The 57,671-nt window shown below is 37.2% G+C and carries 53 protein-coding genes and 2 riboswitches (1 of these 55 only partly in view); of the genes, 44 read left to right on the forward strand and 9 right to left on the reverse strand.

Annotation, left to right across the window (positions count from 1 at the left end; translation table 11 throughout):
- Positions 1 to 38 precede the first annotated feature (38 nt).
- From P0092_RS06430 to P0092_RS06455, 6 genes are all read left to right on the forward strand, one after another.
- The gene (locus P0092_RS06430; RefSeq protein WP_004617285.1) at positions 39 to 1,592 is read left to right on the forward strand and encodes a UDP-glucose--hexose-1-phosphate uridylyltransferase; all 1,554 of its coding nucleotides are present in this window, start codon (positions 39 to 41) and stop codon (positions 1,590 to 1,592) included.
- Positions 1,593 to 1,604: 12 nt separating this feature from the next.
- Positions 1,605 to 2,798 carry a galactokinase gene (locus P0092_RS06435; RefSeq protein ID WP_004617286.1) on the forward strand — a complete coding sequence of 398 codons (1,194 nt, stop codon included), beginning with the start codon at positions 1,605 to 1,607 and terminating at the stop codon, positions 2,796 to 2,798.
- Between the two features lie 19 nt (positions 2,799 to 2,817).
- Positions 2,818 to 3,804 carry a UDP-glucose 4-epimerase GalE gene (gene galE / locus P0092_RS06440; protein ID WP_004617287.1) on the forward strand — a complete coding sequence of 329 codons (987 nt, stop codon included), beginning with the start codon at positions 2,818 to 2,820 and terminating at the stop codon, positions 3,802 to 3,804.
- 142 nt (positions 3,805 to 3,946) lie between these two features.
- Complete coding sequence (locus P0092_RS06445) at positions 3,947 to 4,378, forward strand: MarR family winged helix-turn-helix transcriptional regulator (RefSeq protein ID WP_004617289.1); 432 nt, start codon at positions 3,947 to 3,949, stop codon at positions 4,376 to 4,378.
- A 27-nt stretch (positions 4,379 to 4,405) separates the two neighbouring features.
- Positions 4,406 to 6,145 (forward strand): ABC transporter ATP-binding protein, encoded by a 1,740-nt coding sequence (locus P0092_RS06450; RefSeq protein ID WP_004617291.1) that lies wholly within the window; start codon positions 4,406 to 4,408, stop codon positions 6,143 to 6,145.
- Positions 6,132 to 8,024: an ABC transporter ATP-binding protein gene (locus P0092_RS06455; RefSeq protein ID WP_004617293.1), complete on the forward strand. Its 1,893-nt coding sequence runs from the start codon at positions 6,132 to 6,134 to the stop codon at positions 8,022 to 8,024. Before P0092_RS06450 ends, P0092_RS06455 begins: the two co-directional genes overlap by 14 nt.
- A gap of 178 nt (positions 8,025 to 8,202) precedes the next feature.
- Here P0092_RS06455 and P0092_RS06460 read toward each other — a convergent pair whose 3' ends face one another.
- From P0092_RS06460 to P0092_RS06480, 5 genes are all read right to left on the reverse strand, one after another.
- Entirely contained in the window at positions 8,203 to 8,778 is a 576-nt protein-coding gene (locus P0092_RS06460) for a hypothetical protein (RefSeq protein ID WP_004617295.1), read from the reverse strand.
- A 35-nt stretch (positions 8,779 to 8,813) separates the two neighbouring features.
- On the reverse strand, positions 8,814 to 9,728 hold the full coding sequence (locus P0092_RS06465; protein WP_040758308.1) for a hypothetical protein: 915 nt from the start codon (positions 9,726 to 9,728) through the stop codon (positions 8,814 to 8,816).
- A gap of 252 nt (positions 9,729 to 9,980) precedes the next feature.
- Entirely contained in the window at positions 9,981 to 10,322 is a 342-nt protein-coding gene (locus P0092_RS06470) for a P-II family nitrogen regulator (RefSeq protein WP_004617299.1), read from the reverse strand.
- Positions 10,323 to 10,811: 489 nt separating this feature from the next.
- Positions 10,812 to 11,969: a sensor histidine kinase gene (locus P0092_RS06475; protein ID WP_158498408.1), complete on the reverse strand. Its 1,158-nt coding sequence runs from the start codon at positions 11,967 to 11,969 to the stop codon at positions 10,812 to 10,814.
- 134 nt (positions 11,970 to 12,103) lie between these two features.
- Entirely contained in the window at positions 12,104 to 12,784 is a 681-nt protein-coding gene (locus P0092_RS06480) for a response regulator transcription factor (RefSeq protein WP_004617303.1), read from the reverse strand.
- Between the two features lie 164 nt (positions 12,785 to 12,948).
- Here P0092_RS06480 and P0092_RS06485 point away from each other — a divergent pair, with 164 nt between their 5' ends.
- The 17 genes from P0092_RS06485 to P0092_RS06565 all read left to right on the forward strand — a co-directional run bounded on the left by P0092_RS06485 (position 12,949) and on the right by P0092_RS06565 (position 30,610).
- Entirely contained in the window at positions 12,949 to 13,461 is a 513-nt protein-coding gene (locus P0092_RS06485) for a hypothetical protein (RefSeq protein ID WP_004617305.1), read from the forward strand.
- A gap of 247 nt (positions 13,462 to 13,708) precedes the next feature.
- Positions 13,709 to 14,683, forward strand: a complete 975-nt coding sequence (locus P0092_RS06490) for an ABC transporter permease (protein ID WP_276187108.1) — start codon at positions 13,709 to 13,711, stop codon at positions 14,681 to 14,683.
- A gap of 1 nt (position 14,684) precedes the next feature.
- On the forward strand, positions 14,685 to 16,133 hold the full coding sequence (locus P0092_RS06495; protein WP_004617309.1) for an ABC transporter permease: 1,449 nt from the start codon (positions 14,685 to 14,687) through the stop codon (positions 16,131 to 16,133).
- 10 nt (positions 16,134 to 16,143) lie between these two features.
- A complete protein-coding gene (locus P0092_RS06500; protein WP_004617311.1) occupies positions 16,144 to 16,764 on the forward strand; it encodes an ABC transporter ATP-binding protein in 621 nt (206 codons plus the stop codon).
- A gap of 364 nt (positions 16,765 to 17,128) precedes the next feature.
- A complete protein-coding gene (locus P0092_RS06505; protein ID WP_276187109.1) occupies positions 17,129 to 17,377 on the forward strand; it encodes a hypothetical protein in 249 nt (82 codons plus the stop codon).
- Positions 17,378 to 17,529: 152 nt separating this feature from the next.
- Entirely contained in the window at positions 17,530 to 19,323 is a 1,794-nt protein-coding gene (iorA, locus tag P0092_RS06510) for an indolepyruvate ferredoxin oxidoreductase subunit alpha (protein ID WP_004617314.1), read from the forward strand.
- The gene (locus tag P0092_RS06515; protein WP_004617316.1) at positions 19,316 to 19,936 is read left to right on the forward strand and encodes an indolepyruvate oxidoreductase subunit beta; all 621 of its coding nucleotides are present in this window, start codon (positions 19,316 to 19,318) and stop codon (positions 19,934 to 19,936) included. The genes iorA and P0092_RS06515 overlap by 8 nt, the downstream gene beginning before the upstream one ends.
- 39 nt (positions 19,937 to 19,975) lie before the next feature.
- Positions 19,976 to 20,437 (forward strand): methylglyoxal synthase, encoded by a 462-nt coding sequence (locus P0092_RS06520; protein WP_004617318.1) that lies wholly within the window; start codon positions 19,976 to 19,978, stop codon positions 20,435 to 20,437.
- Between the two features lie 76 nt (positions 20,438 to 20,513).
- Positions 20,514 to 21,755: a phenylacetate--CoA ligase family protein gene (locus P0092_RS06525; protein WP_004617319.1), complete on the forward strand. Its 1,242-nt coding sequence runs from the start codon at positions 20,514 to 20,516 to the stop codon at positions 21,753 to 21,755.
- A gap of 181 nt (positions 21,756 to 21,936) precedes the next feature.
- Positions 21,937 to 23,874 carry a beta-barrel domain-containing protein gene (locus tag P0092_RS06530; protein ID WP_004617322.1) on the forward strand — a complete coding sequence of 646 codons (1,938 nt, stop codon included), beginning with the start codon at positions 21,937 to 21,939 and terminating at the stop codon, positions 23,872 to 23,874.
- Between the two features lie 45 nt (positions 23,875 to 23,919).
- Positions 23,920 to 24,597 carry an ABC transporter ATP-binding protein gene (locus P0092_RS06535; protein WP_004617323.1) on the forward strand — a complete coding sequence of 226 codons (678 nt, stop codon included), beginning with the start codon at positions 23,920 to 23,922 and terminating at the stop codon, positions 24,595 to 24,597.
- The gene (locus P0092_RS06540) at positions 24,598 to 25,776 is read left to right on the forward strand and encodes an ABC transporter permease (RefSeq protein WP_004617340.1); all 1,179 of its coding nucleotides are present in this window, start codon (positions 24,598 to 24,600) and stop codon (positions 25,774 to 25,776) included.
- Between the two features lie 26 nt (positions 25,777 to 25,802).
- On the forward strand, positions 25,803 to 27,755 hold the full coding sequence (locus P0092_RS06545; protein ID WP_004617341.1) for an S-layer homology domain-containing protein: 1,953 nt from the start codon (positions 25,803 to 25,805) through the stop codon (positions 27,753 to 27,755).
- A 173-nt stretch (positions 27,756 to 27,928) separates the two neighbouring features.
- Positions 27,929 to 28,189, forward strand: a complete 261-nt coding sequence (locus tag P0092_RS06550; RefSeq protein ID WP_004617342.1) for a DUF3243 domain-containing protein — start codon at positions 27,929 to 27,931, stop codon at positions 28,187 to 28,189.
- A gap of 76 nt (positions 28,190 to 28,265) precedes the next feature.
- The gene (locus P0092_RS06555; RefSeq protein ID WP_004617343.1) at positions 28,266 to 28,826 is read left to right on the forward strand and encodes an FMN-binding protein; all 561 of its coding nucleotides are present in this window, start codon (positions 28,266 to 28,268) and stop codon (positions 28,824 to 28,826) included.
- Between the two features lie 120 nt (positions 28,827 to 28,946).
- Positions 28,947 to 29,054: riboswitch (THF riboswitch) on the forward strand.
- Positions 29,055 to 29,141: 87 nt separating this feature from the next.
- On the forward strand, positions 29,142 to 29,666 hold the full coding sequence (locus P0092_RS06560) for a folate family ECF transporter S component (RefSeq protein ID WP_004617344.1): 525 nt from the start codon (positions 29,142 to 29,144) through the stop codon (positions 29,664 to 29,666).
- A 47-nt stretch (positions 29,667 to 29,713) separates the two neighbouring features.
- Positions 29,714 to 30,610, forward strand: a complete 897-nt coding sequence (locus P0092_RS06565) for a DUF4097 family beta strand repeat-containing protein (RefSeq protein ID WP_004617345.1) — start codon at positions 29,714 to 29,716, stop codon at positions 30,608 to 30,610.
- Positions 30,611 to 30,665: 55 nt separating this feature from the next.
- On the opposite strand, the gene P0092_RS06570 is transcribed toward P0092_RS06565, so the two are convergent.
- On the reverse strand, positions 30,666 to 31,253 hold the full coding sequence (locus P0092_RS06570; RefSeq protein WP_004617346.1) for a hypothetical protein: 588 nt from the start codon (positions 31,251 to 31,253) through the stop codon (positions 30,666 to 30,668).
- A gap of 234 nt (positions 31,254 to 31,487) precedes the next feature.
- Between P0092_RS06570 and P0092_RS06575 the strand changes: the two genes are divergently transcribed.
- The 4 genes from P0092_RS06575 to P0092_RS06590 are packed head-to-tail and all read left to right on the forward strand — an operon-like array spanning position 31,488 to position 36,484.
- Positions 31,488 to 33,470 carry a DNA gyrase/topoisomerase IV subunit B gene (locus tag P0092_RS06575; RefSeq protein ID WP_004617347.1) on the forward strand — a complete coding sequence of 661 codons (1,983 nt, stop codon included), beginning with the start codon at positions 31,488 to 31,490 and terminating at the stop codon, positions 33,468 to 33,470.
- A 39-nt stretch (positions 33,471 to 33,509) separates the two neighbouring features.
- Positions 33,510 to 35,696, forward strand: coding sequence for a DNA gyrase/topoisomerase IV subunit A (locus P0092_RS06580; RefSeq protein WP_004617348.1), 2,187 nt, complete (start codon positions 33,510 to 33,512; stop codon positions 35,694 to 35,696).
- A gap of 47 nt (positions 35,697 to 35,743) precedes the next feature.
- Positions 35,744 to 35,923, forward strand: coding sequence for a hypothetical protein (locus tag P0092_RS06585; RefSeq protein ID WP_117407374.1), 180 nt, complete (start codon positions 35,744 to 35,746; stop codon positions 35,921 to 35,923).
- Between the two features lie 39 nt (positions 35,924 to 35,962).
- Positions 35,963 to 36,484, forward strand: a complete 522-nt coding sequence (locus P0092_RS06590; protein ID WP_004617350.1) for a peptidylprolyl isomerase — start codon at positions 35,963 to 35,965, stop codon at positions 36,482 to 36,484.
- Between the two features lie 73 nt (positions 36,485 to 36,557).
- Here the strand turns inward: P0092_RS06590 and P0092_RS06595 are convergent, their stop codons facing one another.
- On the reverse strand, positions 36,558 to 37,955 hold the full coding sequence (locus P0092_RS06595; protein WP_004617352.1) for an NAD(P)/FAD-dependent oxidoreductase: 1,398 nt from the start codon (positions 37,953 to 37,955) through the stop codon (positions 36,558 to 36,560).
- Positions 37,956 to 38,274: 319 nt separating this feature from the next.
- Here P0092_RS06595 and P0092_RS06600 point away from each other — a divergent pair, with 319 nt between their 5' ends.
- The 14 genes from P0092_RS06600 (at position 38,275) to P0092_RS06665 (ending at position 52,532) form a co-directional block, all read left to right on the forward strand.
- The gene (locus tag P0092_RS06600) at positions 38,275 to 38,772 is read left to right on the forward strand and encodes a QueT transporter family protein (RefSeq protein ID WP_004617354.1); all 498 of its coding nucleotides are present in this window, start codon (positions 38,275 to 38,277) and stop codon (positions 38,770 to 38,772) included.
- Positions 38,773 to 38,910: 138 nt separating this feature from the next.
- Positions 38,911 to 39,012, forward strand: a riboswitch (purine riboswitch).
- 181 nt (positions 39,013 to 39,193) lie between these two features.
- Positions 39,194 to 39,766, forward strand: a complete 573-nt coding sequence (locus P0092_RS06605) for a xanthine phosphoribosyltransferase (protein ID WP_004617356.1) — start codon at positions 39,194 to 39,196, stop codon at positions 39,764 to 39,766.
- An 88-nt stretch (positions 39,767 to 39,854) separates the two neighbouring features.
- On the forward strand, positions 39,855 to 41,006 hold the full coding sequence (locus P0092_RS06610) for a BMP family ABC transporter substrate-binding protein (protein WP_004617357.1): 1,152 nt from the start codon (positions 39,855 to 39,857) through the stop codon (positions 41,004 to 41,006).
- Between the two features lie 124 nt (positions 41,007 to 41,130).
- Positions 41,131 to 42,660, forward strand: a complete 1,530-nt coding sequence (locus P0092_RS06615) for an ABC transporter ATP-binding protein (protein ID WP_276187110.1) — start codon at positions 41,131 to 41,133, stop codon at positions 42,658 to 42,660.
- The gene (locus P0092_RS06620) at positions 42,660 to 43,739 is read left to right on the forward strand and encodes an ABC transporter permease (protein ID WP_004617360.1); all 1,080 of its coding nucleotides are present in this window, start codon (positions 42,660 to 42,662) and stop codon (positions 43,737 to 43,739) included. Before P0092_RS06615 ends, P0092_RS06620 begins: the two co-directional genes overlap by 1 nt.
- Positions 43,740 to 44,681 carry an ABC transporter permease gene (locus tag P0092_RS06625; protein WP_004617361.1) on the forward strand — a complete coding sequence of 314 codons (942 nt, stop codon included), beginning with the start codon at positions 43,740 to 43,742 and terminating at the stop codon, positions 44,679 to 44,681.
- 144 nt (positions 44,682 to 44,825) lie between these two features.
- Positions 44,826 to 44,996, forward strand: coding sequence for a hypothetical protein (locus P0092_RS06630; protein WP_004617362.1), 171 nt, complete (start codon positions 44,826 to 44,828; stop codon positions 44,994 to 44,996).
- Between the two features lie 111 nt (positions 44,997 to 45,107).
- Positions 45,108 to 46,118, forward strand: coding sequence for a tryptophan--tRNA ligase (gene trpS / locus P0092_RS06635; RefSeq protein WP_004617363.1), 1,011 nt, complete (start codon positions 45,108 to 45,110; stop codon positions 46,116 to 46,118).
- A 95-nt stretch (positions 46,119 to 46,213) separates the two neighbouring features.
- The gene (locus P0092_RS06640) at positions 46,214 to 46,783 is read left to right on the forward strand and encodes a manganese efflux pump MntP (protein WP_004617364.1); all 570 of its coding nucleotides are present in this window, start codon (positions 46,214 to 46,216) and stop codon (positions 46,781 to 46,783) included.
- A gap of 143 nt (positions 46,784 to 46,926) precedes the next feature.
- Positions 46,927 to 48,900: an excinuclease ABC subunit UvrB gene (uvrB, locus tag P0092_RS06645; RefSeq protein ID WP_004617365.1), complete on the forward strand. Its 1,974-nt coding sequence runs from the start codon at positions 46,927 to 46,929 to the stop codon at positions 48,898 to 48,900.
- On the forward strand, positions 48,900 to 49,250 hold the full coding sequence (locus tag P0092_RS06650) for a CidA/LrgA family protein (RefSeq protein ID WP_004617366.1): 351 nt from the start codon (positions 48,900 to 48,902) through the stop codon (positions 49,248 to 49,250). The genes uvrB and P0092_RS06650 overlap by 1 nt, the downstream gene beginning before the upstream one ends.
- Positions 49,247 to 49,942 carry an LrgB family protein gene (locus P0092_RS06655; RefSeq protein ID WP_004617367.1) on the forward strand — a complete coding sequence of 232 codons (696 nt, stop codon included), beginning with the start codon at positions 49,247 to 49,249 and terminating at the stop codon, positions 49,940 to 49,942. The genes P0092_RS06650 and P0092_RS06655 overlap by 4 nt, the downstream gene beginning before the upstream one ends.
- A 75-nt stretch (positions 49,943 to 50,017) precedes the next feature.
- Entirely contained in the window at positions 50,018 to 50,710 is a 693-nt protein-coding gene (locus P0092_RS06660; RefSeq protein ID WP_004617368.1) for a hypothetical protein, read from the forward strand.
- A gap of 91 nt (positions 50,711 to 50,801) precedes the next feature.
- A complete protein-coding gene (locus tag P0092_RS06665; RefSeq protein WP_004617369.1) occupies positions 50,802 to 52,532 on the forward strand; it encodes a phospho-sugar mutase in 1,731 nt (576 codons plus the stop codon).
- Between the two features lie 58 nt (positions 52,533 to 52,590).
- Here the strand turns inward: P0092_RS06665 and P0092_RS06670 are convergent, their stop codons facing one another.
- Positions 52,591 to 53,400: a metallophosphoesterase gene (locus P0092_RS06670; protein WP_004617370.1), complete on the reverse strand. Its 810-nt coding sequence runs from the start codon at positions 53,398 to 53,400 to the stop codon at positions 52,591 to 52,593.
- A 369-nt stretch (positions 53,401 to 53,769) separates the two neighbouring features.
- On the opposite strand from P0092_RS06670, the gene P0092_RS06675 reads away from it, so the two are divergent.
- A complete protein-coding gene (locus tag P0092_RS06675; RefSeq protein WP_004617371.1) occupies positions 53,770 to 54,822 on the forward strand; it encodes an HD-GYP domain-containing protein in 1,053 nt (350 codons plus the stop codon).
- A 53-nt stretch (positions 54,823 to 54,875) separates the two neighbouring features.
- Here the strand turns inward: P0092_RS06675 and P0092_RS06680 are convergent, their stop codons facing one another.
- Entirely contained in the window at positions 54,876 to 56,105 is a 1,230-nt protein-coding gene (locus tag P0092_RS06680; protein WP_004617373.1) for a hypothetical protein, read from the reverse strand.
- A gap of 267 nt (positions 56,106 to 56,372) precedes the next feature.
- On the opposite strand from P0092_RS06680, the gene P0092_RS06685 reads away from it, so the two are divergent.
- The gene (locus tag P0092_RS06685) at positions 56,373 to 57,374 is read left to right on the forward strand and encodes a hypothetical protein (RefSeq protein WP_004617375.1); all 1,002 of its coding nucleotides are present in this window, start codon (positions 56,373 to 56,375) and stop codon (positions 57,372 to 57,374) included.
- Positions 57,375 to 57,493: 119 nt separating this feature from the next.
- On the forward strand, positions 57,494 to 57,671 hold the start of the coding sequence (locus P0092_RS06690; RefSeq protein WP_004617377.1) for a hypothetical protein. Its footprint extends 428 nt past the window's final position; the window shows 178 of its 606 coding nt (coding positions 1-178); its start codon is at positions 57,494 to 57,496; its stop codon lies off the right edge, out of view.

A 57,671-nucleotide genomic window follows, 5' to 3' on the forward strand; every position in this document is an offset into this window, starting at 1 on the left:
AGCTTTGCTAAATTAATAACTAAGAAGGGTGGAATACAATGATTAATCCTGCATATGAAATTGAAAGATTACTTCAATTTGGGATAAAGCACGGTATGATAGATAAACTTGATGCCATAATTGCACGAAATCAGCTTTTGCACTTACTGAAATTAAAAGAGCCGTATAGTGGTAATGTAGTTGAGGAGGAATTAAAGTATCCTACAGAGATTTTGGGTTCACTTGTGGAATATGCGGGGAATGAAGGCTTGTTTGATAAAGAAATATATGCTTATCATGAACTGTTTGACACCCAAATAATGGGTTTAATAGTGCCACGGGAAGCTGAAATCGTCAGAAAGTTTTATGAGCTGGTTGAAACAAAATCAATGAAGGCTGCCACAGACTACTTTTATGAGCTTTGTACAGCATCAAATTATATAAGGACCGCCCAGATTGCCAAAAATATAAAGTGGACAACTGACACTAAATACGGAAGCATTGAACTGACAATAAACCTAACAAAGCCTGAAAAAGATCCAAAAGTAATTGCTATGGAGAAACTGCAACAAGAGAGCAATTACCCTAAGTGTATGCTTTGTATCGAAAATATAGGGTACTCCGGCAGAATAAATTTTCCTGCAAGGCAGACACATAGAATAATTCCGGTAACGTTATGCGGAGAACAATGGTATTTCCAGTATTCTCCATATGTCTATTATAACGAGCACTGCATTATACTAAGCGAAAAACATGTACCAATGGTAGTCTCCAAAAACACCTTTAGCTGGCTTCTGGATTTTGTAAGGCAATTCCCACATTATATATGCGGATCAAACGCGGATTTACCTATAGTCGGAGGCTCAATACTCAGCCACAATCACTTTCAGGGCGGAAACTATATATTTCCAATGCTCAAAGCAGCTATTATTGCCAATTACCAATGCAGTAAATATAAGAAAGTTAAAATTGCTATAGTCAAGTGGCCCCTATCAGTTATTCGTGCCACCAGCGAGGATATTTCAGAGTTAACCGAATTATCAGATTATGTTTTAAACATGTGGAGAGATTACAGCGATGAAGCTGCTGAAATTCTTGCATATTCTCATACTGAGAAAGGTAAGCTCCCTCACAATACCATAACTCCAATTTGCAGAAGGAATGAAGATGGAAAATATGAGATGGATTTAGTACTAAGAAATAACAGGACAACTGAAGAATATCCGGATGGAATATTTCATCCCCATAAAGAAATTCATAATATAAAGAAAGAAAATATTGGCTTAATTGAGGTTATGGGGTTGGCTATACTGCCCGGAAGACTAAAAACAGAGCTTGAACAGATAAAACAAATACTTTGCGGTAAATCGTATAATGCAGATAGTTTTAATAACAAGCATGTACTGTATAAGCACAAATTCTGGATAGAGGAACTTGTTTCAAAATATGGGAATGCATTAACCGAGGAGCATGCTGATGAAGCCATAAGGTTCGAAGTGGGAAGAAAGTTTGAAACTTGTCTGGAGCATACAGGGGTATTTAAGCAAACAGATGAAGGGTTGAAGGCATTTGATAAATTTATGAAATCAATAGGCTGTAAAAATATAAATTGAAGGAGCGTTATAATGCAGAAAAACTATGATGATTTAAAGAATAAGTTTTGTCAGATATACGGGGGTAGTGAAGAGAATCTCAGAATATTTTCAGGACCCGGAAGAGTAAATCTCATAGGAGAGCACATAGACTATTGCGGCGGATTTGTTTTCCCGGCAGCTTTAAGCCTTGATTCTACCGTAGTTGCAAGAGTAAATGATGATAATACGCTAAGACTTGCAGCAACAGATTTACCGGGCAGGGTAGAGGTTAAACTTAACGAACTGGAAAGTGCAAAGAGTCTGAAATGGGGGAATTATCAGGCCGGAGTAGCATATATGCTTCAAAATGCAGGCTACAAGCTGGTTGGAGTAGATATGCTTTTTCATGACACTGTTCCGTTAGGATCAGGACTTTCATCTTCTGCTGCAATAGAGTTGGCTACTGCTGTTACACTGGTTACCTTGGCAAATGAAGCACATGGAATAACAAAACCAATAGATATGGTAGAAATGGCTGTATTGGGACAAAAGACTGAAAATGAATTCTGTGGGGTAAGCTGTGGAATAATGGATCAGTTCGCATCTGCAATGGGAAAAAAGGATCATGCTATTTTGCTGGATTGCGGAACTTTAAAGTATCAATATTTACCGCTAAAGCTTGATGGTTACAAAATAGTTCTTGGAAATACAAAGAAAAAACGTGCACTTGGGGAGTCAAAATACAACGAGAGAGTCAGAGAATGCGCAGAAGGCTTAAAAATACTACAAAAGTATATGCCAAACAAAAAGAATCTATGTGACATTACTATTTCTGAATTTGAGCAATACAAGTCAAAGCTTGAGAATGAAGTAATCAGAAAAAGAGTTACTCATGTTATATGCGAAAATGACAGAGTGCTCAGAGCTGCAGAGGCGCTAAAGAAAAATGACTTGGCAGAGCTGGGAAGACTTTTGGTAGAGGCAAATGCTTCAATCAGGGATTTATATGAAGTTACAGGAAAAGAGCTCGATACAATGACTGCCGAAGCTATGAAAGTGGAAGGAGTTATAGGTGCAAGAATGACAGGTGCCGGGTTTGGAGGATGTACAGTAAACATAGTTCCTGAGCAAAAAGTTGATTTGTTTATTAAGCAGGTAGGAAAGCATTACAAAGAGCAAACAGGTATAACTCCGGAGTTCTATGTCAGTGAAATCAGTGATGGCGCAAGGGAAATAGAAATTTAGTATATTTGGAGGTACAAAGATGGCAGTTTTAGTGACAGGTGGAGCAGGTTATATAGGAAGTCACACAGTTGCAGAACTTCTGGATGCCAAAGAGGAGGTCGTTGTTCTTGACAATTTAGAAAAAGGGCATAGAGAAGCTGTATTAGGTGGTAAATTTATTCAGGCCGACCTGAGAAATATTGATGAAATAAGAAAAGTATTTAGAGAAAATGACATTGAAGCGGTAATACATTTTGCCGCATATATTGAAGTTGGAGAAAGTGTCACAAATCCATTAAAGTATTACAATAACAATGTAATAGCCTCGTTGAACCTATTAACCGCAATGCAGGAAGCCGGAGTAAACAAGATAGTATTTTCGTCAACAGCGGCTACTTATGGCATACCGGAAGAAATTCCAATAAAAGAGAGAGATAAAACAGCTCCCATCAATCCATACGGAGAAACAAAGTTAACTGTTGAAAAAATATTAAAATGGGCAGATGACGCTTATGGAATAAAATATGCGGTTCTCAGATATTTCAATGCCTGTGGTGCACATATTAGTGGGAAAATTGGAGAGGCTCATTCTCCTGAATCACACCTGATTCCTATAATATTGCAGGTTGCACAGGGTAAGAGAGAGGAAATTAAGCTATTCGGTAATGATTACAACACAAAAGACGGAACTTGTGTAAGAGACTATATTCATGTTTCAGACCTTGCACAGGCACATGTCCTTGCACTAAAAAATCTGAGGAAAGGTGCAGAAAGTAACACCTTCAATCTTGGAAACGGAACCGGCTTTTCAAATAGAGAAGTGGTAGAAGTAGCCCGGGCAGTAACAGGGAAAAATATAAAGGCTGCCGATGCACCAAGAAGACCCGGAGACCCTGACATACTGGTTGCTTCAGCAGAGAAAGCAATGAATATCTTAGGGTGGAAACCAAAATACAATGATTTGAATAAAATTGTTGAAACAGCATGGAATTGGCATTCTACACATCCCAACGGTTACAAGGGGTAACAATTAATTACAGGGCTAAAGCATTTATCTTATATATAGATAAGTGCTTTTTTCTTGTAGAAAATGCAATATTGACAAACATAATTATGTAATTTACAATTAGTTAGAAACCTAACAATTAAATATTAGAGGAAGGATTGATATGAAAAATGATGTCCATATAGGAAAACTAATTAGTATTTTTTATAAGAGAATTCATAGGAGAATAGGCTTGGAAGTCAGGCAATATGGATTAACAAGTATTCAAGGTAGAATTCTTGGTTTTGTTTATAGTAAATCTGCTATTAGGGATATATTTCAAAAGGATATAGAAGAGGAGTTTGATATAAGACGTTCTTCTGTAACCAGCGTTCTTCAATTGATGGAGAAGAAAGGATACATTAAGAGAATAAGTGTTTCCGAGGATGCAAGGCTTAAAAAGATAATACTTACAAAAAATGGTATAGACATCCAAAATAAAATATATGACCGTATAATTGAATTTGAGAAGTCCTTAGAAGACGGATTGAATAATGAAGAAAAAGAAATATTGGTCAGCCTTATAAATAGGTTATCTGATAAAATAGCGGATTAATGTCATTTGAAAAAAGGGATGAGATACATGATTAAAAAACTATTAAGCTATGTAAAGGAATTTAAAAGAGATTCTATAGTCACACCTGTATACATAGCATTGGAAGTGGCAATGGAAATAGCTATTCCCCTATTAATGGGATGGATTATTGATAATGGGGTAGAAAAAGGAAATATGAAATATGTACTTACTATCGGAGCAATAATGGTCGTAGTATCTATATTCTCTTTGTCCTTTGGTGTTTTGGCGGGTAAATATGCTGCAAGAGCCTCAGCGGGTTTTGCTAGAAACCTGAGAAAGGGAATGTATGATAAAATACAAAGTTACTCTTTTTCAAATATAGATAAATTTTCTACAGCGGGGTTGGTAACCAGATTGACTACAGATGTCACAAATGTGCAAAATGCCTATCAAATGGCATTAAGAATGTTTGCAAGGCCTCCGCTAATGATGATTTCAGCTCTGGTAATGAGCTTTTACCTTAATGCAAAGCTTGCTTTAATATTTGTAGGAGCCATAATTTTTCTGGGATTGGCATTGCTTTTTGTTATGACAAGTGCACATCCTCATTTTAAAAATGTTTTTAAAAAGTATGATGATTTAAATGCCAGCGTACAGGAAAACCTAACAGGAATACGTGCTGTAAAGGCATACGTAAGAGAAGGGTACGAAACAAGTAAATTTTACAAGGCTTCTAAAAGTATATACGATAACTTTATGAAAGCTGAGAAGATAATTATATTTATGTCTCCTTTAATGCAGTTCACAATGAACACAAGTATATTGCTTTTGTCATGGGTTGGTGCAAAGTTGATTGTGGCAAAATCAATGTCTACGGGAGAACTCATGAGCTTCTTTACGTATACGACTAACATTTTGATGAGTCTTATGATGTTATCTATGGTGCTTCTGATGACGGTTATAGCAAAGTCTTCTGCGGATAGAATTGTAGAAGTCATTGATGAAGAGAGCGATTTATCCAATTGCAATAAACCAATCTATGAAGTAAGGGATGGTTCTATAAGCTTTAGTGATGTTAACTTCAGTTATAGTAAAAAAGAGGACAACCCGGTACTTGAAGGTATCAATATAGAAATAAAGTCAGGAGAGACCGTAGGAATTATAGGGGGAACAGGAAGCGGTAAATCAACACTTGTTCAGCTTATTCCAAGATTATATGATGTAATACAAGGCTCAATTAAAGTCGGTGGTATTGATGTAAGAGAGTATGATATAGAAACTCTTAGAAATGAAGTCTCAATGGTGCTGCAAAAAAACGTGTTATTTTCCGGCACAATAAAAGAAAATTTAAGATGGGGTAATAAACAAGCGACTGATGAAGAAATAATTGCTGCCTGCAAACAGGCTCACGCAGATGAATTTATTGATAGCTTCCCTGAAAAATATGATACATATATTGAACAGGGCGGAACAAATGTATCAGGAGGACAAAAGCAAAGACTGTGTATTGCAAGAGCTTTGCTGAAAAAGCCTAAAATTTTGATTTTAGATGATTCCACAAGTGCCGTGGATACTAAAACAGATGCACTTATAAGAAAGGCATTTAAAGAGAGTATTCCTGATACGACAAAACTAATAATTGCGCAGCGTATATCTTCGGTTCAGGAGGCAGACAAAATCATTGTGCTCAATGACGGTAAGATTGATGGAATTGGAACACATGATGAACTTTTAAGTTCAAATGCTATATATAACGAGGTTTATGAATCTCAGGTGAAGGGGGCTGATAGTGATGGCGAAAGGTAATCCAAAAGGAAGAGGAATTGAGAATCCTATTAAAGTTTTTAAAAGATTACTGGCTTATGTATTGAAGGAATATAAATTTTTATTTGTCATTGTTGTAATATGTATTTTTATCAGCTCACTTTCCAATGTTGCAGGTACATTGTTTCTGAAAAATCTTATTGATGATTATATAACCCCACTGTTAAATAAATCCGGGGCTGCTGACTTCGGGCCGTTGTTAAAAGCTATTTTAACCATTGCAGCGATTTATCTTATGGGAGTTTTGACTAATTATGTATTTAATCGAATTATGATTGTAATATCTCAAGGCTCTTTAAAAAAGATAAGAGACGATATGTTTGCTCATATGGAAACCTTGCCTATAAGTCATTTTGATTCTCATTCTCATGGAGAGTTAATGAGTTTATATACAAACGATACTGATTCATTAAGGCAGATGATAAGCCAGAGTATTCCACAGTTGTTGGCTTCAGTTATAACAATTGTAAGTGTATTTTTTTCAATGATTTTTTTAAGCATACCACTGACCATTGTACAAATGATAGCAATAGCTGTTATGTTTTACACAATCAAGGTAATCGGCGGGAAGAGCGGTATGTATTTCGGACTTCAGCAAAGAGACATTGGTAAACTTAATGGTTATGTTGAAGAAATGATGGAAGGTCAAAGGGTTGTAAAAGTATTTTGTCATGAAGAAGAATCAAAACTTAATTTTGATAAATTAAATGATGCCCTTTGTGATAGTGCTAATAATGCAAATAAATTTGCTAATATATTAATGCCTATACTTGGAAATGTAGGAAACATAACTTATGTACTGATTTCTATTGTCGGCGCAATACTGGCAATTTCGGGCTTTGGTAGTTTTACAGTGGGAGCATTGGCTTCTTTCCTTCAATTAACCAGAAGCTTTAGTCAGACTATAGGTCAGGCTTCTCAGCAGTTTAACTTTATTGTAATGGCATTAGCCGGGGCTGACCGCATTTTTAAGCTTCTTGATGAAAAGCCGGAAGTAGACCAAGGCTATGTGTCTTTGGTTAATGTAAAAGAAAATGAACAGGGAGAACTGACAGAATCACCGGAACGTACAGGAATATGGGCTTGGAAGCATCCTCATGGTGACGGCACTATTACCTATACAAAGCTATTAGGTGAAGTAATATTTGATGACGTGGATTTTGGTTATAGAGAAGATAAAATTATACTGCACAACATAAGTCTTTATGCAAAGCCGGGACAAAAGGTAGCTTTTGTAGGTGCTACCGGAGCAGGAAAAACAACTATTACTAATTTAATTAACAGATTCTACGATATTCAGGACGGAAAAATACGCTATGACGGTATTAATATTAACAAAATTAAAAAGAACGATTTAAGAAGTTCTCTGGGAATAGTGCTTCAGGATGCACATCTGTTTACGGGGACAGTTGCTGACAACATAAGGTATGGAAAATTAAATGCATCCGATGAAGAGGTTATTGCGGCGGCAAAGCTTGCAAATGCTCATATGTTTATTAAGCATTTACCGAACGGATACGAAACAATCATTACAGGTGACGGAGGCAACCTGTCTCAAGGACAGAGACAACTTCTGACTATTGCAAGAGCTGCTATTGCCGACCCGCCGGTTTTGATTCTTGACGAAGCGACTTCCAGTATTGATACAAGAACAGAGGCAATTGTTCAAGAGGGAATGGACAGGCTTATGAAAGGAAGAACAGTTTTTGTAATTGCACACAGACTTTCTACTGTTAAAAATTCCGATGTAATTATGGTATTAGAACAGGGTGAGATTATTGAAAGAGGAAGTCACAAGGATTTGATTAAGGAAAAAGGAAAGTACTATCAGTTGTACACCGGAGCATTTGAATTGTCATAAGTTAAGATTACAATATAAAAAACACAAATTTGTCAGCGTTATATATAACCCTGATGGATTTGTGTTTTTTGATTCAATAGATATTTTATCATTATATATTTAAAAATTCACAAGCTATTTACAGAAAAAAAGCAGCACTAGGACACCTAATGCTGCTTTTAGAGATATAAAATTATTATTATAACTTTTCCATTATGTCCGAATAGGGGATTTCTTTTTCATTTTTATCATAGAACGTAAAATCTGCTACTTCAGAGGTGCTGGTATTTTTGGGAACTTTTTTATGCAAAATGCAATATGGGCTTGTAATATCAAAGGTATAATTATTATCATTTAGCTTAACTTTAACATATGTAGCTTTTTTACTATACTGTTCTCCTATTGCAACCAGATACTTGCCGTTTTTTGTACTAATAACAGGCAGATATATCGTTTCAGTGCCAGATCTCACATTATTAATTTTAAATTTATCTATGAAAGCGCTCTTTGTTAATATGCAATATCCGAAGCTATTTCCTTTGGAGGATGAAATATCAAAAGAAACGATTTTAACATTTTCAATCTGAATTTTATTTTTTATATTTATTTTTGATTCCGGGGTCGTACCTCTGCTAATAAATGCTTCTATTTTATACTTAATAACCTTATCGTTGTTCTCTATAGTAAAAGTACATGAATTATAAATAAATAAGGTAACCAGTAGGATTAATGCAGCAACTGGAATAAGTATTAAAGTTATTTTTTTCTTACTCATAGTTTCATCCTCCAATTAAAATACGGCTTACGGCGTTATGGAAGCTTTCTGTTTTTTCCTACTATCACCTGATCATAGGTAGATGAAAAACTAAAGGCACCTGCTAAACTCATTGCACCTTTTAAATCAAATTCAATGGATGGTGAAAAACTTAATGAAAACTGTTGGTGATCATATGTAGCAATGTTAGATATGATAGTATTGTTAGTATTATTTTTATATATTTGTACACTCATATATCCTCTTACATTGGATGTATAATCATGGTATGAATACGGGCGAGGAGTCTCGCTGCCATAATGTACATCATCCTTTGGTGGTAAATTAAACTTTTTTGCTATACCATTGGTAGTAAATGTGCTTGGAGTATTATCATTATTTGTAATTGTTGACGTCCCGCTACTATACTTTGGGTGTGTGCTACTAGTATGGTTACATGTTATGTCATATTTTTGTACAAAAGTAAAGGTATTATATAGAACATCTGCTCCACTACACCCCAAACCTAGAACATCTTCCATATTACAGCCTGGATTTTTTAACCACTCATATCTACAAGACATAAAATAATTATTGCCACTGCTATGTAAAATAGATGTTTCTAATTTTATCCAACTGGTCTTATTCACTTCGGGGTCATCTTTACCTGATGTACTAGCCACTTTAGCATTAATTTCAGGTTCTATTTGGTGCATTAGCCATTCATTCTCAGAACTTTCAATAACTTTACTACCCTCATCTGATGAAATAATTTTAATATATTTCTCATCTGAAGAATATAATGTTGCATTTTTGTACTTTAAAATTTCTTCCTCGTTTAAGTCATTTATATACTGCTGTGTAAATCCCATATTTAACATGTTTGAAACTGCATCATCATATGGAGAGGTTTCTACTGCTGCAGAAACGCTTAAAGAAAAAAGACTAATAATTAATACTGTTAACACCATATTTTTAATTCTTCTAAATATCATGAATATAATACCTTTCTTTAGTTGTCTATTAGTTGTTATGTGATCACAAATAAAAATGTTAACAGATAATTACAAGGAAATCAACCCCATATATTATAAAATTATCCAATTAAGCACAGCTCCTTACAAGCAATTACCTTTGTTTAAGCAAAAATTAAAACACTCCTCTATAATCTAAAGGAATGTTTCAATTTTATTCTTAAACAAGGTAGTTTAGTAGATACTATCCTAGCCGATAGCGTCGGAACCTTCTTCTCCTGTTCTGATACGGTAACATTCTTCGATGGGAAGTACAAAAATTTTACCGTCTCCTATGTTACCGCTTCTTGCAGTTTCCATTATGGCATTTACTGTAGGCTTTACATAGTCATCATTGACGCAGATTTCAAATCTGATTTTGTTCAAAAGATTTACTTCCGTAACAGTACCACGGTAGCTCTCGGTGTACCCCATCTGCTGTCCACAGCCTTTTACATGGCTTACTGTCATTTTTGCAACCTTTGCATTAAAAAGTGCCTGCTTTACATCTTCAAAAGCTTCCGGCCTAACAATTGCAACTATCATCTTCATAAAAAACCCCTCCCTTATATATTTATATTATTAATTAAACAAGACACTATTACTATCAATATACATTTACATTTGTTTACTAAAAATTACTTATATTATACTGCATAAAGCAACCATAAATCTATAAGAATTTAGATGTAATTCAAAAGGATAATAACTTAAATAAAAGCAGAGCAGAAATCACAGATAGGATTACTGCTCTGCTTAATAGTTTTCTTAGATATCAATAGACTTGCAAAAAATTGTAAATACCTTTGGCTGCAATTAAAATTTGTCGGAATAGTCTTCGGTTTTATTTTAAGGCTTCAGTGCATTTTGGCAGTGGACTTCAATGCTTTCAGGAATAGCAAGCAGGCTGGAATATATAAAGGAGTTATTAGTTTCAAGACCCAGTTTATACCTTAGAGAAAGTGCTTCATTATTTCTCGTATTTCAATATGACTGAACGGAAGGTCATTTGTGTAATAAAGATCTCAGTACACTTTCTGCTTACCGTTTAGCGTTCTTTATGGGCAGTTTAACCTTGAAAGTACAACCGCCACCCGGTGTATCCTCCAATGTGATAATTCCTTGATGTAGCTGAACAATTTCTTTGGCAATGCACAAACCTAATCCAAAGTGCTCTTTGCTATTCCTCGACGGGTCAGCACGATAGAAACGTTCAAACACCTTCTCTTTCTCGCTATTGGAGATGCCCACTCCATGATCTGTTATAAACAACACAATTTGCTTCTGCTGTACCTCCGCACCCATTTCAACAGACAAATGGGGCATAGAATACGAAACTGCATTGTCAATCAATATACCAAGAACCATGCCAATGTGTTCTTTATCTCCAGTGAACTTGGGGTAATGTTCTTCTATGTTCAACTCTAAACGGATGTTTTTGTTTCGTGCAGATTCTTGGAATGCTTCCCATGCCTCAATCAAAAGAGAATCTACATCTGTTTCTTTCATGCTCATTTTCCAGCTTCCGGCGTCACTCGACGCTAATCTAAGCATGGATTGTATGAGCGCGGACATACGCCCGCATTCATCCAGCACAACCTTTTGTTTTTTCTGTGAAGCTGTATCAGCTTGATCAATACATAGAGTTTCTGCATTGGCTTGTATCACTGATAGTGGTGCTTTTAATTCATGTGAAGCAGCCGCAATAAATCTCTTCTGGCTTCTTATGGTTACCTCCACCGGTTCTATTGCTTTGCCGATCAGTATACGGCTCATAAACGATATGAGCAAGAGCATACCCAACCATACCAGAGGATACCAACTGCAATAACTTTTTATGATTTCCCATGTCGTGGATTGCGGAACAATCAAAATCAAGTTGTACTCGGTTCCCGATACTTGAAAAGCGTTGTTGACTCCACAATATTTTTCATTTTGTGTTCCACTTATTAAGTGCATGGTGCGAGTCGCTATCTCAGTATTAGCGTCCGCTTTAACGGTTGTTGAAAAAGGCGTATTCCCAGATTTCATTTGCTTGATCAAAATATCTGAAGATGTAACGAAACTTTCTATACTGGATTTTTCAGAAATTCCGTCAGATATATAAACAAACCCGTGGAATTTAGCTATGTAACTTAATAAATTAGGATCACTTATTCCCACTCCATTTTTGATTTGCTCAATGATGCTGTCGCACATGTTTCCAGCAAATATCATCTCGGATTCCTGCACGCTTGCCACTGTGTTGCCCACCATCAGCAGTTCCATTATAGTGAACGCCAACATAGTGAAAGACACAAACATTACTACCAATTTTTTACGGAGCTTTTTAATCACGGCGATTCCTCCAACCTATAGCCTGCGCCGTAGACAGTTTTGATTGTAGTTTTGCAACCTAATTCCCGCAAGCGCTTACGCAGGAAATGAATATAGTTGTCTACATTGCCATCCTCAACTTCTCCGCGTCCGCCCCACACCTTCCAGAGCAGCCCATCACGTGTCTGCGTTTTATCAGGTGATTCTAAAAAAGCGGCCATCACATCGGCTTCCTTTTGTGTCAGTATAATCGAATAACCATTAGAGGTAAGCCTTCTCTGCCCTGCGTCCAAGGTGAGATCATATGCCCTCAATACCTCTTCGACAATATCTGTGGGGCGGCGTGTCAAAGCTCTGACCCGCGCCAGCAGTTCTTTTATATGGAACGGCTTGACCAAATAATCGTCGGCCCCACAATCTAACCCATCGATTTTATCATCCAATTCACCGAGCCCGGTCATCATCAGAACAGGCGTATATATTTGCTTTCGCCGCATTGCTTTCAAAATCGTCAGGCCGTCTATAATAGGCAGCATCCTGTCCAGTAAAACAATATCATAACCATATTCGAGATTCAGGGCATAAAACAAAGCCGTTTCGCCATCAGCGCAACGGTTTGTAATATAGCCCTCTTTCTGCAACTGCTCCTCAATTACAGCAGATAGATTTTCGTCATCCTCAATTAATAATACTCTCATGTTTAGACCCTCTTTTTATGATACCGATTACATTATACCCTTTACATCATACCATACAACTATCTAAAAATCCTTTAAGAACAGGGTATATTTTTACGAAACTCTACAGGACTTTTAGAGAAATGTAGCTATACAATAAGCATGAAAATGAAGGAGGTAGTTTTATGAAACACAAAATGCTTTTCACTTTAATCACAGTGCTTTTGCTGACATTTTGCTCTGGTTGCGGAAATAAGTCGCTTGATAACAATACTTCGCCAAATCCATCGGCGCAGATAAGCGGAGGGGCTACAGCGGAAAGCAAAAAAAACAAAGATAATCTAGGTGTCAATAATCCAGAAACCTTTGATGAGCTATCTAAACGCTGTAAATTGAATGGCTATGTAATAGAGTTTTCAGATACTGGCTGTACGATTTCACCAACAATATCTGAGGGGGATTTAGCTTACCAAGCTGCACCCGGAAATGAAAGTCAGGTTAAACAAGTTATAGTTACCTATAACGAAAGCTGTACATTCCAAATCGTGCTGGTAAGTCTTTCCACTGGGACGATGACTTATGAGGATGCAACCATCAATGACGTTAAGAAACAAACAGGATTATTTATCGCTGGCGAATATGACGGCGAGAGTATTATTCACGCTGAGCAAGTGTATATCTACAGGATGGTGAAGTGATTATATGAGCTTTTTCAAACGCGCTCTTTGTTATATCAGGCGCAAAAAGAGTAAAAGTATTCTTCTATTTTCCTGTTTCTTCATTATGTGTACCTTGATTTTGAGCGCCACAATCGTTTTAATGACAGCGCAGGCAACGAGCAACTCGCTTAAAGAAAAGACAGGCTCAAAACTCGTTTTGGAAAATCATCAAGGAGATAATAACATTTCCGCTGAAAGTGTAGCCTTGCTTTCTGGTTTAGATTCCGTGAGTCGTATCAATCGGGTGGCAATAGGCACGGCTTATCCTGCTGATTTTTCTCTTGTAACATATGTAGATTCAGGGGATACTTCAAACCTGACAATCACTCTCCATGCTTATGATAATACTGAAACTGACGGGTTGTTTGCGGAGGAAAAATACCGTTTGCTAGAAGGTACCCCCATCACAGAAAAACGGGGTGGGGTAATTATCGACTCTATACTGGCAGAGGCCAACGGACTTAGCATCGGAGATATGCTTACATTTAGAACGGAAACCGGGGCTAATACATCAGGGAAGATTGTCGGAATTTTCTTTTCTGGTATGGAGCGGCAACAGGAAAACTCGGTAATGTCCGCATATCGCATCGAAAATCAGATTTTTGTTGATCACGGAATATTCGCCTCGCTGTTTACCTCATACGATTTCTCCAGACTATCCGTTTATGCAGCCGACCCCGATGCATTGACCACTTTGCATCAACAAATAGAGTCGATGCTTGGCGAAAGCATCAGTATTACCACATCCGATGCACTATATCAACAGATACAGGCACCACTAAAGCAGATTATTCGGATCACATCTCTGATACTTACATTGATTGTCACAACAGCTATAATTGTCATTTCATTGCTTCTTTGCATGTGGATGAGAACACGTAAAAAAGAAATGGCCGTTTTAATTAGCTTAGGTGTATCAAAACTTGATCTTTTTTTACAAGCAATAACGGAAAGCCTTTTTCTGCTTTACTTGGCGATAATGGGTGCAATTACTTGTAGCAGTTTGTTTTTGAACAAGCTGATGAATAACTTATTTCCATCAGATAGCTTGATTGGTATGGCGAATATTCGATTGGAGGGACAGCATATCTTGATGCTTATTGTAATGGGAAGTGCAATTGTACTACTGACGGTAGGAATTTCAGTTTCCCCGGCACTCTGGGCAAGCCCCAGAGATACATTTTCAAGGGTGGAGGGATAGTATGAACAGTATGCAGAGAGCTTGGCGTAGCGTAATTCGCAAGCCAATCAAAACCTTGCTTTTGCTATTGGTTATCGTAACCATCAGCTTGCTTATATTATGTGGAATGGCTAGCAGAAACGCCAGTGTGCAAACACAGGACAATACTCGACAAGCAATAGGCGCTGGTTTACGCTTAGACGCTAATGAGCGAAATCGCTTTAAACGAATCAAGGAGGCGTCTGAGCATTTTGATAAGAACGGCGAAGGCTCTTACGGAGGAGTACACCAGAAAATTATTAGCACCGCTAGGGGTCCGCAATGGTCATCGTGGACAGATAACTCTTTTGATTCCTTGCAAATGAATGACATAAAAAAAATAGCCGTTGTGCCGGGGATAGCAGATTATAATATCACAACCGTTATTACTCCGGTTTTGCCCGAAAATTTCGAGCGAATTGAGGCTGCGGATGTGGATCAACATGCTGATATTGGCTGTGTTTCACTCATAGGTAACAGGAGGATGGCGCTTGACTTCAACGTGCTTTCCGGCAATGTAAGTATTAAGAGCGGGCGCATGGTTGAGGCGGACGATCAGAATGTATGCGTTATTTCCGAGCAGTTGGCGAAAGCCAATTCTATTTCTGTGGGCGATGCTTTACAGTTTAAAAACCGCCGTGACCCAAAAAATACCAACATATATGAAGCGACGGTTATCGGGATATATAAAACCAAACAGTTGATTTCCCCCAAAATGAGTGGGGATACTTACCGTTCAGAAAATATTATTTTCACGGATTTACGTTTCCCTGAAAAGGCAGAGGGATACGAGAATGATCCATTATTTGAACATGCTTATTTCAAAATTGGGGATGTTGATTTATATGATAGCGTAAAGACTGCTGTTGAAAAGATAAACATGGACTGGGAGCGATACGATTTGATTGACCGCAACGGCAATATGTCTACAGTGTCCTCCAATTTTAATGACTTGGCAAAAATTAGCACTTTGCTTATTGTCATTACCTTTGTTGCGGGCCTAGTGATTCTCTTTTTAATCTTTGTCTTTTGGGTGAAGAACAGAAACCATGAAATTGGTGTTTTGCTCGCGCTTGGTTGTAAAAAGGTCAATATTTTAGGACAGCTTTTTGTGGAAGCTCTGATTATTACGTTTTTGTCTTTTGCAATCTCCTTTGCCTGTGCGCCGGTAATAACGGAAGTCGCGGCTAACTATTTGGTTACACATCAAATAGAACAAGCACAAATGCAAAAAGACATGAACGCGGGCAAGGTGTTAACGGAATATAGAGAATCGGAGCAAACCGTAGTTGGCGTAAATGTTGCAGTTACAGATGAAATGATGGTCTTCTGCGGGTTGGGCATGATTTCATTAGTTGGCGCATCTGTTGGAATCGCAGGAATAAGCATCTTGCGTAAAAAGCCCAAAGATATATTGAGCGAATTGAGTTAAGGAGGAAATTATGATTTTAGAAGCAAAAAATGTGTCCTATTATTATAAGTCAAATAAAGAGGCTTTGATTCTTGATAATGTAAACTACGGCTTCGATTGCGGGAAAATGTATGCGATCCTCGGGCCGAGCGGCGCAGGCAAGACAACTCTCTTATCCCTGCTGGCAGGGTTGGATGTTCCCATCAAGGGACAAATTCTCTATGATGGTAAACCGATTACTTCTAAAGGGCTTACTGCTCATCGTAAGTATCACAGTTCGTTGGTATTTCAAAACTACAACCTAATTGATTACCTCACTCCTATAGAAAATGTAAAACTCGGTGGTAAGGGGAATCCTGAAACATTGCTTGGCACCATCGGCATTGGAAAAGAGTTTTGGAAGCGAAATGTCTTACAGCTATCCGGAGGCCAACAACAACGAGTTGCCATAGCTCGTGCATTGGCCAGTGAGGCCAAGCTATTGTTGGCAGACGAACCCACCGGAAATCTCGATGATGCCACTGCGTGGGATGTAATTGATCTTTTGAAACGTATTGCCCACGAAGAAAATAAATGCGTTATTGTTGTAACGCATAACAAGGAATTGGCAAAGGAAGCTGATGCGGCTATTCACATGAAAACCCGTACTTGAGCTTGCTGTCTGTACACCATATATAGTACTATTTGACACACCATGGCTAAAAAGAAAAAACGTCGTGCTGTCGCTCTCCGCCTGCTCTAAAAGCCGCTTAAACAAGCGGTTTGGCAGGACTGGAAAGACGGAGAAATCTCACATATGGACTACCACCATATGCGGGAGGATTATGACAATAAGATGCAGTTTTCAAGAACTTTCAGAACATTGAGAAGCTGACAAGGGATGTTCTAACCGAGCTTATGGATCATGGCAGATATATTGAGGCGGCAAGTACTACAAATTATTTCTTTCCACGGGCAAGGGGTGGGTAAAGGACAACATTTCAAGCTGTAGCAAACTGGCTGACTGTTATTATTCTTTGGGAGATTACGAATTAGAGTTGGATGCAGCTATAAGCTCTTTCAGATACGGTGCTGCCCGTCCTGAATTTTGCTGCCGGCTGGGATTCAATTTTTTACAAAAAAATGATATGGTTTCAGCTATTTTCTGGTATAAGCTGGCTTATCTGCATAATGAAATTGCTTTCCATTATAGGCCGGAGGATTTGAAAATTATTAATAATAAACGATGTCTGGAAGCCATATGGGGAATCGATGCAGTGGAATAGACATTTTGTGTACATAACGTTAAAGACAGAAATCTCTTTTGTTGCGAAATTTTAAGAGGATATTTGACGAATTTTTGCGAATTCCGCAGGATATGTGATATAATTTTTCTAACAAACTAGTTTTTGAGCCTTTTGGGCTCAGGGGAGGTAAAATGTCTGAAAAACTACTTATGGGTAACGAGGCCATAGCCCTTGGTGCTATAAGAGCAGGGGTAAATATTGTAACAGGGTACCCCGGAACCCCTTCTACAGAGGTGCTTGAAACAGTAGCCCGTAATAATCCGGGAGATATATATATTGAATGGTCTGTAAATGAAAAGTCTGCAATGGAAGTAGCTGCGGGTGCAGCATATTCCGGTGCCAGAACCATGGTAACTATGAAGCAGGTTGGATTGAACGTTGCGTCTGATCCCCTCATGAGTCTGGCATATATTGGCGTAAAGGGAGGCATGGTAGTACTTGTTGCTGATGACCCGGGGCCTTTTTCATCTCAGACTGAGCAGGATACAAGGCATTTTGCAAGATACTCCAATCTTCCTGTGCTTGACCCCTCAACACCTGAAGAAGCATATGAAATGATTCAGTATGCTTTTGAATTGTCAGAAATGGTGGAGCTTCCTGTATTTTTGAGACCTACTACAAGGATATGTCATTCCTGTGCAACTATAGATGTAGATGATAAAAGACTTGAACATAAAATTGAGGGTTTTGTGAAAGACCCCAGATGGGTTATATTTCCGAGCCTTGCTTACAAAAAGCATATTCATATTGAAGAACTTCAACATAAGCTAAGTGATATATTTTCCAGCATCAGTTTCAACAAGGTTGAGGGAAAAGATGTAAAAACTGGTGTTGCTGCATCAGGAGTTGCGTATTCGTATGTGGTAGAGGCAATTGAAAAATTAAATGCCAATGTAAAGCTGTTTAAAGTTGGAACTCCTTATCCATTGCCTCAGGAGACTGCATCCTGCTTCCTCGAAGGATTGGACGAAGTTCTTGTATTCGAAGAGCTTGACCCTGTTGTTGAAGAGGAAATGGCCATGCTTTGTGCCTCAAAACAGCAGAAAACCAGAATACTTGGTAAAAAGACCGGGCATCTGCCATTTGCAGGAGAGTATACTTTTGAATTAGTCTGCGAGGCACTTGCAAAATATCTCAATATAAAAACAGAAAAAATTGAAAATACATTAGCTCCCGAACTTCCTGTCAGACAGCCCGTACTTTGTGCAGGATGCCCTCACAGAGCTTCTTTCTATGCTGTCAAAATGGCAATGAAAGGCCAAAAGGCAGTGTTTACCGGCGATATAGGCTGTTATACTCTCGGAAATGCAAAACCTTTGGATATGGTAGATACTTGTCTTTGTATGGGTGCCGGCATTACAGTGGCACAAGGAATTAAAAGAGCCCAACCTGATGCAAAGCATATAGCTTTTATTGGCGACTCCACATTCTTCCATACCGGAATACCGGGCATTGTAAATGCCGTATATAACAATACCGATATTACAGTGGTTATATTGGATAACAGTACTACCGCTATGACAGGTCATCAGCCCCATCCGGGAACGGGCAAAACAATGATGAACAATATATCTGAAAAAATAGATATCTACACAATGGTGAAAGCCTGTGGTGTAGGCCACATCGTCAAAGGAAATCCACTTGATTTCGGCAGTGCCGTAGAAATAATCAAAAAAGCGGCAGAATACCAAGGCCCTTCAGCGGTAATCTTTGAAGCTCCTTGTATTGCTCTATTTAAGCCGCCTGTAAAATACACTATTAAAGACAATTGTAAAAATTGCAAAAAATGTATTACTGATATTGGATGTCCTGCCATATCATTTATTGATGGCAAAGTCAATATAGAGCCTTCCCTTTGCTACGGCTGCGGGTTATGTACAAATGTATGTCCCTTTAATGCCATAGGAGGTGAAGAAAATGAGTAAATTTGATATATTGATTTCAGGTGTCGGAGGACAGGGAACAGTACTTGCTTCAAGGCTTATTGCTGCGGCAGCTATCAATCAGGGCTGTTTTGCAAGAACTGCTGAAACAATAGGTATGTCTCAAAGAGGTGGCTGCGTTGTCAGTCATGTACGTATAGACAGCCATAAATCCGGCTCTGTAATCCCGTTGTATGGAGCAAATATGATTATTGCCTTTGAGCTCGCAGAAGCAGCACGCAGTATTCCGAGACTTTCAAAAGAAGGCTGTTGTATTGTTAATACACAGGTTATAAAGCCTGTGTCGGCGTCTCTTGGAAACTCTAATTATGATAATGAGGAAATAATCAAATATATTAAAGATAATTCACAGGAAGTCTATTTTATAGATGGGTATTCTTTGGCAGAAAAAGCAGGTAATGTAAAGGCTGTAAATGTAGTTTTACTTGGAGCTGCCACAGCAGTAGGTAAAATGCCCTTTACAAGAGAAATAATGCAAGCTGCCATCGTTAAGAATGTTCCCGCAAAATTCAGAGAACTGAACCAGAAGGCTTTTGAAATGGGATATGAAGCAACTGTTGAACTAATAAAAAGGCCTAAAAACCACATAACATAAATGACACTACTAAACGTACAATTACAGGGGGATAAGACCATGAGCACAAACAAACTTGGCAAGCAGAAACACATAGCATTAATAGCACACGATAACAGAAAAGAAGACTTGATTAGCTGGGCAAAAAGCAAGTCAGACATACTTTGCAGACATTTTTTATGTGGTACGGGTACAACAGCAAAAATGATTACCGAAAAAACAGGTTTGCCGGTTAAGAAATTTAAAAGCGGACCTCTTGGAGGCGATCAACAGATAGGTGCGTGCATTGCCAATGGTGAAGTGGACTTTATGATATTCTTCTGGGATCCCCTTACTTCACAGCCACATGATCCTGATGTAAAGGCATTGCTTAGAATAGCCGTTTTGTATGATATTCCGGTTGCAATGAATCAGTCAACTGCTGATTTTCTCCTGACCTCAAACCTGATGGAAGACGACTATGAAAGGAATGTAGTGGATTACTACAGTCGCTTGAGGAAGGAACATTTCGGAGGGCTCTGATTTTATCAAAGCCATAGACATTAAATGCAAAAATTTGTATAATAAAGAAAAATAATAAAGAGAAGAGATGAGCTAGATGAGAATAGACCAGTTTGATTTATTAAAAAAATTACTGGTAAACATAAGTCAAAACAGTCCTTTTTATAAGGATAAATTTCAAAAAAGCGGTGTAAACATTGATGATATAAAGTCCCTTGAAGAGATAAAAAATCTTCCTTTTACAGTTAAGGAAGAGCTTAGAGATGCTTATCCACTGGGATTACAGTCCGTACCCGATGAACAGATTGTCAGGATACATTCGTCATCAGGAACCACAGGCAAGCCGATAATAATACCGTACACAGCTCAGGATGTTTCAGACTGGGCAGAAATGATGTCAAGAAGCTTTAGCATAGCAGGAGTAACCCCCCTTGACAGGGTACAGATTACTCCCGGCTATGGACTTTGGACAGCGGGTATAGGCTTTCAGGCAGGTGCAGAAAAACTTGGTGCAATGGCTGTTCCCATGGGACCCGGCAATACAGATAAACAGCTCCAGATGATGATGGACTTGAAATCAACTGTTATTATCGGAACATCATCATATGCACTTGTACTGGCGGAAGAGGTTGAAAAAAGAGGAATAGGCTCTGATATTCATTTAAGGAAAGGCATCATAGGCTCAGAACGTTGGGGAGAAAAAATGAGACAGCGTATCAAAAATGAGCTTAACATTGATATTTATGATATTTACGGGCTTACAGAGATTTATGGACCTGGTATAGCCATAGATTGTCCTTGCCATGACGGAATGCATTATTACGATGATTACCTTTACTTTGAGATAATTGACCCTGTAACCGAGGAGGTTCTTCCGGTAGGAGAGGTTGGCGAGTTGGTAATAACCACTCTCAGAAAAGAAGGCGCACCGCTGCTTAGATACAGAACAAGAGATTTGACCAGAATTATTCCGGGTGAATGCAAGTGTGGTATGGAGTATCCGCGTATTGACAGAATTATTGGTCGTACTGATGATATGGTTAAGGTAAAGGGAGTCAATATCTATCCCGGACAGATTGACGAAATATTAAAGGATGTTGACGGAGCAAGCAGTGAGTACCAGATTATTATTGACCATTTGAATGGAAAGGATGTTATGACACTCAAGGTTGAATATAATTCCGACGGCGATACGGAGCGTGAGGAAATCGAATCCAACATCGTTGACTTATTTAAGAAAAGAATCGGAATACATATTATAGCCGAGGCAAGTCGCATTGGCAGCCTTCCCAGAAGCGAAAAAAAGAGTAAGAGAATTATTGACTACAGGCATAGCTAAATAAATTATATAGAACACAAGAGGCAGTTTGCTTAAATAAGCAGGCTGTCTTTTTTTGCTATTTTTATGTTCTCAACCATTTACAGATTGTTCACAATTCAAACACAGGGAAAACATAAAAATTTAATAGTATTTTAGTAAAAGATTTATGTATTTTACTTATTTTGAAGAGGTGGATTTAATGGGGAAAGGTACTATAAAGTGGAGTCGTAAAAAAATTATTACACTTGTAATATCACTGATGGTCGTTTTGGCTGTGGCAGTGGGTATATTCCTTGTAGTAAAACAAAGGGAATCAAAGAGTACAACAGCATCGGCAAAAAGGATGACCCAAGTAACAAGGGGTAATATGGAAGTAAGTCTTTCTGGATCAGGAACAATTGAGTCTGCCAGTACATCAGATGTTATGTCAAATGTTCAGGGCAAAATAATCAAGTCCTACAAAAAAGTAGGGGACACCGTAAAAAAGGGTGATCTCCTTTATGAAATGGATGATACAGACGCAAAGCTTCAGATTCAGAAAATCCAGAATTCTATTGAACAGCAGCAGTTGAGCGAAAGCAATACTTCAAAAAACTACTCAAATATGTCGGTGACTGCACCCTTTAGCGGTAAGGTAACCGGCGTCTCAGCAGTAAAAGGTGACAATGTAAACAACGGAATGAGTCTTTTTACGATTACAGATACATCAAAGCTTAAGTTATCAGTTCCGTTAAGTACGGCAAATATTCCTTTTGTAAAAATTGGACAGTCGGTCAAGGTTAATCTACAGCAATTTACAGATACCATAAGCGGTGTAGTTACAGAAATCGGTGATAACACTCATACTGCAGCTACAGGAGGAATGGTAAGAGATGTGACAGTTACGGTAAATAATCCGGGAACATTGACAGATGAATCAATGGCCAGCAGTGTTGATTTCAAACTTACTAATGGTACAGAGGTAAGTTCAAAAGAGGAAAGCAGATTTTCCTATGCGAGCAGAGAAACAGTGAAAGCACAGGCACAGGGCTCTTTGTCAGCAGTAAATGTTAAAGAAAATCAGTTTGTTAAAAAAGGTGACTTACTGGTAAGAATTGAAAATGACCAATTGCAATTGACCTTCAAAACTGACAGTCTCAAGATGCAGGATCTCCAAAATCAACTGGATGCCGCACAAAAGCAGCTGGAAGACTATAAAATTCTTTCATCCATAGATGGTACCGTTACGGCACTGACATATAAAACGGGAGATAGTGTAAAATCCGGAGATACCCTTATTAGTTTACGTGACTTCAATCAAATGCAGTTTGTTATTCCTATAGATGAACTTGATATATCAAAAATTAAAGTTGGACAAAAGGCAACCGTCACAGTAGATGCACTGCCGGAAACAACCAAACAACCTCTTGACGGTGAAGTCATTAGCAGAGCAATGGAAGGTACTTCATCAAATGGAGTGGCTACCTACAATGTTACTATAAAAATAAACGAAACCGAGAACCTGCTGGCAGGAATGAATGCTAATGCAAATATTATTCTGAACAAATCGGATAATGCACTTAGAATTCCCCTCGAAGCGGTAACTAAAATGGGAGACAGGTCCTATGTGAGAGTAATATCAAATGGTGAAGAAGGCCAGTCTGACTCTGAAAGCAGTGCCTCCGGGGGATATAGGAGTGGTGCGGGAGGCTTTGACCGCAGCAGTAATAAAACCGGTTCGGAGAGCAATGGAAGAGCCAGAATGTCGGCAGGATTTACTCAGAATCAGGAGTATTATAAGGACACTGTCATGAAACAAATAGAAGTAGGGCTGAATAATGACGAATTTGTTGAAGTAGTGAGCGGACTTGAAGAAGGAGAAACAGTTGTGCTTCCTCCCTTAGTAACAAGTACTGCTAACGGAAATACCAACACACAGGGAGGTTTTGGTATTGGAGGCTTCAGCGGTATGGGAGGCATGAACCGTTCTATGGGCGGAAACTTCGGAGGCGGAAGCAGCAACAGAAGCACAGGCAGAACTTCAGGCAGCGGAAATTCAGGAACAAGTAATTCAGGAGGCAATGTATCCGGTAATAATCCAGGAGCAAATAAATCCGGAGGTAATTCCGGCAGCAAACAACCCATGGGAGGAAACTAGACAAAAAACCGGCCTGTTAATGCAGGCATTGGAGGCTAAAAAGTAATGATACAAATATCTGATATGTGTAAAATATATAACATGGGAGATAATTCCATTTACGCACTGAATAATGTCTCACTGCATATTTATAAGCACGAATTTGTTGCTATTGTGGGACCGTCCGGGTCAGGAAAGTCTACCTTGATGAATATGCTGGGATGTCTGGATGTACCTACAACCGGAAATTATGTTTTAGACGGGCATGAGGTCAGCAAGTTAAACGACAGCCAGCTTGCTGAAATAAGAAATAAAAAAATAGGCTTTATTTTTCAGGGCTTTAACCTTCTGAAAAAGCTTACGGCTATTGAAAATGTGGAACTTCCATTAATCTATCAGGGTATAGGCCACAAGGAAAGGCATAGAAGAAGTGTAGAAGCGTTAGAACTGGTGGGATTGGGAGATAGAATTTACCACACACCGAATGAATTGTCAGGAGGTCAGCAGCAAAGAGTCGCAATAGCACGTGCACTTGTAAGCAATCCACCCCTAATTCTGGCAGATGAACCTACCGGAAACCTGGATACTAAATCAGGTATGGAAATTATGAAGACCTTACACGAACTTCATAAAAAGGGAAATACAATTGTACTGATAACCCATGATAACAATGTAGCTGCTCAGGCTCAAAGAATTATTAATATTCAGGATGGCATGATTACCGAGGATAAGGAGGCGGTGTAGATGGGTTTTTTTCAAGCCTATAAAATGGCTTTGAAAAGTATATCAGGCAATAAGGTAAGAGCATTTCTTACAATGTTGGGAGTAATAATAGGTGTGGGCTCCGTTATAACCGCTGTGGCATTTGCTCAGGGAAGTACTAAAAGTATAACGGATTCAATTGAAGGACTGGGCAGTAACCTTATATCAATAAATATTACAGGAAGAAACAGCAACAGAAATATAACCTATGACGAACTTAAAACTTTTGCAGATGAAAATTCAAAGGATATCAGTATGATAGCTCCTGTAGTAAACGGCAGTATGACATTGAAGGCGGGGACAAAAAGCAGAAATACAACGGTGGTTGGAACAAGTGAAGAGTATGAGTATATAAGGAGCAGACACGTACAGTCAGGACGTTTTATTTTATCCTTTGACAATGATTACAAGCTGAAAACCGCAGTAATAGGAACTGCGGTTGCCAATGACCTGTTTACGGGACAGAATCCTGTAGGTCAGACACTGAAAATAAACGGACAGGTGTTCAAAGTAGTAGGTGTACTCCAACAGATTGACGGAGGACATGATTCATCTAGTGATGATCAGGTAATCATTCCGGTTACGGTTGCACAAAGATTAAGCAAAAACGGCAGAATATCCAACTTTACGGTACAGGCTGCAGACGCTGTTTCTGTAGAAACTGCCATGGCGAAGCTCAATGTATACTTAACAGGAATTTACGGCAGTGCAGATGCATTTACGGTAACTAATCAAGCACAGATGCTGTCCACTCTGAATTCAATAACGGATACACTTATGGTGGTTCTTGGCGGTATTGCAGCCATTTCACTTATAGTAGGTGGAATCGGAATCATGAACATAATGTTGGTTTCGGTTACGGAAAGAACCAGAGAGATAGGTATTAGAAAAGCAATAGGTGCCAAGCGTAAAAATATTCTGATACAGTTTTTAATTGAGGCAATTATGATAACAGGAATTGGCGGTGTCTTGGGGATTTTAATCGGGTTGTTCTGCATACGGTTTATAATTGGAGGATTCAATATAACCACTCCGGTATATTCACCTTTCTGGATGCTGCTTTCCTTTGGAATATCGCTGGGTGTGGGTGTTATATTCGGTATGTTTCCCGCATACAAAGCTGCAAGGCTTAACCCCATAGAGGCACTTAGATTTGAATAGAAGTAAACTTAACAGGAGGTTAAAAAATGTTCAAAAAGATACTGGCATTAACACTGGCTTTAATTATAGCTTTATCAACAATTGCATTTGCAGCCAATACACCTTCCCAGACTGTATGGAAGGATTCATTAAATGAACTTAAATCATTGGGAGTAATCACTAATTCGGATTTTAAGACAACGGGGAATATGTCAAGAGCAATATTCTCAAAAATAATAGTAACAGCTACAGGAAATAATGATATGGCCAAATCACTTGCAGGCTCATCAACCTTTGCCGATGTATCTGCACAATCAGCTTACTGCGGATATATAAATGCAGCCATTAAAAAGGGCTACATGTCCGCATTGGCAGACGGAAGCTTCAGACCCAATAATGCACTTACAATGGCTCAAATATGTACTGCTGTTATCAGGGCTTTGGGATACACAGACAGCGACATTGCAGGAGGATGGCCCGGAGGATATATAGAAAAAGCGACAAACCTTGGTATCACAAAAGACTTTGCCTTGAAAAGCGGGGACTCAGTTCCTATAACTACCGCAATAGTAATTGTTGACAGAATGATGAATACATACATAAAGAGGGTAAACTCAGGAGATGAAGATAAAACCCTAAAAGATTCCATAGGTTTGGTTGACGACCAGAGCAACCTTACATATGGAAAACCTGAAATTGCATTTAATTTTAGGCCAAGCACAAAGAAGCTGGGAAGTATAACTTTTAATACAAGCTTACCTATACTAAAAAACACTGTAAACAATTCAGTTACTCCTGCAGCGAATACTGTAGGAGAATCCATAACTATAAACGATATAAAGGATAAGGACGTTGTCTATCCCGTATATAACAAGCTGAATATACTTATTTATTACCTTGTTGTAGACAACAAAGTTGACGGACAGATTACAAGCATTCTGCCAAGCAAATATGCGCCCAAATCCATAAAAATAAACAGTATAGAATATCAGCTTGGAGATTACGCAAACCTGAGCAGATTCAATTCTTCAAAGGGAGCTTTTAAGGTGGGCGACACAGTATCCGTAGTCTTGGGGTATGATGGAAAAATAATTGAAGGGTATTATACCGACAATTCCGACAATAAGGACTATGCATTTGTTCAAAACACCTCAACTGTTGTATCAAAAGATGCAGCGGACTACGGGAAACTTTATTATACGGTGGATTTAATGCTTATAGATGGTACTACAAAGACCTTTAAGGTAAAAGAGGACCCGGGGCAATACAAATGGAGGCTGGTAAAATATTCAGCTGTTACAGACGATACAATAACACTGATGAGCCTTAATTATATGACTCCAACAGAGGTTATGTTTGATAAATATGAAAAGAAAATTAATCAGAGCTATGCTGCGGATAACATAAAAATATTTAATTACACTGATTCTACAGTGAGACTTGTAAATATAAACGATATTCCAAACGGAATACTCAGAGCCGGAAAGGTACAGTATATAGGAAATAGCGGTGATTTTTCTGATGTAAATATCATGCTTATAAACGATGTCTTTGAGGAACAGTATAAAAACTGTGTAGTTCAGAAAATACAAGTCCCTGACGGAAGAGTAAATTCATATACCTACACGTTATTATCAGGTTCAAATAAATATACATATACAACGCAGGCTGAAATACCGGGAGCCACTGTCGGAGCAATATTCAAAATGAAAATGTATAATAACAGTATAAATTCTTTTGTACAAATTAAAGACCCTGATGCTTTGGGCTGGTTTGTTCAGGCTTTAGACAGCAAGCGCATTATGATTAATAACTGGGTTTATATGTTCAATCCTGAAATGACGGTGTATTTAGTAGATTACGCAGGAGACATTTCCGTAAAAAAAGTAGCTGATATAGTCACCGGGACAAACGCCGCCTATACCTCAGTTAAGCTTTACTGTGACAGACCTCTCAACAATGGTGGAAAGGTTCAGACAATAGTTATAAGTATGAAATAGCTTCATAAAAAATAATAAGAATATTGAAGGCGGAAGATGTAACCCTTAGCAGTTATGGCTAAGGGTTACATCTTTTTTAACTCAGAAATGAGAAAAAAATTTTCCATGGAAAAATTGTATAAATTTGCTGATTTTACTAATAATAATATCAACAACAGCTTGGAGGTGAAAAAATGAATTCTGATTCAGGTACTTCTGAATGGGAGAAATGGAAATCCAGCCTGGGAAAGGTAGTGAATACAGCAGAGGCAGCAGGCATGTCGGAGAGGACAGTTGACGGTATTGCATATAGAGTCGGGAACGTACTTAATGCAGTTGCAGATCCAAACAATGTTCATCAACGAGTTTTGAAAGAACTCTGGAAAGTAGGAGATGATGAAGAAAAAAAGACTCTTGCCAATATGATTGTAAAATTGGTAAAAAGTGATGATTAAGCTTATTTTAAAAGCCTTATGATCCTAAACAAAAGGATTATATATAAATTACAAACAATATAGGAGGAAACTTTTTATGAAAAAGATTTTTGCATTAGTTATAACATTAGGTTTAATTTTAAGTATGGCAGCGTGTAATAAGGCAGGAACTCCGGGGCCTTCAACAACATCACCATCACCGACTGTAAAGACACCAACAACATCATCACCTAGTACATCTACATCTACATCCTCTGCTCAAACATCCCCCGGAAAGTCATCTCCATCAGCGTCAACAGCCACTCCTTCAAAGTCAGCACAGGCAGGAAGCTATAAGGATGGAACCTATTCTGCAAAAGGTGATGCATGGGAAAATGGACAGGAAGAAGCTATGGTAACTGTTAAGAACGGAAAAATTTCCGACGTATCACTGAAAAGATTAACCAAGGATGGAAAGGCTGAAGTTGACTATAGTTTGTTTGACGGTAAGGTTCATAATGGAAAACAGTACCCTAATCTTAAAGAATTTAAAGAAACAATGGCAAAGAATATGGTTCAAAAACAAAGTGCACAGGTTGACACAATTGCAAGTGCAACAACAACAACAAAGAATTGGACAATTGCAGCACAGAGAGCACTTGATAAAGCAAAGAAATAAATCAAAAAAATCCGGGAATATAAACATGTATATATTCCCGGATTTTTTTATGGGATTATTGTATAATTATGCATATTGCATTTTTATATTAAATGGAGTTAAAATAAGACCATAAAAACTGGCAGAGTAGATTTTTGTGCGTCAAGTGCCGGAAGGACGGGAAGTTGCCTTTCGGACGAAAAGCAATAGCTTTTATTGTTTGCGGTACAGATTTCGCATTCCGCTGCCACCAAAAAGGGAATACCTCTTTTGTGTGGCTTCAACTATTTTTAGGGGCTTTTTATTTAGTCCACACATAAAAAGGAGGTATACATAATGTATGCAAACGTCAAAAAAATGGTTTTGGCAAGTCTTTTCATTGCCATTGAAATTATCACTACAAGATTTTTATCTATTCAGACTCCAATTATCAGAATATCATTGGATTTTATTCCGCTGGCTTTATCGGCAATTATACTTGGACCCTATATGGCAGGTGTAGTAGCTGCAATAGCTGATATTTTCGGTATGCTGATTTTCTCAACAGGAGGAGCCTACTTCCCGGGCTTCACATTAAGCGCTTTTGTATCGGGATTCTTGTACGGGGTAATCCTATATCAAAAGAAGATAACAATAAAAAGATGCTTTTTTGCAGTTCTTACAGTAATAATTTCAACATCCCTTGTACTTAATACAGTTTGGCTGGTTATTATAACAAACAAGGCAGCATTTGCCATATTAAGTGCCAGAGTTGTAAAAGACTTAATAATGCTGCCAATACAAACCATTTTTATTTATTATGTATGGCATGCAATTGAATCTACAGTGAAAAGTACTTTATCATTCAATAAGACTTTTTAAAAGTAAATACGTATTTATTATAAATGAATATTTAGGAGTTGAGGAATTTGAATAAAAAGTTTTTTTCATCTATAGCAATTATATCAGTTGTTAGTATGCTTATTCTTACAGCAGGCTGTGGTGTCAGGATAAACGGTAAGGATTATACTATATTCAAGGCAAATCAAGAAGTTGATAGTAAGGGTGGGGATGTTGCTTCTGAAGAAACCAGTGGAAGTGGAACTGTAGAGGGCAACAATAAAATCACTGAAAAAGTTGGAACAGGAGAAGTGCTTACCATTAGCAATAGTGCTGGAAACATAACAGTTAAAAAGTCTGACGATACCAACCTCGTTGTGGAAGTTCAAAAAAAGATTAGAGGAGTATCTTCGCAAAAAATAAAAGATGCATTCCGCAGTGCTAACTTGCGTTTGGAAAGAGATGGGAAAAGCTTGAATGTTGTATTAGAGACAAAAGACGGTGAGAATTTTTGGGACTGGAATAAGCACGAATTAAGCCTTTTGAAGTGCAGTGTGAATTATATTGTATCGGTTCCGGAGGGCTTAAAGGAAATAAACGCAGAGACCGGAGCAGGTAATATTGATATCAAAGACGTATCTGTCATGATAACTGCCAATACCGGTGCAGGAAACATTGACCTTGATAATGTTTCTGCTACAGGAGAAATAACTCTGGAAACTGGCACGGGCAATGTAGATTTTGACGGAAATATAGAGAAAGTTACTACATTTAATGCTTCAACAGGAGTTGGAAATGTTAGATTTAAAGTACCTGAGAATACAAAAATGTCTCTTAATGCAGAAACAGGTCTTGGACATTTATCCGGATTTTTTGTAGATTCAGATAAGAAAGTCAATAATAGTTTTAACGGAGACATAAACGGAGGCGGTCCGGAGGTTGAGCTAAGTACAGGTGTTGGAAACACAGAGGTCGAGAAAAAATAAAATAAAAGCCGTTCATAACATTAAATAAAAGGTATGAACGGCTTTATATATTTTGTTATAAGACTGCCTTTAGCGAATGCCATAAAATATCACATAGCTCGCAATTATTATCACCGGAATACATTTCAGATAAAGAAGAAACTTTTCCCATATCAAAGGTTTTGTCATCAAATGCAACTGACAGGGAAAAATCGCAATCTCCAAAATTTTTGCGCTCAAGAATATCAATCATTTGTCCTATATCCAGCAGAGGAAGACAATCCTCTTTGTTAAAGGATTCAGGTCTTTGAAGTTCAAAACTGAAATCTTCATCTATAGAGAAATCCTCTGCAAAATCATCATTCAGACTATCATCATGATGTTCTGTATCAGTATCTGCATCGCTTTCAGAATTATTTTCATCCGGCATTGTGAAGATATTATCAGGCAAAAACTTCATATCATAGAGAATAATGTCATTACGTTTGGATATGTTGAGTCCCCCGATAACAAATGTAATCTGATTGTATTTTTCCTCGGCGGCGTCTACACAAACACTGGCAACTGCAACATCGTATGCCTGAGGCATCCATAAATCACAGAGATTTTGCTTTTGCTCAACTGTAAGTTCCGCAAGGTCTTTATCAGTTATTCTTAATTTCATATTATCTTCCTCCGACTTCAATTTGCTTTTAAAAGTTACGGAAAATTGTACCAATTATACCCGTAAAATTATTATATTATAAAGTTTGATTCTTGTCATAAATATTTTATTTTTTTGTCGGTATAATACATCGTACAGCTTTAAAGTTAGTTTATAACACTTGACAGAGAACACAAGTTTGATAAATAATGTTTAGGTGGATGATTATACAAGTATTTTATGGAGGTTTTACAAATGACAAAGGATAGTAGAAAGAATGAATATGGGAATGAGAGTATTTCATCGCTCAAAGGGGCTGACAGAGTAAGACTTCGCCCGGGCGTTATATTCGGCTCGGATGGGTTGGACGGCTGTGAACATTCTTTCTTTGAAATTTTGTCAAACTCAATAGATGAGGCAAGAGAAGGCCATGGAAATGTAATAGAGGTTACAAGGTTTGCAGACAAATCAATAATGATTCAGGACTGGGGAAGAGGTTTGCCTGTAGATTACAACACAAAAGAGGAACGCTTCAATTGGGAGCTGGTTTATTGTGAACTGTATGCAGGAGGAAAGTATCAGAATAACTCCGGTGAAAATTATGAGTACAGTCTTGGCCTAAACGGACTTGGAGCATGTGCAACCCAATACAGTTCTGAATATTTTGATGTTACTGTTTTCCGTGACGGATACAGGTACGACCTTCACTTTGAAAAGGGTGAAAATGTGGGAGGCCTGAAAAAAGAGAAATGTAAATATGATAAAACGTCAACCATTCAAAAATGGAGACCGGATATAGATGTTTTCACTGAAATACATATCCCTCTGGAGCATTTTCAGACTGTATTAAAAAAACAGGCGGTAGTTAATGCAGGACTTAAATTTATTTTAAAAGATGAAGAATCAGGGGAAACCTTTATATACCTCTATGAAAACGGAATAGTTGACTATGTAAAGGAAATAACAAAAGAAACAGGATTTACCGAAATTCAATACTATGAAGGTTCTACAAAGGGCAGGGACAGAGAAGACAAGCCGGAATACAAGGTTAAAATGCAGATAGCCTTCTGTTTTAACAATCAAACCAACCTTTTGGAATACTATCATAATTCAAGCTTTCTTGAATATGGTGGCGCTCCTGACAAAGCTGTAAAAAATGCATTAATATACGAAATTGACAAAGGGATAAAGGCAAGAGGAAAGTATAATAAGGACGAATCAAAAATAACCTTTGCGGACATTGAGGACAGTCTTATTTTGGTGGTTAATTCTTTTTCAACAATAACCAGTTATGAGAACCAGACAAAGAAATCCATAACCAACAAGTTTATTCAGGAAGCTATGACGGACTTCTTCAAGCAGCAACTGGAAATATATTTTATAGAAAATAAATTTGAGAGTGATAAAATAATAGAGCAGATTCTGGTTAACAAAAGGAGCAGGGAAACTGCTGAAAAGACTAGAATAAATATAAAAAAGAAACTTAGCGGTAATGTAGATATTTCCAACAGGGTAAAGAAATTTGTTGACTGTCGTACAAAAGACATAACCAAAAGAGAAATCTATATAGTTGAGGGAGATTCTGCACTGGGAGCTTGTAAACTGGGCAGAGATGCTGAATTTCAGGCAATCATGCCTGTAAGAGGAAAAATACTCAACTGTCTTAAAGCTGAGTATGACAGCATATTCAAAAATGAAATAATTGTAGACCTTCTCAAGGTACTTGGCTGCGGTGTAGAAATAAAATCAAAGCATAACAAGGATTTAAATACCTTCGACATGGCAAATCTCAGGTGGGACAAGGTAATTATATGTACTGATGCAGATGTGGACGGTTTCCAAATAAGAACTCTTATATTGACAATGCTTTACAGACTTGTGCCTACGCTATTAACAGAAGGAAAAGTGTTTATAGCCGAGTCACCTCTGTTTGAAATAACCTGTAAGAACAAAGCTTACTTTGCGTATACGGAGAAGGAAAAGGCAGAAATTCTGGCAAAGCTCAAAGACAGTAAATATACAATTCAGCGTTCAAAAGGACTTGGAGAAAATGAGCCGGAAATGATGTGGCAGACAACTATGAACCCTGCTTCAAGAAGGCTGATAAAGGTAATGCCAAGTGACGTTGAAAAAACTACTATGATGTTTGATGTGCTTTTAGGAGACAATCTGGCAGGCAGAAAACAGTTTATAGAGGATAATGGCAGCAAATATCTTGATATGATAGATGTCAGCTAACCACTTTAAATATATCGGAATAAAGGAAAGAGGCAAAAAATGACTCATAAAAATCTGGTTGAACAAAATATTACAGATACTCTGGAAAGTAACTATATGCCTTATGCGATGAGTGTTATAGTCTCCAGAGCTATACCTGAAATCGACGGTTTTAAACCTTCACACAGGAAGCTTCTTTATACAATGTATAAGATGTCACTTTTGGCAGGAGCAAAAACCAAGTCTTCCAACATTGTAGGACAAACCATGAAACTGAATCCCCATGGAGATATGGCTATTTATGAGACAATGGTGAGAATGACCAGGGGTAATAATGCTTTGCTTCATCCATTTATAGATTCAAAAGGAAATTTCGGAAAGCAATATTCAAGGGATATGAAGTTTGCAGCACCAAGGTATACTGAAGCTAAGCTTGATAAGCTATGTGAAGAAATTTTTAAAGATATTGATAAAAACACAGTTGATTTTGTTGACAATTATGATGGAACAATGAAAGAGCCTGTTTTATTGCCAACTACTTTTCCAAGTATTCTGGTGAATTCAAATCAGGGTATAGCTGTTGGAATGGCCAGTAATATATGCAGTTTCAATCTTGAAGAAATATGTAAAACAACATCCGCACTTATTGATGATGAAAATATTGTTATCGAAGATTATCTTCAAGCCCCTGATTTTTCCTCGGGAGGCCAGCTGATATATTCTGCAAAGGAAATAAGGGATATATACAACAACGGAAGAGGGAGCTTCAAGGTTCGTGCAAAATATAATTACGATAACAAAAACAATTGCATTGAAATTGTAGAAATACCTTATACAACAACGGTGGAAGCTATTATTGACCAGATTATAGAGCTGATAAAGGGTGGTAAAATCAAGGAAATAACTGATGTAAGGGATGAAACTGATTTAAGCGGTCTGAAACTGACTCTTGACCTCAGAAAGAATACTGACCCGGATATGCTTATGAAAAAACTTTTCAAGCTTACACCATTACAGGACAGCTTTAACTGTAATTTCAACATTCTTATAAACGGCAGACCGAGAGTAATGGGTGTCAGGACTATTCTGAATGAGTGGCTGTCTTTCAGAGTTGACTGTATAAAACGTCAGATATTATATGATATACAAAAAAAGAGCGACAAGCTACATTTGTTAATGGGTCTCAAAAAGATACTTTTAGACATTGACAAGGCAATTGAAATTATTAGAAAGACTGAACAGGAAGTTATGGTTGTACCGAACCTGATATCCGGCTTTGATATAGACCAGATACAGGCTGAGTACATAGCGGAAATCAAGCTGAGGAACCTTAACAAGGAATATATACTCAACAGGGTAGGCGAGACGGACAGCCTCATAAAGGAGATAGCAGAACTAAAGGATACCCACGGGAACCATAAGAAAGTAAAAAAGATTATCCAAAAGCAGCTTAGTGAGATAGCTAAAAAGTTCGGTAAACCAAGGCGTACCGAAATCATTAGTGATGAGCAGGTGGAAGAAATCACCACAGAACATTTCATAGAAGACTACAATTTAAAGATATTTCTTACTGAGCAAAACTACCTTAAAAAGATACCATTGGTTTCTTTGAGGGCAAATCCTGAGCATAAGTTAAAGGATGAAGATACAATAGTTCAGGAAATAGAGACACATAATAAGGCTGATTTACTCCTGTTTACCAATAAATTTAACGTTTATAAATCAAAGATTTATGAAATACCGGACTGTAAGGCAAGCAGTTTGGGAGAATATCTTACAAATCTTCTTGGTCTGGACAGTGATGAAAAAATAATATATATTACTGCAACGGATAATTACGAAGGTTATATGCTGTTTTTCTATGAAAACGGGAAGGGTGCTAAAATTGATTTGTCAGGGTATGCCACCAAGACAAACAGGAAAAAGCTTGCGAATGCTTACTACAATGGTTCACCACTAATAAGAATGTTTTTTGCAACTGAGGATATTGAGTTGATTGCCATAAGCAGCATTAACAAGATGCTGGTGTTTAATACAGAAAGTATTGGTGTTAAAACAACAAAAAATTCACAGGGAGTTCAGATTCTTACTTCTAAAAAAGGTAGTATTATGACAGGCATAAAAACATTGGATGAAAAGGTATTATCTAATATTGATTACTATAGGACGAAAAATATTCCGGCAATAGGTTGTTACATTAAAGAAGAAGACAAGACTGAAAAGCAGATGAGTTTGGATTTAGTATAATATATATATAGTATCTGACAATTTGTCAGGTACTTTTTTATTACACGTTGAATTTTGCAGTTTACTCCATTATCGAAATTCAATACAGGTACCGGGATTTTCAGATGATTTTCATATTCATACTGGCAGCATCAGGCGCCAGGTATCTGGCTTATCTTATAAAGAACAGTCTGGAATTATGGCACCAAAGAATATACTTGACAACAGTTGATAAAACTATAAAATAAGTATAGCAAAAAATATATATTTTGGAAGGAATACTGACTATGAACAAAAATCCTATTGTTACATTTGAAATGGAAAACGGGAATATTATGAAGGCAGAACTGTATCCTGAAATTGCTCCCAATACCGTTAATAACTTTATTTCTCTTATAAATAAAGGTTTTTATAATGGAGTTATATTTCACAGAGTAATTCCCGGCTTTATGATACAGGGAGGAGACCCGGAAGGAACAGGAGCGGGTGGCCCTGATTACAGCATTAAGGGAGAATTTTCATCAAACGGATTTAAGAATGACTTAAAGCACGACAAGGGAGTCCTTTCAATGGCAAGAACAATGGTACCCGATTCGGCAGGCTCACAGTTCTTTGTAATGGTTGAAAAAGCACCTCACCTTGACGGTCAATACGCTGCATTTGGTAAGGTTATAGAGGGAATTGAAGAAGCTGACAGGATAGTGAGTGTAAAGACTGACTACAATGACAAACCAAAAGAGCCACAGGTAATGAAGCTGGTTACTGTTGATACTTTTGGAGTAGATTACCCTGAACCTGAAAAAGTATAAACTATTCAATAAAAAAAGCACTTTGTATCAGGTCTTATTAATTGACTGACACAAAGTGCTTTTGATTTATATATTAAGAATTGATTCTGTTTATAATAGTTCTAGCTGCCAGAACTCCGCTGGCACTTGCTTGTGAAAGACCTCTTGTTATACCGGCTCCGTCGCCTATGGCAAACATATTCGGGAGCTTGGTTTCAAGTTCATTAGTCAGTTGAAGTCTTGAACTGTAGAATTTAACTTCCACACCGTAAAGAAGTGTATCATAATTTGCTGTACCGGGAGCAATTTTATCAAGAGCATAAATCATCTCAATGATATTGTCCAGATGTCTCTTGGTTAATACAAGGCTCAAATCTCCCGGTGTTGCGTTTAACGTCGGGTGAGTAAAGCTTTGTCCCAGTCTGTGAGGGTTTGTTCTCGCACCCTTGATTAAATCTCCGAACCTCTGTACCAGCACTCCTCCTCCAAGCATATTTGAAAGGGAAGCAATTCTCTTGCCGTATTGGTAAGGCTCATTAAAGGGGGAAGTAAACCTGTTGCTTACCAGAAGCGCAAAGTTTGTATTTTCACTTCTCAATTTTGGGTCGGTATAGCTGTGTCCGTTAACTGTTACGATTCCGTCAACATTCTCTGAAACAACATGACCATAAGGATTCATACAGAAGGTACGCACAAGGTCACCATATTGTTTTGTCCTGTATACAAGCTTGGATTCGTATACAACATCGGTAATGTGCTCAAATACCTTGGCAGGCAGTTCAACTCTCACTCCGATATCAACCTGATTATTAATAAGGTCAAGCTTTAACCTTTTACATTGCTGTGAAAACCACTCAGCGCCGGATCTTCCGGGTGCAGCAATAAGATACTTACAGTTAATGATTTGTCCGTCATGTAACTCTACGGCATAGCCGCCGTCCTTGCAAGGCTCAATGTTCAGAACCTGCGTATTACACCTGAGTTCCAGACGTTCCAGAAGATAAATGTACAGTCTCTTAAGTATTTCAAGATTGTTTTCTGTACCAAGGTGCTTTACTGATGCCTGCAAAAGATGAAGGTCATTTTCCAATGCTCTCTTTTCTATAGCCTTTGCTTCGTCAGTATATGTGGAGAACATTTCCTTTGTAGCTCCAAATTCAACATTAACATTGTCAACATAGTTTATTAGTTTCATAACTTCGTCATCGGGCAGATAATCATTCAGCCAGCCGCCGAAAGCAGTTGTAAAGTTGAATTTACCGTCGGAATATGCTCCCGCACCACCGAAACCACGCATTATATCACATGTTTTACAGCGTATGCAGTCCTTTGTCCTATTAGCAACAATCGGGCAGGTTCTTTTAGTAATATCATGTCCCTGTTCAATCATTACTACCTTGAGTTGGGGATTTTGTTTTGTCAGTTCATATCCGGCAAATATACCGGAGATACCACAACCGATTATTACAACGTCGTACATTGAATTGCTCATGTAAACCCTCCATATACAAAATGTCAATTTAAATTTCACATAAATAAAGTATGGTAGCTGGTAGATTGTCTACCCAAATTATACATTATACATTACATAAAATGAATAGTAAATGGAAATTTATTATTATGTAACTTTAGAATTATATGTTTGAAATACATTATTAAAAGTGATATACTTTACACAAAATAAAAAGACAGTTCGTGACCATCCTGTCTAAAAACAAAACTATGGCGACGCTGCCTGCATAATTGCAGGGCAGTATTTTGTTTTGTATAAAGGCTTTTTTAGGAACCCTGTCACGGCCATGGAGGTTAAAATGAATAGAAATATCAGAAGATTAACTGTAGCAGCAATGATAGCAGCTGTGTATTTAGTTCTTACAATGCTTTTTTACATTACAAGTTTTCAGCCCATGCAAAGCAGGCTTGCTGAAGCACTTACGGTATTGCCGTATTTTACCCCTGTAGCTATACCCGGATTGTTCGTAGGTTGTATTCTGGCTAATATATTGGGAGGAAACGGAATATGGGATGTAGTTATAGGTAGTCTTTCGTCCTTGCTTGCAGCTTACCTTACTTATAAATTGACCTATAACAAGCCCAAGCGGAAATGGTTGGCGCCTTTGCCTGCAGTTGTGATAAATGCTGTATCAGTTGGAATCATGCTTAGTGTACTAAACAATTTACCCTTATTTGCGACTATTTTATCAGTGGGTCTTGGACAGATACTGGCTTGCTATGTCCTTGGATTTCCGTTATTGCTACTTATTGAGAGAACAAGAAAATTAAACGAACTTTTTAAAGACATTTCTTAAAAATGTTCACATTTGTCTTGATTTTTTCTTTTGTCTAAGATAAAATAATTTTGTCGAAATACTATTAGTTTTGATTATTTAAAATTTAAATACAGATATTTTCCAAATAATTGATTTTTTATTTTTTAAAATATAAAATTAGTTTAAGGAAAAGTATCCCGTATATTTTCGGTAATATGGTCCGACAGTTTCTACGAAGCCGCCGTAAATGGCTTTGCTACGGGTGTTCATCTTAGACATTGCACTTTGTCATAAGACTTGAACTCCCAATCTTTGATTGGGAGTTTTTTAGGTTTATGATGTAAGTTCGTAATGTTTAAATACTTATGGTATCTTCTTTTGCGTATGTGGGAATTGATATCATTGGGTGAAGGTATGGATATTACTGCGACTAATGACATTTATATTACCGGAGGATAAGATGGAACTCTTAGAACAGAGGATATTAAAAGACGGCAGAGTAATCGGAAGCGACATACTAAAGGTTGATTCATTTCTGAATCATCAAATGGATGTAGCTCTTTTCAATGAGATGGGCAAGGAATTTTACAAGCTGTTTGCCCACAAAAATATCACAAAAATTCTTACAATAGAAGCATCCGGCATTGGGATTGCATGTATTGCAGCACAGTATTTCAATGTCCCGGTAATTTTCGCAAAGAAAACAGAGTCCAGAAATCTGGACAGTGATGCTTATCTTAGTGAAGTTTTTTCTTTTACAAAGGGGAAAACTTATACAATTCGGGTTTCAAAAAACTATTTAAATTCAGAAGATACCATTTTAATAATTGACGACTTTCTGGCTAACGGAAAGGCTGCGTTGGGACTTGCCCATATAGTGGAACAATCAGGAGCTAAACTTGGCGGCATAGGAATAGCTATCGAGAAAGGCTTTCAGGACGGCGGAAAATTGTTAAGAGAAAAGGGCTTTGATGTTAAGTCTCTTGCAATTATCAGCAGTATGGAAGATGGAAAGCTGAGTTTTGCAGAATAGTTATTTCAAAATAGTTATTTAATGTTTCTTAAAGAATTGAAACATTTAAAATATATAATTCTTATTTAAAAAATAGGGGGATAACAAAATGAAAAGATTAACGGCGTTAATGCTAGCAATTGTATTTGTTTGTATGACAGTATTATCCGGTTGTGGATTAAGTGCAACAAACAACAGTGAAAATTCATCAGCATCTATCTCTACGGCATCAGGCTCTAAAGCAGCAGATGGTAACGGCTTGAAAGTAGGCTTCATCTATATCGGTTCAGTTGGGGATGTAGGTTACACCTTTGCACATGATCAGGGTCGTAAATATCTCGAAACTACTCTTAAAGACAAGAATGTAACAACATTGGCAGTTGAAAATGTTCCTGAAACAGCTGAAGTTGAAAAAGCAATTAACAATCTTATAGACCAGGGCTGTAAGGCTATATTCGCTACAAGCTACGGTTACATGGATCATGTTGAAAAAGCGGCAAAAGAACACAAGGAAGTTAAGTTCTTCCACTGCTCAGGTAATAAATCAAATACTACTAATTTCGTAAACTATTTTGGTCAGATTGAAGAAGGAAGATATCTTTCTGGTATTGTAGCTGGTTTAAAGACAAAAACAAACAAGATAGGATATGTTGCAGCAATGCAAATTCCTGAGGTTATCAGAGGAATAGACTTCTTTACACTGGGTGTTCGTTCAGTAAACCCAAATGCAGTTGTAAACGTAAAATGGACAAACACATGGTATGATCCTCAGGTTGAAAAGGATGCGGCTACAGCGCTTCTTAATGAAGGAAATGACGTTATAGCTCAGCATCAGGATTCAACGGCTTCACAAATAGCAGCTCAGGAAAAGAATGCATTTGCAATCGGATATAATTCAGACAGCAGCAAGGCAGCTCCGAAAGCATACCTCACAGCTCCTGTATGGAACTGGGGAGTATACTATGTTGATCAGGTCAAGAAAATTCTGGACGGAACATGGAAAGCTGAAAACTATCTTGGCGGAATGAAAGATGGAGTTGTTGATTTAGGGCCAATGTCAGATTTGGTTGATGCAGATATAAAGGCTAAAGTCGAAGAAGCAAAGAAAAAGATTCTTGACGGTTCATTAAAAGTTCTTGCAGGTCCTATCAAGGATCAGACAGGTACAGTAAAGATTCCTGAAGGAAAAGTTATGACAGTTGAAGAACAGCAGTCCTGCAAATGGTTTGTTGAAGGTGTAAACGGAAAAATCAGCAAGTAATCAAGGACTTTTGATATAATTGAGTAATGACAATTTAGCAGTAGTTGATAGAACCGATTCATTCGGTAATCGGCTACTGCTAAAAAATTTAACACGTAAATAATTAATATGAAAAGGTGATGCTGTGAATAACGAAGTGTATATCAAAATTGATAACTTAACCAAAACCTTTGGTCCTGTTGTCGCTAACAATAATGTGTGCCTTGAGGTAAAGAAGGGCGAAATCCATGCTTTGCTAGGGGAAAATGGTTCCGGTAAAAGTACATTGATGAATATGCTTTCAGGTATATACACTCCGGACAGTGGAAGTATACACATCAAGGGAAAACAGGTTACATTCAAGACTCCTAAAGACTCCATGGCTATCGGTATAGGAATGATTCACCAGCACTTTAAGCTAGTGGAGGTATTATCAGCAAGGGATAATATTATAGCCGGACAGAAGGAAAGCTTTTTTATTGGAAACAAACAGCTTTCTCAGAAAATTAAAAACATCTCTGAAAAGTATGGACTGGCAGTTGACCTTAACAAGAAGGTTTACAATATGTCTGTAGGTGAAAAGCAGACTGTTGAGATATTAAAGGTAATTTACAGGGGTGCTGAGATACTGATTCTTGATGAACCTACAGCAGTTTTAACTCCACAGGAAACAGAAGGTCTTTTCAATATCTTGAGAAAAATGAAGCAGTCAGGCTGTTCAGTAATAATAATTACTCACAAGCTAAATGAAGTAATGGAAATATCAGATAGAATTACTGTTTTGAGAAAAGGCGAAACAGTAGGCACTGTGAACAAGGAAGATACAAGTGCCACTGAGCTTACTAACCTGATGGTGGGTAAAGCTGTTGATCTTTCAATTAATAGGGTTGAAAGCAAAAAAAATAAACATATATTGGATATAAATAATCTTACAGTAGTAGATGAAGAAAATGTTAAGGCTCTTGACGCCATTAGTTTTTCCCTTTCGACGGGAGAGATACTAGGTGTTGCAGGTGTTGCAGGAAGCGGACAGAAAGAGCTGTGCGAGGCTATAGCAGGTCTGTATCCTATCGCTTCAGGCTCTATTGAATACAAAGGTGAAAATATCGTAGGAAAAAATCCTCGTGACATAATCAAAATGGGTATAAGCATGAGCTTTATCCCTGAAGACAGACTTGGTATGGGTCTGGTAGCCTCCATGGGAATGGTTGATAACCTGATTCTTAAAGAATACCAAAACCAAAAAGGTGTTTTTATAGAAAAGAAGACAGCAAGAAATCTGGCACAAAAACTGATAAATAAGCTTGAAATCAGTACACCGGGAATTAACCATCCTGTACGACAACTTTCAGGGGGTAACATACAAAAGGTGCTTTTGGGTCGTGAAATAGAGTCAAACCCCGATTTACTAATAACTGCATATCCCGTCAGAGGATTGGATATCAATGCGTCTTACACAATCTATGACCTCCTAAACGAGCAGAAGGAAAAGGGAGTAGGCATACTCTATATCGGTGAGGATCTGGATGTTCTCATAGAGCTTTGCGATAGAATAATGGTTATCTGCAACGGTAGAATAACAGGTATTGTTAGTGCTTCAAAGGTAACCAAGGAGCAGCTTGGCCTTATGATGGCAGGAGAACATATGGATAAGGTAATGGGGGTGGGAATGTAATGTTCAGAATTATTAAAAGGACAGACCTTACAAAAAAACAATCTGTTATATTCAGAATTATTGCAATACTTGGAGCACTTGTTGCCACCAGTATATTTATAATGCTCATAGGCTTTAATCCGATGGATGTTTATGTATCAATGCTGGACGGTTCCTTCGGCTCCGCGTATAGATTCAAAGAAGCAATAATACAGGCGATTCCGCTGATAATTACCTCTCTCGGTATATCGGTAGCTTTCAGAATGAAGTTCTGGAATATCGGTGCCGAAGGACAAATAATAATGGGTGCTTTCGCTGCCAGCTATTTTGCTTTATACCATTCAAACCTTCCTACGGGTTTGCTGCTTTTACTGATGTTTGTATCTGCCGCAATCACAGGAGGTATATGGGCATTGATTCCGGCGTATTTCAAAGCAAAATTCGGTACAAATGAAACATTGTTTACTCTGATGATGAATTATATTGCACAAAAATTCCTTATGTATCTGCAATATGGTCCATGGAAGGACCCTAATGCCCTTGGGGCAGGTAAAATTGCAATGTTTCCTGACAATGCCGCACTTCCAAAGGTGTTTGGTATTCACATAGGATGGATTGCAGCTATTGTATTGGTAATTATAATGTATATTTTTATAAATAAAACAAAAAGAGGATACGAAATACAGGTAATCGGTGAAAGTGAAAACACCGCAAGATATGCCGGAATGAATGTTAAAAAGATAATTCTGTCCTCAATTTTGCTAAGTGGCGCTTTGTGCGGTATGGTGGGTATGTTTCAGGTGTCGGGAGTAAATAATACTCTGAGCTATCAGGTTGCAAACGGAGTTGGTTTTACGGCAATTATTACAACCTGGCTTGCGGGCTTGAGCGCACCTGTTATTGTTGTTGTATGTTTCCTTTTCGCTGTTCTTCAACAGGGCGGAACCTATATTCAAACAGCTTTTAATATTCATTCATCGGTCGCTCAGATACTTCAGGGAATGATTCTTTTCTTTGTTCTGGGAAGTGAGTTTTTCATTCAATACAAGCTTGTACGCAACAGAATTACAGAGCATAAAATTGGAAAGGAGGCGGCATAAATGAGTTTAGTTAGTATGATTACATTTATTTTAGCCGGTGCCGTTACAGCCGGAACTCCTTTACTATTTGCAACCTTAGGAGAAATAATAACAGAAAAGGTTGGGCAATTAAACCTTGGTGTTGAGGGAATGATGCTTATCGGTGCCGTTATAGGTTTTGGCGCTGCCTTGTCTACAGGAAATCCGGTAATTGGTATGCTTGCAGGAATGGTTGCAGGAGCAGGAGGAGCGTTGATTTTTGCCTTTTTGACAATTACATTAAGAGCAAACCAAATTGTTTCAGGTCTTTCTCTTACAATTTTCGGTACAGGTTTTTCCAGCTTCTTAGGACAAAAGATGATTGGACAGGCTTTATCCGATTCCATAAGAAACAGTTTTAAACCTATTAAGATTCCTTTGCTTGGAGATATTCCTGTTATAGGAAGTGCTTTTTTCCATCAGAATATTCTTGTTTATGCAGGATATGTTGCAGCGATTTTACTGGGATTGTATATGTATAAAACCAAAATGGGCCTGAATATGAGAACTGTAGGGGAAAACCCGGGTGCCGCCGATACTGCAGGAATCAACGTAACTAGGTACAAATACCTTCATATACTTCTGGGAGGTGCTTTGAGCGGTATAGCCGGTGCATACATGTCAATGGTTACTGTACCGTCATGGCAGGAGGGTGTAACGGGAGGAAGAGGTTGGATTGCAGTGGCACTTGTTATCTTTGTAACCTGGAATCCGTATAAAGCTATGCTGGGTGCATATTTCTTCGGAGGCTTGAGTATTTTGGGCTTGTATCTACAAAGTCATGTACCCATTCCACAGAGCATTTTCGATATGCTCCCGTATCTTGTAACAATAATAGTTCTTATTATGATTTCCATAAAAAAATCAAAGGAGAACCAACCTCCAAAAGCACTTGGAGAACCATATTTCAGAGAAGAACGATAGAATAAATATAAGCCGTAAAGTCCAAGAAATCTTTGGGTTTACGGCTTTAAACATAATTCGGCGCTTCATTGCTTACATAATATAAATTCTGTGCTAAAATATGTTTGATGTTAATATTTTATTGTAACGGGAGGTTTTTCCGGCATGAACAAGATTTTGAGGTTGGGTTGTTTATTTTTTTCATTGGTGCTGTTGGTTTTTGGAATCCTACGCATTATGTCAGGCCGGGAAAATTCAGGCGCATTTTACTTAATAGCTGCCGTAGGCTTCTATATCATTTATTATTCATATAAAAGGTCTCAAAAAAATGACTGATTATTTTGCAATATGTTTGAAAATACCTTGTTAACGGCATTATTTTAAGATAAAATCTTTAGGTATGAATAATGGAAAATAATAAATAAAATTCGTAAGGATGTGTTTTAGATGGAACAGATAGAACAGAAGAAAAGGATTTTCAGTGGTGTTCAGCCATCAGGAAACCTTACCATAGGAAATTATCTGGGTGCTATAAAGAATTGGATTCCTTTGCAGGAAGAGTATGAGTGCTTGTACTGTGTAGTAGATCTTCATACACTTACAGTTCGTCAGAAGCCTGCCGAATTAAGACAGAGAAGTCTAAATCTTCTGGCACTTTATATGGCCTGTGGTCTTGACCCTAAAAAAAGCATATTGTTTTTACAGTCACATGTCAGTGCACATGCAGAATTAGCATGGATTCTAAATTGCTTCACATATATGGGTGAATTGAACAGAATGACCCAATTCAAGGACAAGTCTCAAAGACACGGAGACAACATAAATGCAGGCTTGTTCACATACCCTGTACTTATGGCAGCAGATATACTGCTTTATCAGGCGGATCTTGTTCCAATCGGACAAGACCAGAAACAACATCTTGAGATTACCAGAGATGTAGCTGACAGATTTAATAACATATATGGTGATACATTTACAATCCCCGAAGCCTTTATACCTAAAATAGGTGCAAAAATAATGAGTCTTCAGGAACCTGAAAAGAAAATGTCCAAGTCAGATGAGAATGAGAATGCATTTGTTCTGATTCTTGACTCACAGGATGCCGTAATGCGCAAATTTAAAAGGGCTGTTACCGATTCAGAACGTGAAATACGTTATGACGAGCAAAACAAGCCGGGTGTCAGCAATCTAATCAGTATATACTCAAGTGTTACCGGAAAGAGTATCAGTGACATTGAAAAGGAATTTGAAGGAAGGTCCTACGGCGATTTAAAGGAAACAGTAGGACAGTCAGTAGCAGACATGTTGGTTCCGATACAACAGAGATTCAACGAATTTTCATCTGATAAGGAACAACTGAACTCGATTCTAAAGGAAAATGCAGAAAAAGCTGCTTACATGGCAAGAAAAACCCTTTCAAAGGTTCAAAGAAAAATTGGTCTTTTACCTAGAGGTTAAAATAGTATAAGGGATTCATTTCTTGCAGTTTAATGAAATGATTCCCTGTTTTTTTTAATGTATTAATATTCTACAGTAGTTTAATGGAGGCTTACATGAGTTTAACAGAACTGATTTTGCTGGCAATAGGTTTATCTATGGATGCGTCAGCTGTATCAATATCAAATTCCTTATGTATCAAAAAAATAAAAATAAAACATATTTTGCAGATGTCAATAATGTTTGCAGTATTTCAAGGGATAATGCCCTTATTAGGTTATTACGCAGCAAATTCCTTTGAATCTGTCATCAAAAAATTCGACCATTGGATAGCTTTCATTTTGCTTATCATAATTGGAGGAAAAATGCTTCACGAAGCTATAACTGCTGATGAAGAACAGGATTGTTCACTATTTGCATTAACTTTCAAGTTGTTGACAGTACAGGCAGTTGCAACCAGTATAGATGCCTTGGCGGTAGGAGTGAGCTTATCTGCTTTGAATGTAAATATTTTATATTCAATAACGATTATCAGTGCCATAACTTTTATATGCTGCATAGCTGCAATATTGGTATCTAAAAGGTTTGGCAATTTACTTGGGAAACGTGCAGGAATCGTGGGAGGTTTGATTTTAATAGGGATAGGCATCAAGATATTTGTACAGCACATGTTTTTCGGGGGCTAGATATATTTGCCAAACGTACGTTTGTTTTTCCTTTGATATGTGGTATAATGTTTTTTATATTATATACAGAAGGATAAATATTGTCGGTAACGAAATAGTTGTACTGTTTTACCGGCTGGCAAGTATAGAAAGGTTTGAATCTTATGAATAAATTTGAAGTTATTTCGCCATACAAGCCCATGGGAGACCAACCGGAAGCTATAGCAAAAATAAGTAAAGCTATACAAGAAGGCCAAAAACATCAGACGCTTTTGGGTGTTACAGGCTCAGGAAAGACATATACAGTGGCAAAAGTTATAGAGCAGGTGCAAAAGCCTACTCTGGTAATTGCACACAACAAGACACTTGCAGCTCAACTTTGTAGTGAGTTTAAAGAGTTTTTTCCCAATAATGTAGTTGAATATTTTGTAAGTTATTACGATTACTATCAACCGGAAGCATATATACCATCAACTGATACGTATATAGAAAAAGATTCTTCTGTAAACGAAGAAATTGATAAATTGAGACACTCCGCCACAGCAGCGCTGTTTGAGCGAAGGGATGTAATTATTGTTGCCAGTGTTTCCTGTATTTACGGATTGGGAGACCCGGAGGACTACACAGACCTGATGTTGTCCCTTAGAGTAGGTATGCAGAAGGACAGGGACGAAGTAATCAGAAAATTGGTAGATATACAGTATGAAAGAAATGAGATAGATTTTAGAAGAGGAAGGTTCAGGGCAAGAGGAGATGTTCTGGAGATATTCCCTGCGAACAGCTCCGAAAAGGTATTAAGAGTAGAATTTTTTGGAGATGAGATAGAAAGAATCACGGAAGTAGATTATCTGACAGGTGAGATAATTGGAACTAGGGAGCACATAGCTGTTTTTCCGGCTTCTCACTACGCTACCACCAGACCTAAAATGGATCGTGCCATGGTAACTATTGAAAAAGAGCTGGAAGAAAGACTGGAGCAGTTTAAAATGGAAGGCAAACTGCTGGAAGCTCAAAGACTGGAACAAAGAACCAGATATGATTTGGAAATGATGTCTGAAATAGGCTTCTGTCAAGGCATAGAGAATTATTCACGTCATATAAGCGGCCGTGAACCGGGGAGTTCACCATATACACTTATGGATTATTTTCCTGATGATTATCTGCTTGTTATAGATGAATCTCATGTTACGGTATCACAGGTAGGGGCTATGTACAACGGCGACCGTTCCAGAAAAGAATCTCTTGTAGAGTATGGTTTCAGGCTGCCGTCAGCCTTTGACAACAGGCCGCTTAAATTCCATGAATTTGAGGAACGGGTGAATCAGGTAGTATATGTAAGTGCTACGCCGGCTGTATATGAAAGGGAGCATTCCACTCAGATAGTTGAACAGATTTTAAGGCCTACAGGATTAATAGATCCGGAGATTATTATAAGACCTGTGAAAGGTCAGATAGATGACTTAATCGGTGAAATCAATACCAGGGCTGAGAAGAAACAAAGAGTACTTGTTACGACTCTTACCAAAAAGATGGCAGAGGATTTGACGGACTATATGAAGGAACTGGACATAAAGGTTAAGTACCTTCATTCCGACGTTGTAACTTTTGAGAGAATGGAGATAATAAGAGATTTACGTTTGGGAGTATTTGATGTTCTCATCGGAATAAATCTTTTAAGAGAAGGTCTTGATATTCCTGAGGTCTCACTGGTAGCCATACTTGATGCGGATAAAGAAGGTTTTCTGCGTTCTGAAACCTCACTGATACAGACTATAGGAAGAGCTGCCAGAAATTCTGAAGGTAAGGTTATAATGTATGCTGACAATATCACAGGCTCAATGCACAGAGCTATAAGTGAGACTAACAGAAGACGGCAGATTCAGATGGATTACAATAAAAAGCATGGAATTGTTCCGACTACTATTCAGAAATCAGTAAGAAATGTTCTTGAAGCCACAAAGGTTGCTGAAGAAGAGGACAAGTATTATGCCGGAAAGAAAGCAACTCATATGTCTGAACAGGAACTTGAAAAGCTTATTGCTAAATTACAGAGTGAAATGAAGCAGGCAGCAGCTGATTTACAATTTGAACGTGCAGCGGAATTAAGGGATAAGATAGAATCACTCAGGGGGAAGTAATGAAACTACTAAGGCAGTTTTTAATTGTACTAATTATTTGCTTTATCGGGGAAGTATTGAACAAAGTAGTACATGTTCCGCTTCCGGGCAGTATCATAGGAATGATATTGCTTTTTATTTGCCTGATAACCGGGGTTATCAAATTGGACAAAATAGATGAGATAAGTAAGTTTTTAATAGATCATCTTGCATTCTTTTTTATTCCTGCAGGGGTGGGACTAATTGGTTATGTAGGGATTTTAAAGAAAAGTATCCTTCCTATATTGGTTATATGTTTTGTTACAACTTTTGTTGTTATGATTGTAACGGGTTGGACAATACAGCTAATAAAAAGGAGGAAGGAAAAATGAAAGAAATTATATCGTCACCTTTATTCGCACTGCTTATATCAATATTGGCTTATGAGATTGGTATTTTTATAAACAAAAAAACAAGGATTGCTTTTTTAAATCCCTTGATGATTGCAATAGCATTGGTTATTGGGGCTTTGCTGGCATTACATATTCCATTGGAGGACTATAAGAAGGGAGGAGATTTTATTTCTCTTTTTCTTACACCAGCAACAGTAATACTGGCTGTTCCTTTATATAAGAACATAAATTCCTTAAAAAAAGACTATGTTGCGATACTGGGGGGAGTGATCATTGGGTCAGTTACCGCAATTCTGAGTGTGTGGGCTATGTCAGAGGCTTTCAGTCTTTCAAAAGAACTGATTGCATCTCTGGTACCAAAGTCTATAACTACTCCACTGGGAATTGAATTATCAACTCAGCTGAAAGGAATTCCATCTGTAACGGTAGCTGCCATTATTATAACAGGTATATTTGGTGCCGTTTTTGCAGAATGGTTATTAAAGATTTGTAAAATAACGGACAAGACAGCAAAGGGTATTGCTATTGGAACTTCGTCTCATGCGTTAGGAACAACAAAGGCGGTTGATTTGGGCGAAACAGAAGGAGCTATGAGCGGCTTGGCTATTGGGCTTGCCGGACTTGTAACGGTTATAGTTGCTACTGTTTTATTCAAATTCGGATTCTTTTAATATAAGACAAGTTTCATACATGTTTTATTTATTTCCGTATATTATTATAAAAATGTACTATAAGGAAGTGAAAATATGAAAAACATTTATGTTGTATTATCTTCAACTCCTACTAAAATGGGAAAATTAATAAGGGTATTTACCAGAAGCTTTTATAATCATTCTTCTATAAGTCTCACGGAGAATCTGAACGAGATGTATTCCTTTGCACGATATAGGGCTTCTAATCCTCTGGTTGGCGGATTTGTTAAAGAATTTCCTGAAAGATTTACTCTTAGGAAGCAACAGGATGTTTCTATAAAGGTTTTCAGCATACCCGTAACGGAAGAACAGTACGAAACTATTAAATTATTTATATATAAAATAAAAAATGACAGTGAAGAGAACATTTACAATTCTTTAGCTGCAATAGGAGTTTTACTTGGGTGTAAGTTTGATACCCACAAGGCATATACCTGCTCTGAATTTGTAGTAAGAACTCTTGTTGAAGGCAATGTTCTATGGGATTCATGTATTTCTAAAAATGTTATTCCAGACGAAATTCATATGTTTCTTGAAAAATACGCTTCTTATAGCGGTTGCTTAAACGCCTACAAGCCTATTGCAGGTGTTAATTTTGATGCTAATGATTTCTTTGAAAAAACAGGTGTGGTATATGAAGTTGTATATACCTTAAATCATTTCTACAGGCTTATAAAGCGAAATTTAGTGTACAGTTTTTATATAAATTCAAAACTTTCACAGATTAATAAAATTTTTACAATTTAGATTTTAGTTTGACTTTCTAATCCTCATTGAATTTGATTACATTTATGATATACTAATACTCAAATGAAATTTTTAGGAGGTTACTTAAATAATGGAATACCTATCAAAACTTAACTTTTGGTTGGATAATGATTATTTCGATCAAGACACAAAAAATGAACTTTTGTCCATAAAAAATGATGCCAAGGAAGTGGAAGACAGATTCTATAAAAGCCTTGAATTTGGAACCGGAGGACTCAGAGGTATAATCGGAGCCGGAACCAATAGAATTAACATTTACACAGTCAGGGTTGCTTCACAGGGTTTGGCAAATTATATAAACCATCTGGGAAATCAGGACAAAGGTATAGTTATAGCATATGATTCACGTTTTATGTCACCGGAGTTTTCACTTGAAGCTGCAAAGGTATTCTGTGCAAACGGTATTAAAGCATATCTGTTTGATGAATTGAGACCTACACCTCAATTGTCATTTGCTGTAAGATACTTAAAAGCTGCTGCCGGAGTGGTTGTAACTGCAAGTCATAACCCCAAGCAGTACAATGGCTACAAGGTATACGGAGAAGATGGCGGACAGCTTTCTATAGACGGTTCAAATGCCGTTATATCTGAAATAAATAAGATTGAAGACATTACAAAAGTTAATATTATTTCTAAGGAAGAAGCTATAAGCAAAGGCCTCCTTCAAATTATAGGCAGTGAAATTGATAATGAGTATATTGATATGCTGAAGAAGCTGAGAGTAAATAAGGATGCTGCTGCCAAGGTAGCAGACACGTTCAAAATCGTATATACTCCTCTGCACGGGGCAGGTAATAAGCCTGTAAGGAGAATACTTGCAGAAAGCGGCTTTAAACACGTTCTGGTTGTCAAGGAGCAGGAACTTCCTGATTCACAGTTCTCAACTGTAAAATCCCCGAATCCTGAAGAAAGGTCAGCCTTTGAGCTTGCTATCAAGCTTGCGTCAGATAATGATGTTGATTTGATTATCGGAACTGATCCGGATAGCGACAGAGTAGGTGTGGTTGTTAGAAAAAATGATGGAGAATATGCTGTTCTGACAGGTAATCAGACAGGATGTTTGCTGTTGGAATATATACTCACTGCAATGAAGGAAGAAGCAAAGCTTCCTGCAAACGGCTTTGTTGTAAAAACCATAGTTACCACTGAACTTGCAAGGGTTATTGCCAACTACTATAATATAGAGCTGGTGGAGGTTCTCACAGGTTTCAAGTTTATCGGAGAACAGATAAAGCTCAGAGACGAAACAGGAAAACAGAAGTACCTGTTTGGCTTTGAAGAAAGTTACGGTTATCTTGCAGGAACAGATGTAAGAGATAAGGATGCGGTAGTTGCATCAATGCTTATTGCAGAGATGGCTGCTTATTACAAGGCAAAAGGTATTTCCTTGTATGACGCACTTATAAATGTTTATGAAAAGTACGGCTATTATCTTGAAGGCATCAGTTCCTTTACCCTTGAAGGTAAGGATGGTGTTACAAAAATTAAACAAGCCTTGTCAACTATGAGAAACACCAGATATGAAGCATTTGGAGATATCAAGGTTAAGGCTGTCAGAGATTACCACAAATCAGAAAGGTATGTAATTGTAAGCGGGACTACAGAGAAAATCCTTTTACCTGAGTCAGACGTGCTTTATTTTGAAATGGAAGACGGTTCATGGTTCTGCGTAAGGCCATCAGGAACAGAGCCTAAAATAAAGATTTATTACGGAGTATCAGAAAAGACATTGAATTTGTCTCAGGATAAACTTGAAAAGTTTAAAGCTGGTGTTCTTGATGTTATAAAGCCACTCTTATAATATAGCTTTTAAAAAGCCATGAAAATCGGTGATATCACCTGATTTTCACGGCTTTATTTTATGGAAGCTGGATTACTGCAATTTCCGGAACCGAAAAGAAACGGAAAGGAAACAGAACATTACCCAGGCCCCTGTTAATATAAATAACTATTCCGTTAATTTTATGAAGCCCTCTCCTGTAACCCCTCCTGCAAAGCTGTTCTCTTCTAAGAATTCTGAATTCCAGATGAAAAGGCATCCATATCTGTCCGCCGTGAAAATGTCCGCATAGAAAGTAATCAGTGTGATGTTGTGATAATGTAAGTAATGTATCCGGGTTATGTGATAGTACAATATTAATATGGTTTTGGAATGAAGAATTTACATTTGCGAATGCTTTAGCCAAATCGGGCTTTCCTCTTTTCAGGTCATCAATACCAATGATATTGTATGTAGTACTATTTTTGCATATACTTACAGAAGCGTTATTAAGGACAACAGCCCCGGTCTGTTCCAACTGGTCAATAAAGCCTTCTACGCCTTTATTAATAATTTGATGTGCTTTATGGTCATGGTTCCCAAGTGTGAGGTATACGGGAAAAATATCAGCTATTGCTTTTATTAAATCCAAAGCTTTGGGAATATCCTTCTCTGTTTCAATATAATCTCCCGAAATAAGGACTATATCTGGATTTACTTCTTTCAATTTGTTTATAAGCTTTTTCTTTTGAATATGAATATGATTTACATGTAAATCGGATAAATGTGCGATTTTAAGACCTTTTGAACTTTTGCTAAAGTTGATATAGTTCTTTTTCAGAAGAGTGGTTTCAAACAACATATAAACCAGCAGAAGTACTATAGTGCTTGTTATTATAATGTAATTCATTAGTTTCTCCTGTTATTTTAATTCATTTTATTAGGTAAGGTTATAGTTAAGTATATTCTAAAATATATTCTTTGTAAAATAAAACAAAATTTTGTTGATATTAATTGGGAAAAAAAGTATAATTGTTTTGGTAGATACTATAATTTGTCACATCAAGTAACAACTGGGGTTAATTAATATTCAAAATCATAAAATACAACGTAATTCGGTAGTAGTGTAATTAAACTTTAGATAATGTTTCTACAATTATCACAAAGGTTCCGGATTGTATTTTAATGTCCCGGACTAATATAAATCAAAACCGTGCTATAGCTGTTATGCCAAGGGGTATGTCCGGCTTAGCGTATGGTTTTTGCTGAAGAGGAAACAATGAGAAAGATTAATATTTCAAACTGCCAGGCAGGAATGACATTGGGGAAGGCTGTATATTATGATGGTTCATCAATGTTAATTGATGAGGGAACTGTATTGACACCATCTCACTTAGCACAAATTGCCTCTCTTGGTATTACAGAATTGTATATTCAGGATAATTTTTCAAAAGATATTGAAGTAAAAGACGTAATAAGAGATATTACCAGGCTGGAAGCCATTCTATTTATGAAGCAAACTATGGAAAAGTATAGTTTAGAGGGCATGCCACCATCCGGACACATCATTTCAATTGTAGATAAAATTTTAAATGACATACTTGATTCCGAAGAAATAATAGTCAACCTGATGGATATAAAGACTTTTGACGGTTATACTTTTTCACACAGTGTAAATGTGTGTATACTGTCATTAATAATAGGTATAAAACTAAAACTTGGACAGGCTGAACTTCAGGAATTGGGAGTAGGTGCACTTTTGCACGATATAGGCAAAGTACTCATACCTACTGAAATACTGAATAAAAAGTCATCTCTTTCAAATGACGAATTTGAAGTAATAAAGCGCCATTCAAAGCTGGGTTTTGACATTCTCAAAAATATACCGGGTATTAGTGATAAGTCTGCGCTGGTTGCATTGAATCATCATGAGAGATGCGACGGTAAAGGTTATCCAATGGCTTTGCATAAGGAAGAGATACATCTTTATTCAAAGATAGTAGCTGTGACGGATATATTTGATGCCTTGACCTCGGACAGGATATATCGTAAGAAAATGGGTACATTTAATGCTATAAATTATCTCGAATCCATTAATAATATGCTCCTTGATTCGCAAATTTTAGGATGCTTTCTTAACGTTATTCCACCATATCCTATTGGCACCGAGGTTACTTTGAGCAGCGGAGAAAAGGGGATAGTATGCGGTTTGAACAAGTCCCATATTCCTATTGTCAGACTTAATGTAAATTCTGATGGAACTTCAAAATATCCATATGAAGAAATAAATCTGGAAAGAAGTAATAATTGCATTATAGTTTCATCATGTTAATTAAAGCAGAGAGACTTAAAATAGTCATCTCTGCTTGTTTAATATCAAAAGAGCTATTTTATAGTTCGGGGACTATAAATGTGTATTTGCCCAAGACCGTGAGGATATAGTTTTTGTCCCTCAGTCGAAGCATTAACGTCTTTAACAATTGAAGCAGGAATATGGTCAGACAGTCTGGGACCGCAGCTTGCATCAAAACTGAAAGTCTTTAACTGTGAGTGACAGCTGTCTCCGTTTTGTGCATCGCCCTCAATAACATATTCTCCGTCGCAATTAAAAAGTATACCGCCTTGTTTTGTTGCAGCCGAATCCTTTCTCAAAGACATTCCACAGGATATTACTATTTGTATATCCAATTCCTTTATCTTTTTCTCGGATAAATATCCAAGGAGTCTTTTTCTGCTATGGTCAAGACAAATTTCAACGCCTATATTCAAGCCTCCGCAGTTAAAAGTAGAGTAGGTTATTGTCTGTACAGGATTATTTGTATCAGAGACAGGAGGGTAATTAACCATTGTTTGCAGATAATTTTCAACAATGCCTTTTGAAGCCGATGGGTTGTTTAAAATAAAATCTTCTTTTGACTTGAATTGCTTTTGTATGGAATTGGTATTCTGTCTGTAATAAATAAAACATCTGTTATAAACCATTTTGTTGGCTAAACCGTCACTCATACTCAATACATCCTTAAGTAAGTCTGAAAGTTCCTGGTCATAATTGTTTTCTGATGCCACTTTTTTATCTATGATTTTCAGCAAGTGAGAGACATTGGGTATACTTTTATTCTTTGCGGATTTTTTTAGTATACTGTATACGCTTAAATAATCATCACCAACTTTTGAAAGGGTTTTGTCAGTATCAGTTATACAGTCGGGGATATCGAAGGTAGTCAAAATTGAGCCGAATAAGAAAAGCCAATCACTGAAGTCATATTGTTTTTCAAGGGTTTTAATAATATTAATCAGGCCATCACTGATTTTTTTGTACATTTCATCGTTTGCTTTTTGGGAATTCATATATGCACCCTTAATCCCTCTCCAGAAGAATTCAGGCAATGCAAATACTTTCAGAGTAGAAGGGTCTTTGTTGATTCCACCAATGCTAATTACCTGCTTTAGCACATCTGATACGATTTGCAGACGAGCATTGATGTCATCGCTATCATTCGCAAGGCCAAGATAGATTCCCCAATCGCTCATTTCTTCAACGGATTCCTTTAACAGTGGGGTGGAGCTTAACACATGGCCAATAAATTGTACATTGGAATACATACTTTCATTCATAGTAATCTCTCCTGTGTAGTTGTTTTTATTTGAAATAATATACCATATGCCAAAATGTGTCAATTTTTAATTTAAATTACTTTTTTTACAGAATGATAGTGTTATGATTCAACAAATAGGTGTTTTTGGTGATTACATTATTGCACCTTGAAGCCATAATTTACTTGAAATAGAAAATAGTTACTATTATACTATAATAGTTGATCAACTAAAGCTAGCATTTATATATCATAGAAATGTTTCTGACAAACTTTTATGGAGGGTTTTATGAAAATTAAATTTACAGCTTTTTTACTAGTTTTATCACTAATAATTTGTTCATGTTCATTTCTGACAAGTGCAACAGACAAAAGTCAAAATAATCAAGTTAGTATTAAACAAGCAGATGGTGTATTATTAGCTAATGGATTTGATGAAAAATCAATTGCAGAACTAAATTTTGAAGTTAAAATCCGTCTTGCTTCAACATTAATTAATAGCCCAAGTAAAGTTAAATTAACTCACTCAAAAGTGCAAATTAATGAAGCTGCAATAATTCGAGATTTTCAAAATATGAAAGATGAAAATTTGAAATCTAAATATGGTGTTTCTGATGATACTGTAAAAAAAATTCATAATGATATAAAGAAACTTAATGAAAAAACAGATGACCAAATAAAACAAGAATATCAAAAAACTGATAATGAAGTACAAAATATTAGAAAAGTACTAAATAATAATGAAATGGAATTATCTTCATTAACTTTACAAAGTATTAGCAATATAAATTATCATATGTGGGTTTATGATGATTCAGGAATACTTCATCCTGTTGAATACTCAGTAAATGCTGAGTTTACATGGGATAGTCAACCATTATTATCTTGGAATTATAGTGACTATGTCGCTTTTGCATGGGCAGGTGACTTAGCAACGGACTTTACTGATGCACAACAATACAATACTGTGCACTATGTTTACGGAATACAGCACCTTCATAAGAATATTCTGCCAGTTGAAAATCCTGTAAATGAAGGGCTCTCTTTTGGATTCAAGCAGTCTATACCATTTAATCAATATGCTTCATATTATCCAAGTTCAGGATTTTTTTGCTTTTCATTATATCAAACATCAAAAAATAATCCTGCCAAAACAGGAAAGATAGTGTCACAATATGGTCATCAACATATTGCATTTTCGGGAATGGGATTTTCTCTAAAATCGGCATCAGTATCTTTTGGTTCAGCATTCGATACATCTGATCAAGAAACCTTTGGCATTCGATACTAATAAAGTATGAAAAAGATTAAGGGAGAGCTCTTTTACTAGATATTTGGTTTCTTTGAAGAAGCTCTCTCTTTAATTTGAAATAATGCTAAATACAACATAAACATTTGTGGAGGCTTTATTTGAGAAGAAATATTAATGGAATTATAATCAGTTTAGCAATTTTATTGTTAATGTTTTATATTTTTATATCGATGGGTTTTAGATTTACTGAAAAATCGGCGATAAAAGCTATTTTTCCTGGTGATTTAGTCATCAAATCTGAATTGAATAATAATAATAAAGAGATTTATTTACTTT

The organism is Ruminiclostridium papyrosolvens DSM 2782, assembly GCF_029318685.1.
Taxonomy (GTDB): Bacteria; Bacillota; Clostridia; order Acetivibrionales; family DSM-1351; genus Ruminiclostridium; species Ruminiclostridium papyrosolvens.

Bases quoted from the DNA above. Each gene is read 5' to 3' on its own strand.
- P0092_RS06465 (WP_040758308.1), bottom strand. From the start codon at position 9,728: ATGGTGTTAACAGTATTAATTATTAGTCTTTTTTCTTTAAGCGTTTCT.
- iorA (WP_004617314.1), top strand. From the start codon at position 17,530: ATGTCTGAAAAACTACTTATGGGTAACGAGGCCATAGCCCTTGGTGCT.
- uvrB (WP_004617365.1), top strand. From the start codon at position 46,927: ATGAATAAATTTGAAGTTATTTCGCCATACAAGCCCATGGGAGACCAA.
- P0092_RS06575 (WP_004617347.1), top strand. From the start codon at position 31,488: ATGACAAAGGATAGTAGAAAGAATGAATATGGGAATGAGAGTATTTCA.
- P0092_RS06670 (WP_004617370.1), bottom strand. From the start codon at position 53,400: ATGAATTACATTATAATAACAAGCACTATAGTACTTCTGCTGGTTTAT.
- P0092_RS06560 (WP_004617344.1), top strand. From the start codon at position 29,142: ATGTATGCAAACGTCAAAAAAATGGTTTTGGCAAGTCTTTTCATTGCC.
- P0092_RS06430 (WP_004617285.1), top strand. From the start codon at position 39: ATGATTAATCCTGCATATGAAATTGAAAGATTACTTCAATTTGGGATA.
- P0092_RS06550 (WP_004617342.1), top strand. From the start codon at position 27,929: ATGAATTCTGATTCAGGTACTTCTGAATGGGAGAAATGGAAATCCAGC.
- P0092_RS06660 (WP_004617368.1), top strand. From the start codon at position 50,018: ATGAAAAACATTTATGTTGTATTATCTTCAACTCCTACTAAAATGGGA.
- P0092_RS06580 (WP_004617348.1), top strand. From the start codon at position 33,510: ATGACTCATAAAAATCTGGTTGAACAAAATATTACAGATACTCTGGAA.
- P0092_RS06655 (WP_004617367.1), top strand. From the start codon at position 49,247: ATGAAAGAAATTATATCGTCACCTTTATTCGCACTGCTTATATCAATA.
- P0092_RS06520 (WP_004617318.1), top strand. From the start codon at position 19,976: ATGAGCACAAACAAACTTGGCAAGCAGAAACACATAGCATTAATAGCA.
- P0092_RS06480 (WP_004617303.1), bottom strand. From the start codon at position 12,784: ATGAGAGTATTATTAATTGAGGATGACGAAAATCTATCTGCTGTAATT.
- P0092_RS06640 (WP_004617364.1), top strand. From the start codon at position 46,214: ATGAGTTTAACAGAACTGATTTTGCTGGCAATAGGTTTATCTATGGAT.
- P0092_RS06675 (WP_004617371.1), top strand. From the start codon at position 53,770: ATGAGAAAGATTAATATTTCAAACTGCCAGGCAGGAATGACATTGGGG.
- P0092_RS06460 (WP_004617295.1), bottom strand. From the start codon at position 8,778: ATGAGTAAGAAAAAAATAACTTTAATACTTATTCCAGTTGCTGCATTA.
- P0092_RS06600 (WP_004617354.1), top strand. From the start codon at position 38,275: ATGAATAGAAATATCAGAAGATTAACTGTAGCAGCAATGATAGCAGCT.
- P0092_RS06610 (WP_004617357.1), top strand. From the start codon at position 39,855: ATGAAAAGATTAACGGCGTTAATGCTAGCAATTGTATTTGTTTGTATG.
- P0092_RS06570 (WP_004617346.1), bottom strand. From the start codon at position 31,253: ATGAAATTAAGAATAACTGATAAAGACCTTGCGGAACTTACAGTTGAG.
- P0092_RS06525 (WP_004617319.1), top strand. From the start codon at position 20,514: ATGAGAATAGACCAGTTTGATTTATTAAAAAAATTACTGGTAAACATA.
- P0092_RS06540 (WP_004617340.1), top strand. From the start codon at position 24,598: ATGGGTTTTTTTCAAGCCTATAAAATGGCTTTGAAAAGTATATCAGGC.
- P0092_RS06455 (WP_004617293.1), top strand. From the start codon at position 6,132: ATGGCGAAAGGTAATCCAAAAGGAAGAGGAATTGAGAATCCTATTAAA.
- P0092_RS06470 (WP_004617299.1), bottom strand. From the start codon at position 10,322: ATGAAGATGATAGTTGCAATTGTTAGGCCGGAAGCTTTTGAAGATGTA.
- P0092_RS06620 (WP_004617360.1), top strand. From the start codon at position 42,660: ATGTTCAGAATTATTAAAAGGACAGACCTTACAAAAAAACAATCTGTT.
- P0092_RS06485 (WP_004617305.1), top strand. From the start codon at position 12,949: ATGAAACACAAAATGCTTTTCACTTTAATCACAGTGCTTTTGCTGACA.
- P0092_RS06685 (WP_004617375.1), top strand. From the start codon at position 56,373: ATGAAAATTAAATTTACAGCTTTTTTACTAGTTTTATCACTAATAATT.
- P0092_RS06435 (WP_004617286.1), top strand. From the start codon at position 1,605: ATGCAGAAAAACTATGATGATTTAAAGAATAAGTTTTGTCAGATATAC.
- P0092_RS06595 (WP_004617352.1), bottom strand. From the start codon at position 37,955: ATGAGCAATTCAATGTACGACGTTGTAATAATCGGTTGTGGTATCTCC.
- P0092_RS06515 (WP_004617316.1), top strand. From the start codon at position 19,316: ATGAGTAAATTTGATATATTGATTTCAGGTGTCGGAGGACAGGGAACA.
- P0092_RS06665 (WP_004617369.1), top strand. From the start codon at position 50,802: ATGGAATACCTATCAAAACTTAACTTTTGGTTGGATAATGATTATTTC.
- P0092_RS06625 (WP_004617361.1), top strand. From the start codon at position 43,740: ATGAGTTTAGTTAGTATGATTACATTTATTTTAGCCGGTGCCGTTACA.
- galE (WP_004617287.1), top strand. From the start codon at position 2,818: ATGGCAGTTTTAGTGACAGGTGGAGCAGGTTATATAGGAAGTCACACA.
- P0092_RS06445 (WP_004617289.1), top strand. From the start codon at position 3,947: ATGAAAAATGATGTCCATATAGGAAAACTAATTAGTATTTTTTATAAG.
- P0092_RS06495 (WP_004617309.1), top strand. From the start codon at position 14,685: ATGAACAGTATGCAGAGAGCTTGGCGTAGCGTAATTCGCAAGCCAATC.
- P0092_RS06475 (WP_158498408.1), bottom strand. From the start codon at position 11,969: ATGTGCGACAGCATCATTGAGCAAATCAAAAATGGAGTGGGAATAAGT.
- P0092_RS06630 (WP_004617362.1), top strand. From the start codon at position 44,826: ATGAACAAGATTTTGAGGTTGGGTTGTTTATTTTTTTCATTGGTGCTG.
- P0092_RS06590 (WP_004617350.1), top strand. From the start codon at position 35,963: ATGAACAAAAATCCTATTGTTACATTTGAAATGGAAAACGGGAATATT.
- P0092_RS06545 (WP_004617341.1), top strand. From the start codon at position 25,803: ATGTTCAAAAAGATACTGGCATTAACACTGGCTTTAATTATAGCTTTA.
- P0092_RS06650 (WP_004617366.1), top strand. From the start codon at position 48,900: ATGAAACTACTAAGGCAGTTTTTAATTGTACTAATTATTTGCTTTATC.
- trpS (WP_004617363.1), top strand. From the start codon at position 45,108: ATGGAACAGATAGAACAGAAGAAAAGGATTTTCAGTGGTGTTCAGCCA.
- P0092_RS06605 (WP_004617356.1), top strand. From the start codon at position 39,194: ATGGAACTCTTAGAACAGAGGATATTAAAAGACGGCAGAGTAATCGGA.
- P0092_RS06450 (WP_004617291.1), top strand. From the start codon at position 4,406: ATGATTAAAAAACTATTAAGCTATGTAAAGGAATTTAAAAGAGATTCT.
- P0092_RS06555 (WP_004617343.1), top strand. From the start codon at position 28,266: ATGAAAAAGATTTTTGCATTAGTTATAACATTAGGTTTAATTTTAAGT.
- P0092_RS06680 (WP_004617373.1), bottom strand. From the start codon at position 56,105: ATGAATGAAAGTATGTATTCCAATGTACAATTTATTGGCCATGTGTTA.
- P0092_RS06530 (WP_004617322.1), top strand. From the start codon at position 21,937: ATGGGGAAAGGTACTATAAAGTGGAGTCGTAAAAAAATTATTACACTT.
- P0092_RS06500 (WP_004617311.1), top strand. From the start codon at position 16,144: ATGATTTTAGAAGCAAAAAATGTGTCCTATTATTATAAGTCAAATAAA.
- P0092_RS06535 (WP_004617323.1), top strand. From the start codon at position 23,920: ATGATACAAATATCTGATATGTGTAAAATATATAACATGGGAGATAAT.